The sequence below is a fragment of the Aeromonas sp. 604176 genome, assembly GCF_049170755.1.
Lineage (GTDB): Bacteria > Pseudomonadota > Gammaproteobacteria > Enterobacterales > Aeromonadaceae > Aeromonas > Aeromonas veronii_A.
On record NZ_JAAKNE010000023.1, the window covers coordinates 1 to 45,572 of the forward strand.

Consider the following 45,572-nt stretch of genomic DNA (forward strand, 5'->3'; position numbering starts at 1 on the left):
CAAGGGATAGAAATGCATAACGGCGTGATGAAGGCCTGGTTGGAGTCATCTCACCTGGCTGGTGCGAATGCAAGCTATATCGAGGATTTGTACGAATCCTTCCTGGAAAATCCTGACTCCGTGTCCGACGAGTGGCGCAGCCTGTTTAGCGAGCTGCCCCAGGTCAATGGCCATGCGGTTGAACAACCCCACTCCCAGGTCCGCGATTATTTCCGTCGTCTGGCCAAGGATCCCTCTCGCTACAGTGCCCCCGTCTCCGATCCGCAAGTGGATGCCAAGCAGGTGCGGGTATTGCAGCTGATCAACGCCTTCCGTTTCCGTGGTCACCAGAATGCCAATCTGGACCCGCTGGGCCTGTGGCAGCGTGAAACCGTTGCCGAACTGGATCCTGCGTTCCACAACCTGCAGGGCGCAGATATGGAGGCCACCTTCAATGTGGGCTCCTACGCCATCGGTCGCGAGACCATGGTGCTCTCCGACCTCTACGCCTCGCTGAAGAAGACCTACTGCGGCAGTATTGGCGCCGACTACATGCACCTCACCTCCACGGAAGAGAAACGCTGGCTGCAACAGCGTCTCGAATCCATTGAAGGGAAGGGGAGCTACACCCTCGAAGAGAAGACCCGTTTCCTCGAGAGCCTGACCGCCGCCGAAGGGCTGGAGAAATATCTGGGCGCCAAGTTCCCGGGAGCCAAGCGCTTCTCGCTGGAAGGTGGCGACGCCATGATCCCCATGCTCAAGGAGCTGATCCGTCGCGCCGGTGAGCAGGGCTGCAAAGAGGCCGTTATCGGTATGGCCCACCGCGGTCGCCTCAACGTGCTGATCAACGTGCTGGGCAAGCGCGCTCAGGATCTGTTCGACGAGTTTGCCGGCAAGCATGGCGAATCCTGGGGTACCGGTGATGTGAAGTACCATATGGGCTTCTCCTCCGACTTCGCCACCCCGGGTGGCAACGTCCACCTGGCGCTGGCGTTCAACCCCTCTCACCTCGAAATCGTCAACCCTGTGGTCATCGGCTCGGTCCGTGCCCGCATGGATCGTCGCGGTGACAAGGATGGCTCCAGCGTGTTGCCCATCACCATTCACGGTGACTCGGCCATGGCCGGTCAGGGCGTGGTGGCCGAGACCTTCAACATGTCCCAGACCCGCGCCTATGGTGTCGGCGGGACGGTGCGCATCGTCATCAACAACCAGGTTGGTTTCACCACCTCCTATATCCGTGACCTGCGCTCCACCGAATATTGCACCGACATCGCCAAGGCGGTGCAGGCGCCGGTGCTGCACGTCAACGGGGATGACCCGGAAGCCGTGGTGCTGGTGACCCAGATTGCACTGGATTACCGCAATACCTTCAAACGCGACGTGGTGATCGAGCTGGTCTGCTACCGTCGTCACGGTCACAACGAAGCGGATGAGCCGAGCGCCACCCAGCCTTTGATGTACCAGAAGATCAAGCAGCACCCGACCCCGCGCAAGATCTACGCCGATCAGCTGGTGGCCGAGGGGAGCCTCGCCCAGGAGCGGGCGACCGAACTGGTCAACGAGTATCGCGAAGCGCTGGATCGCGGCGAGCGGGTAAGCAAGGAGTGGCGGCCGATGGAGCTGCACTCCGTCGACTGGACCCCTTATCTGGGCCACGACTGGAATATGGCCTATGAGAGTGCCGTGCCAATGGATCAGCTCAAGAGCCTCGGCGAGCGGGTGAGCCAGTATCCGGCGACCCACGTGCTGCAGCGTCAGGTCGAGAAGATTTACGAAGACCGCCGTCTGATGGCTGCCGGCGAGAAGCTGGTGGATTGGGGCTTTGCCGAGACTCTGGCCTACGCCACTCTGGTGGACAAGGGTTCCCGCATCCGCTTTACCGGTGAAGACTCCGGCCGTGGCACCTTCTTCCACCGCCACGCCGTGCTGCACAACCAGACCGATGCCAGCACCTACACCCCGCTGTGCAACCTGCACGACGAGCAGGGGCCGTTCGAGATTTACGACTCGGTACTGACCGAGAACGCGGTACTGGCCTTTGAATATGGCTACGCCAGCGCCGAGCCGGCCGGCCTCACCATCTGGGAAGCCCAGTTCGGTGACTTCGCCAACTGCGCTCAGGTGGTGGTCGACCAGTTCCTCTCCTCCGGCGAACAGAAGTGGGGCCGGATGTGCGGCCTGACCATGTTGCTGCCGCACGGTTACGAGGGGCAGGGCCCGGAGCACTCCTCCGCCCGTCTGGAGCGTTATCTGCAGATGTGCGCCCAGCACAACATGCAGGTGTGCGTACCCTCAACCCCGGCTCAGGTATTCCACATGCTGCGCCGTCAGGTAGTGCGCCCGATGCGCCGTCCGCTCATCGTCATGACGCCCAAATCCCTGCTGCGCCATCCGCTGGCGGTGAGCAAGCTCGAAGATCTGGCGGAAGGCACCTTCCAGAACGCCATTGGCGAGATCGACGCGCTGGATCCGAAAGCGGTCAAGCGGGTGGTCTTCTGCTCCGGCAAGGTCTATTACGACCTGCTCGAAGCCCGTCGCAAGGCGGAGCAGAAGGATGTGGCGATCGTGCGGATCGAACAGCTCTACCCCTTCCCGGAAGAGGAAGTGCGCGCCATTCTGGCCGATTACAGCCACGTCACCGATTTTGTCTGGTGTCAGGAAGAGCCGCAAAACCAGGGTGCCTGGTACTGCACCCGTCACAACTACGATGACGTGCTGCCGACCGGAGCCACCCTGCGTTATGCCGGTCGCCCGGCGTCCGCCTCGCCGGCGGTTGGTTACATGTCCGTCCACGCCAAGCAGCAGAAAGCCTTGGTGGAAGATGCCCTTACTCTGGCCTAAGCCCTGAACAAGAAGTAACAAGGAACTGATTAGATGACTATCGAGATCAAGGTACCGGACCTGCCGGAATCAGTGGCGGATGCCACCATTGCCACCTGGCACAAGAAGCCGGGTGATCTGGTTGCCCGTGATGAAGTGCTGGTCGACATCGAAACCGACAAGGTGGTGCTGGAAGTGCCGGCACCGCAAGCTGGCGTGCTGGGCGACATCCTGCAGGCAGAGGGGGCAACCGTCCTCTCCCGCCAGCTGATCGCCACCATCAAGGCGGCAGCCGTAGCCGGTGAAGAGACCAAAGAGAAGCTGGCCGAAGCAGTTGCCGATGATGGCGCCGATGGCCTGAGCCCCTCCGTGCGCCGTCTGATTGGCGAGCACGACATCGACGTGGCCAAGTTGACCGGCACTGGCAAGGGTGGTCGCATCACCAAGGATGATGTGGAAGCCTACATCAAGGCGCTGAGCAAGCCTGCCGCAGCCGCTCCGGTTGCTGCTGCGCCGGTCGCACCGGTTGCCGCGCTGGCCGGTCGCAGCGAGAAGCGGGTGCCGATGACCCGTCTGCGCAAGCGCATCGCCGAGCGTCTGCTGGAAGCGAAAAACACCACCGCCATGCTGACCACCTTCAACGAGGTCAACATGAAGCCCATCATGGATCTGCGCAAGCAGTACGGCGAGATCTTCGAGAAGAAGCACGGCATCAAGCTCGGCTTCATGTCCTTCTACGTGAAGGCGGTAGTGGAGTCCCTCAAGCGCTATCCGGAAGTGAACGCCGGGCTGGATGGTGACGACATCGTCTACCACAACTACTTCGACGTCAGCATCGCCGTCTCCACCCCCCGTGGTCTGGTGACTCCAGTGCTGCGCGACTGCGACAACATGAGCCTGGCGGACATCGAGAAGGCCATCAAGGATCTGGCCGGCAAGGGCCGCGACGGCAAACTGACCGTGGATGAGCTGACTGGCGGCAACTTCACCATCACCAACGGTGGTGTGTTCGGTTCCCTGATGTCCACCCCGATCATCAACCCGCCCCAGAGCGCCATTCTGGGCATGCACAAGATCCAGGATCGCCCGATGGCCGTTGACGGCAAGGTCGAGATCCTGCCGATGATGTACCTGGCCCTCTCCTACGATCACCGTCTCATCGACGGGCGTGAATCGGTAGGCTTCCTGGTCTCCGTCAAGGAGCTGCTGGAAGATCCGACCCGCCTGCTGCTGGACGTCTGAGCAACCAACTGAAAGATAACGAGGGGCCCCCGAGGCCCCCACTCACAGGGGATTGAGAAACACGAGCCCCGGACGGAAATACCTACAACACGGATAGAGCATCTATGAATCTGCATGAATATCAGGCAAAACAGCTGTTTGCCGAGTATGGCCTGCCGGTCTCCGAAGGTTATGCCTGTGCTACCCCGCAGGAAGCGGCCGAAGCGGCCGACAAGATTGGCGGCAATACCTGGGTCGTCAAATGCCAGGTACACGCCGGTGGTCGCGGCAAGGCGGGCGGTGTGAAAGTGGCCAAGAGCAAGGACGAGATCCGTGCCTTCGCCCAGAACTGGCTGGGCAAGAATCTGGTGACCTACCAGACTGACGCCAACGGCCAGCCGGTCACCAAGATCCTGGTTGAATCCTGCACCGACATCGCCAAAGAGCTCTACCTGGGCGCCGTGGTTGACCGTGGCTCCCGTCGCGTGGTCTTCATGGCATCTACCGAAGGTGGCGTGGACATCGAGAAGATCGCCCACGAAACCCCTCATCTGATCCACAAGGCCACCCTGGACCCGCTGGTTGGCCCGCAGCCCTATCAGGCCCGCGAGCTGGCTTTCAAACTGGGTCTGGTCGGCGATCAGATCAAACAGTTCACCAAGATCTTCATGGGTCTGGGCCAGATGTTCCTCGACTGCGACTTCGCGCTGCTGGAGATCAACCCGCTGGTGATCACCGCGCAGGGCAACCTGCACTGCCTGGATGGCAAGATCAACATCGACGCCAACGCCCTCTATCGTCAGCCCAAGCTGCGCGAGATGCACGACCCGTCTCAGGATGACCCCCGCGAAGCGCACGCTGCCCAGTGGGAGCTCAACTATGTGGCCCTCGATGGCAACATCGGCTGCATGGTCAACGGCGCAGGTCTGGCCATGGGCACCATGGACATCGTCAACCTGCACGGCGGCAAGCCGGCCAACTTCCTTGACGTCGGCGGCGGCGCCACCAAGGAGCGCGTAACCGAGGCGTTCAAGATCATCCTCTCCGACAGCAACGTCAAAGCGGTGCTGGTCAACATCTTCGGCGGCATCGTGCGCTGCGACATGATCGCGGAAGGCATCATAGGTGCGGTCAAGGAAGTGGGGGTCAAGGTGCCCGTCGTGGTTCGTCTGGAAGGCAACAACGCCGAGCTGGGGGGGATCAAGCTGGCCGAGAGCGGCCTCAACATCATTGCGGCCAAGAGTCTGACCGATGCCGCGCAGCAAGTCGTCAAAGCAGCGGAGGCCAACTGATGAGCGTACTGATCAACAAGGACACCCGAGTCATCTGCCAGGGCTTTACCGGCGGTCAGGGTACTTTCCACTCCGAGCAGGCGCTCTCCTACGGCACCCAGCTGGTCGGCGGCGTCTCCCCGGGCAAGGGCGGCACCACCCATCTGGGCCTGCCGGTGTTCAACACCGTCCGTGACGCAGTCGAAGCGACCGGCGCCACCGCCACCGTCATCTATGTGCCGGCACCGTTCTGCAAGGACGCGATCCTGGAAGCGATCGATGCGGGCATCAAGCTCATCGTCACCATCACCGAAGGCATCCCGACGCTGGATATGCTGGACGTCAAAGTGAAGCTGCAAGAGACCGGCGTGCGGATGATCGGCCCCAACTGCCCGGGCGTTATCACTCCGGGTGAGTGCAAGATCGGCATCATGCCGGGCCACATTCACAAGCCGGGCAAGGTGGGCATCGTCTCCCGCTCCGGCACCCTGACCTACGAAGCGGTCAAGCAGACCACTGACGAGGGCTTTGGCCAGTCCACCTGCGTCGGTATTGGTGGCGACCCCATCCCGGGCTCCAACTTTATCGACATTCTGGAAATGTTCCAGAACGACCCGCAGACCGAAGCGATCGTGATGATCGGCGAGATCGGCGGCAACGCCGAGGAGGACGCGGCTGCCTATATCAAGGCCCACGTCACCAAGCCGGTGGTCTCCTATATCGCGGGTGTTACTGCCCCTCCCGGCAAGCGGATGGGCCACGCTGGCGCCATCATCTCCGGTGGCAAGGGTACCGCCGCCGAGAAGTTTGCCGCGCTGGAAGATGCTGGCGTGAAAACCGTCCGTTCCCTGGCCGATATCGGCAAGGCCCTGCGCGAAGTAACCGGCTGGTAATTCCCGTTAGCCCGTTATCTCTAATAAAAATGCCGCCCGATGGGCGGCGTTTTTATTATGATGGATACGTTCTTCTTTATCGTAAGCACGAATTAGCTTTTTGCGATTCGAACTTACAATATAATTTTAACTATGGTTAAGGTTTTTTAGATTCGAATAAAGCCTTTATCTTTCCTAATGAGTCAAGTGCTCCATCAAGTGTTTGATGAACAGGTGTCTTGTCCCCATGCTTCTTATCTAATGTGTCTGATGCATTTTTTGATACAGCATCAATGGCTGCCTCAAGAAGTTTATTCATGAGTACAGGGGTTTCCTCCCCTAACGCCTCAATTTGAGCCTTGAAATTTTGGAATGATTTTGCCAAGGCTTCCTTATGCGCATATTCTTGCTGTAAACGTAATGCTTCACTTCTTCTTTTTGATGAGAACAACGCTAACCAAATTACAGGTATAATTATCGGTGCTTTATATAAAATATTAGAGGCCAATGTTGTTAATTCTGGAATGTTATGAAACTTTATATAAAACCAACCAAGCTCTTGAGTCATTGATACAAGTGCAGTAAAAATTAAACAGGCAATTGTACCGTAGAATATTATTGTGTTTTGAATAATCGGACCATCAAAGCTGACTTTCATTTCTCTATATGCGCTTGCTAAACCAGCGCTAGTTGCACTAGGGAGTAAACTCTCTATCTCTTCAACAAGAGTTTTATATTTTAACTCTTGAGTTTCTTTGAATTTTTCTAGTTCTTTTTTTCTAGTGTCAATTTCTGATTTCAATCCTCCTTTTCTATTTTCATCATCCTGAAGTTCACCAAAAACTAGATTGTAATAATTACTGAAGTCATCAATCTTTGACCTGAGCTTTACAAGTTGGGATGCGCTTTCTTTCGCATCTGACTCTATATTATCGAGAGCAACTTTTATTTTCTGTTCTACAGAGTCATCGGTTGAAGTTCCCTCAAAGAGAATTTCAGAGAAATTCAGTATTTTTTCATGGGCTTGAGTTATTTCTGACTCAAACTCTTCCATCCTAGTCTTTAAACTTTTGTTCACGGAGTTATTAAAATAATCTTCATCTAGGTTTGTGATTTTTTCACTAATTATTTCGCAGTTTTCCAGTTCTGATGCTGCGTTATTCTTTATTTTTTCAATTTCATCTAACAGGTAATCGGCGTCAGATTGGATAGAGTCAAATTTTGTGGTGATTTCTCTATTAATTGAGTCTAGGCTTATAGAAATCTCTTTTGTATAGGATGAAAAGGCTGTTTTAGCCGCTCTAGCTGCCTTTCCTGTTATTACTTGGTATGGGCGTATATAAGTTAACAGATTATCCAAGTTAGAGTTGGCTTGAATGATATGTTGAATATTTCGGCTGCTATTAAAGCTCGATATGCTTTGCAGACACGCAGTAGCTTGGCTTGAAAAATTGCTCCATGTTTGCTCTGGTATTAATTCTGGGTCGCAGGCTAATAAAAGTTCATTTATAAATGCTACAACTTTCTTGAGTCTTGCTATTTCAGTTGTATCGGTGATGACTGTTTTATCATCTGAGTTGATACTATCTTTTAACGATACAATTTGAGACCAAGTATCTTGGAAGGGATGCTTTTCAAAATTTTCTATCCAGCGACTCATAAATAACACCAAAAAAGTTAATACAAAATGTCATGTAAGTATGAAATATAATAATCACTCAAACGAAAGCTAATTCTTAAAGTCACAACCCAATATAATCTTTATTGAAAATGCAACCTTAGAAAACAACATCAACTAAGGCGGTTTATCCTCAATTGAGGCATGGTAACTGACGCAGTGAACTATGCAAACTGAATGAAGACAAAAAGCAGTCGGAGATCAATAAATTTGTTAACAAGGTGATTGGTGGCGATTTTTTGAACTCTTGACTTTAAAAAGCGACACGAATTCGGATTATGGGGGGGGGAGTATGTCATAGTTATTGCCTGCCGCCAGAATTGAACAAACCAAGATTGTTGCGCAGCGTCAACGTTGTCTGGAGCTGTCCTGCTGATGCATCAATTCTGCTGACGCAGGGGTCAATCAGCTGGTCATGTTGCTTGATAATGTCCCTCTGGTTTCACCTGTAAACTGCCGACCCAAGGGGCGGCAGTTTCAATAAATATGGTCTTGGGAAGGCTATTTATCCGCCTTGCCCGCCGCATCGGCAAGTTTGGCCAGCTGTTTGTCATACCAGGCCACCGGGCGGTTTTCATCTTCCGCACGCTCCTTGCGCCTGATGGCGTTGCGCACCGCCATGGCGCCCAGCCAGCGGAATGGCTCTGGCGGGAAGTAGCCACGCGGGCCGCTGACTAGGGCGCAGTCGCGCCACGGTTTGTCCGCTTCCCGCACCTCATCGCGCACCAAGGCCGCCAGGATCTGGCCGCCGATCCAGCTTTGCGCCACTCCGTTGCCGGAGTAGCCGAGGCCATAGACAATATTGGGCTGCCCTCGCCAGTGGCCGAAGAAGGGGAGGCCATCCACCGAGCGGTCGGAGGCGCCGCACCAGCTGGCGGCGATGGGCACCTCTTTAAGCGCCGGAAAGAAGCGGTGCAGGGTGCGGGTGAGGGGGGCAAGATAACGGCTCGGCGCATTGAACTCGGCCAGATGGCGGTTGGCAAAGGCGAAGGTGTTGCCCCCCTTGCCCAGCATCAGCCGCCCTTGCGGGGTGGAGCGGTAGTAATGCACAAAGGTGCGGCCATCCACCACGGAGCGGCCGTGCTCAAGCTGCTGGGCAGCCAGTGCATCCGGCGCGGGGTCGGTTATCACCATATCGGAGGAGACCAGCACTATGCTGCGGCGAAACTCGCGAAAGTGCTGCACCATGGCGCTGTTGAGGGCCAGCAGCACCTTGCGGGCACGCACCTCGCCCTGTGGCGTTGGCACCCGCGCAGGCTGGCCCGCCTCAAGGCGCCGCATGGGGGAGTGTTCATAGACCTCGACCCCCAGTTCCCGCGCCACCCGCAGCAGGCCACGCACCAACAGCGCCGGTTGCACCGAGCCCGCGTGGGGGCTGTAGAGCCCTTCCAGATGGACGTGGGAGCCGCTCTGGCTCGCCAGTTCACCCTCTTCAATAGCCTGCCACTGGTTAAGACCGGCTCGCTTGAGTTCCTGCAATACCGGCTCCATCAGGCCGCGCTGGGCCTCGCTGGTGGCGGTGTAACAGGTGCCCTCGACCCTCAGCTGCGCCTCTATGTTGTGCGTTTCGCAGAAGCGGGCAATCTCGTGTACCGCCTGCTCGGATCTTTGCATCAGCCAGGCGGCCTGCTCTTCGCCAAAGAGGCGCTTTAACGTCAGATATTTGGCCGACCAGGTGAGCAGGCAGCCGCCGTTGCGCCCGGAGGCGCCGCTGCCGCAGCGATCTTTCTCCAGCACCATGATGCGCAAGTGTGGCTCGGCCTGTTTAAGGGCGATGGCGCTCCACAGCCCGGTAAAGCCGCCACCGACGATGCAGACATCGACCTCGTGGTGGCCGTGAAGGGGCGTGGGCGGCGCGGGCTGTTCGGCGGCGAGCGCCTCGGCCAGCCAGAAGGGGAGAGTGGACATGATGACTCCTCGATAAGGTTATTGGTGGCGCCAGCGCTGGGTGCGATCCAGCAGGGCGCGGCTCAAAAAGAGTTGGAGCAGCTTGACGGTGGCGGCGGCCAGCAGGATCAGGGTGGCCATGGCGGCGGCCGCGGCGGTATCGCCGGAATCCTCCATGTTCAGCACGGCGATGGAGGCGAGCACGCTGTCGCTCGAGTAGAGGAAGATCACCGCCGAGGTGGTGGTCATGGCGTTGACGAACAGATAGATAAAGATCTCCAGCAGTGCGGGCAGGGAGGCGGGCAGGGTGACTCGCCAGAACGCCTTCCAGAGCGGAATGCGCAATGAGATGGCCACCAGCTCCAGCTCCTTGGGCAACTGCTTGAGGCTGGTCAGCGCCGTCATATGGCCCACCGTGTAGTAGTGGATGACGCAGGAGAGCACCATCAGCGGCAGGGTGCCATAGAGGCTGCCAAAGAGCGGATTGCCGTTGAAAAAGAAGATGTAACCGAGCCCCAGCACCATGCCGGGTACCGCCAGCGACAGCATGGCGAGCAGATGCAACAGCTGGCGCAGCGGCGCAAAGTAGCGCCCCTTCTCCTGCGCCCAGGCCAGCACCATCACCAGCACGGTGCCGATAAGCGCGGTATAGAGGCCCAGCTGCAAGGTGTTGGTAAAGGGCTGCCAGCCGTAGACGCTATTGCTGTCAAAGGCGTAGTGATCCAGCGTAAGCTCGAGGTTGTAGGGCCAGAACTGCACCAGGGAGCCGTAAACGGCCATCCCCACCAGCGCCAGAAACAGCAAGGCCCAGAGCGTGCACCAACCGAGCGCCAGCAGATCCCGCAGCCGATGGGGTTTGGGTTGATAGGGCACCGCCTTGGTGCTGCTCTGCTCCTGCATCTTGCTGCGCACTCTGTGCTCGAGTGCAAAGCTCAACAGTGCCGGCAGCAGCAGGGTAACGCTGGCAACGGCGCCGAGTGAGAAGTTCTGCATCCCGATCACCTGCCGGTAGATATCGGTAGCCAGCACGCTGTACTGGCCGCCAATCACCTTGGCTACCCCGAAGTCGCAGATGGTGAGGGTGAAGACGGCGATGGCGGCGCTGAGCAGGCCATAACGGGCGGTAGGCAGGGTGACGGTGACAAAGGTGCGCCAGCCGCTGCTGCCCAGCACCCGGGAGGCTTCATAGAGGCGGGCGTCGCTCTGACCCAGCGCCGTGATAAGGATCATCAGGGCGTGGGGGAAGCACCAGAAGCCAAGGCCAATGACGATGCCGATGGGGCCGTAGATGCTCTCGCCGCCGAGCAGCCCCTTGGCGATCCCCTGATTGCCAAACCAGTAGACCAGACTGATGGCGGGCAACAGGGAGGGCATCAACAGCGGGATCAAACCGATGAGGCGAAACAGGGGCTTGCCCGGCATACAGGTGCGGGTGAGGGCGTAGGCGTAGCCAAAGGCGATGGTCACCACCAGCGCGGTGATCAGCACCCCGAGCCAGAGGGTGTTGCCGATGGTGCGCCCCAGATGAGGGGAGTCGAAGTAGGCGCTGAAGTTGGCAAGGCCCACCCAGAGGCCGTTCTCATCCTGCAGACTTTTTTGCAGCATGGTGAGCAGTGGCAGCAGCAGACCGCCGGTGAGCAGGGCGATGCCGAGCACCAGCAGGATCAGTTGCAGCAGCTGATCCCGGCTCCAGCCGCGACAGAGCCGCTGCCAGCGAGAGTCTTGGCGGGCTGTCGCTGGCGGCAACAGGGAGGAGGTCGCGAAGGGGGCTGTCATGGGCGATCTCCTTCAAACAGCTGCATCGCTCCGGCGGGCCAGTGCAGCGAGCAGCGCATGCCGCTGCGCCAGCCACCCTGTTCGTGGCGGGGCAGCTCGTGGGTCGGGCGCTCCACCAGGATCTGCTGCGGGCCCAGATAGGTGTCGGCGGTGCAGATAAGGCGCTGGGCGGCGCCGAGAAACTCCACCTGATCGATGGTTACTTCAACGCCATGTTGGCCAAGATACGGCTCGCTCGGCGCACTCAGGGTGATCGCCTCGGGGCGGATCGCCACCTGCAATTTGCTGCCGGCAGCGGCCTGGTTGGCGAGTTGCAGCGGTTGTTCGTTGAGGCGCACCTGAGTGGGGCTCAGCACCAGGGTCTCGAGGAAGTTCATGGTGCCGACAAAGCTTGCCACGAAGCGGCTGGCAGGCTGGTGGTAGATCTCCTGCGGGGTGCCCACCTGTACGATGCGGCCGCCCTCCATCACTACGATGCGGTCGGCCATGGTCAGCGCCTCTTCCTGATCGTGGGTCACCATGATGGTGGTGATGCCAAGGCGCTGCTGCAGGGCGCGGATCTCGCTGCGAAGATGGGTGCGCACCAGTGCATCCAGCGCGCTGAGCGGTTCGTCCAGCAGCAACAAACCGGGGGAGAGGGCGAGCGCCCGGGCCAGCGCCACCCGCTGCTGCTGGCCGCCGGAGATCTGGCTCGGGTATTTGTGGGACTGGGCAGTTAGATCCACCAGCCCCAGCCAGTGATCGACCCGCTCCTTGATGAGATCCCGCGCCAGCCCCTGATTCTCAAGGCCGAAGGCGATGTTCTGGGCCACCGTCAGGTTGGGGAAGAGGGCATAGGACTGAAACACGATGCCAAAATCGCGCTCCTGGGGCGGCAGGCGGGAGATATTGCGCCCCCCTTGCCAGATCTCGCCGTTGTCCGGCAGATCCAAGCCGGCGATGGCTCTGAGCAGGGTGGTTTTGCCGCAGCCGGAGGGGCCGAGAAAGCAGATAAACTCCCCCGGCTCAATGGTCAGAGAGATCCCCTTGAGGGCCTGAAAAGCACCGAACTGCTTGTTGAGATGTTGAATGTCCAGATAGGGCTGGGTCATGGTTCGACTCGCTACTGATTTGGTATATACCAGTTTGCGGGTGAAGTGTGACGGTCAGGTGATCGGGGGATGACAGCTTGATGACAGTCAGATGAGATCGGGTCGTCAGCAAGTGGCTGGGCCCTGTGTGGATGGGCGAAGCGTCGCTAATTGAAGGCAATGCAAACTCGGGAAGTTAAAACCAAAAAGCGAAGGCCAACAGCTGTTGGCCTTCGACTGGCAGTTTATTGGCAGCGGTGTGTCTGGCGTGAACAAATCGCCGCCCTTCACGCTTACTGTTTGGCTTCGGTCTTGCCGTCGAAGCTGGCGCTCCACTGGGCCAGGATGGCGTTACGCTCGCGGGCTGCCCAGCTAAAGTCGTTGTCGATCATCTGGCCTTTGATATCCGCCGGATAGCCCGCTCTCGGTTGGGCCACATCGGGGATGGCGACCACGGCGAACGATTTGTTGTAGAGGGCGTTGGCCTGTTCGGTGGCGGCAAAGTCGAGCAGCTGTTTGGCGGCATCCAGCTTGGGGGTGCCTTTGATGATGGCGGCAGCTTCCATATCCCAACCTGACCCCTCTTTCGGGAACACCACCTCGATGGGGGCACCCTTGGCCTTGAGGCTGGTGGCCGGGAAGTCGAAGGAGATCCCGATCACCGTCTCGCCGCTGGCGGCCAGCTTGCAGGGGGCGGAGCCCGAGTGGGTGTAACGGTCGATGTTCTGGTGCAGGCCGTTCATGAATTGCCAGCCCTGCTGCTCGCCCATGGTCTGCAGCCAGCCAGCAACGCTCAGGTAACCGGTGCCGGAGGAGCTGGGGTTGGGCATGATCACCTTGCCCTTGTAGATGGGCTTGGTGAGGTCGGCCCAGCTGGTGGGGGCCGGGATCCCCTGTTTCTCCGCCTCTACCTTGTTGAAGCAGATGGCGCTGAAGAAGGCGTCCAGACCGATCCAGTGCGGCTCGGCCTTGCTGTCGCGAAAGCGGCTGTCGAGCTTCTCCAGTCCTTTCGGTGCATAGGCATTGAGCATCTGCTGCTGATCGAGCTGCATCAGGCTGGTGGCGGCCAGTCCCCATACCACATCCGCTTTGGGCTGGGCTTTTTCTGCCAGCAAGCGGGCGGTGACAACGCCGGTGGAGTCACGCACCCACTTGATGTTGATGTCCGGATGCTGGCGTTCGAACGCGGTTTTCAGCTCGTTGAGCTGCTCCGGTTCGAAGGCGGTGTAGACGGTGAGATCGGTCGCGGCCAGTGCCGGGGCGGTCATGGCAGCCAGCACGGCGGCGGCCAGCAGATGGGTTCCCTGTTTCATCCTCTTCTCCAGTTAAATTGGTTTGGTATAAACCAGATTGGTCGAGAGAGAGGCTAGGGGATCTTTATGACGTGACCGTGACAGCCCCGTGACGTTTTGCCGTTCCTGATTTATCCGTGACTAATCCTGGGTATCCACCTCGATCTCCAGACTGTCGTGACGCCAGTACTCCAGATCGAAGTCGAGCACCCGTCCGTGCTGATCGAAGTTGAGCCGCTCGAGGCGCAGGGCGGGTAGGCCAGCGGTGGCCCCCAGCGCCTTGGCCACTTCGTCCGGCAGGGCGGTGGGGAAAAAGCGCACCTGCATGCGGGCGTAGTGGAGATCGTAATGGGCTTGGTAGATCTCGGTCAGGCTGCCGTTGAGATCCAGCGCCAGCAGGCCGGGCACCCGCTCGGGCAGGCAGTGGTTCTCGCAGTAGCAGATGGCGCGCCCGTTGGCGTAGCGCAGTCGCTTGAGCAAAAAGAGGCTGTCAAACGGCTTGAGCTGCAGTTGCGCCATCAACGCGGGCGGCACCGCCTGGCGGCTTTTCTCCAGCAGCTCGGTGTGCGGTTCTCCTCCTTGCTCCCGCACTATCTGGTGAAAGTTGGAGGTGCGTCTGGGGTTCAAGCGAAAGCGCGGCGGGGTGACGAACCAGCCGCGGCGATCCTCCCGATAGATAAGGCCGTTCGCCTCCAGCTGCACCAGCGCCTCGCGGATGGTGACTCTTGTTGTGCCATAGAGTTCCCCCAGCAGCCGCTCGGAGGGGAGCTTGTCGTTGGGGGCCAGACCCCCTGCCAAGATCTGGTTGGCGAGGGCATCCTTGATCTGCAGATATTGCGGTTTGCTCATGAAAATCCCTGGTTATGCAATGAGTTGGGCAATGGGCTGGGCACAGGACAGGTCATCTGCCCGGTCGTTTCACGGCAACATCAACATGCGTTGGTAGATACCAGAATCGCCCCTGTTGTTCAGGCTTCCTAGATTATCGCGATCCCTGCGCTGAAAATGAATTTTTTGTTGCACGTAGCGCCACCCCTTTGACCTTGGCGGGGGAGTTACCCACAATGTGCTCATTCTGGTATATACCAATAGGAGCGAAATCATGATCCATATTCCTGCGGCCCCCGCCGCCGTCGATTACCTGCTGCTGACCCCGGGCCCCCTCTCGACCACCGCCACGGTGCGCGCCGCCATGCTGCAAGACAGCTGTACCTGGGATGCGGACTACAACCAAGGCGTGGTGGAGCCCATCCGCCGCGAGCTGGTGCGCCTCGCCACCGGCCCTGAATATGAAAGTGACTACAGCGCCGTCTTGCTGCAGGGCAGTGGCAGCTATGTGGTGGAGAGCGTACTGGGCTCGGCGATAGGCGTCGATGAGTGTCTGCTGATCATCAACAACGGCGCCTACGGTGCCCGCATGGGGGAGATGGCCCGTTGTCTTGGCCTGCGTCACCATGAGCTCGATTGCGGTGAGACCACCCGCCCCGAACCCGCCGCCATCGAGGCGATGCTGGCGCGCCACCCCGAGATCACCCATTTGGCCATGGTACATTGCGAGACCACCACCGGCATGCTCAATCCGCTCGATGAGGTGGCTGCGCTCTGCCAGCGCCGCGGCATCCGCCTGATCGTCGATGCCATGAGCAGCTTTGGCGGTATACCCATCGACATGGGACACCTTGGCATCGAGTTTCTCATCAGCTCGGCCAACAAGTGCATTCAGGGGGTGCCGGGCTTTGGCTTCGTCATCGCTCGCCGCGCCGCGCTGGTGGCCTGCGCCGGTCGCGCCCGCTCGGTCTCCCTCGACCTGCACGCCCAGTGGCAGACCATGGAGCAGCAGGGGGGCAAGTGGCGCTTTACCTCGCCCACCCATACTGTGCTTGCCTTTTCCCAGGCCCTGCGTGAGCTGGACGAGGAGGGGGGCATTGAAGCCCGTCATCAGCGCTACAGTGAAAATCAGCGTACGCTGGTGGCGGGGATGGCTGCGCTTGGCTTTGCGCCGCTGCTGCCAGAACAGTGGCAATCCCCCATCATCACCGCCTTCTACTCTCCGGCCCACCCTGACTACCGCTTCGCCGATTTCTACCAGCGGCTCAAGGCGCAGGGCTTTGTTATCTATCCGGGCAAGGTCTCCCAAGCCGATTGCTTCCGTATCGGCAATATCGGCGACGTGACCCCTGAGCGGGTGCGCGATCTGCTCGCCGCCATGGCCAGCGCCTGCTACTGGCAAGGGGACGCGCGATGACCAGCATGCTGGCTCAGGGTCGTGATCTGCGTGGTCGCGATTTGTATGACCATAAGCTGCACGGCAGTGGCCGCGCCGACAGCGAAGGGGATATCAACCTCGGCGAGGGGCGGGCGCGCTGGTGGGCGGGCCAGAGCGAAGATGTACAGGCCGGATTGGTGGAGGATAGCCGCTACTTTCTCCATCAGGCACTCTCCACCCCCTGTCTGGATTTGATCGAGGGGGCGCAGGGGAGCTGGTTGACCAGCGTATCGGGCAAGCGTTACCTCGATTTTCACGGCAACAGCGTTCATCAGCTGGGTCACGGTCACCCCAGGGTGGTGGCCGCGGTGCAGCAGCAACTCGCCGATCTGCCGTTCGCGCCCCGCCGCTACACCCATCAGGTTGCCATCGACTGCGCCCGCACCCTGGCCGAGCTGGCCCCGGGCGATCTCAACCGGGTGCTGTTCGCCCCCGGCGGCAGCGAGGTGGTGGGGATTGCCCTGAAGCTCGCCCGTTTCATCACCGGCAACAGCAAGGTGGTGTCCCTGTGGGATGCCTTTCACGGCGCCTCCCTCGATGCCATCTCGGTCGGCGGCGAGGCCTGTTTTCGCGCTGGTATGGGCCCCTTGATGGCCGGCGTGGAGCGCATCCCGCCGCCCACCCGTTATCGCGGTGTCTGGTATCGCGGGGAGGGGGATGACCTGCACTACGCCGATTATCTGGAGTACGTCATCGAGAAGGAGGGAGGCATCGGCGCCTTTATCGCCGAACCTATCCGCAACACCGATGTGCAGGTGCCCTCGAAGGCCTACTGGCAGCGGGTGCGGGAGATCTGCGATCGCCACAAGGTGCTGTTGATCGTCGACGAGATCCCCAATGCCCTGGGGCGCACTGGCCACTGGTTCAGCTTTGAAGAGTTCGGCATCGAACCCGACATCATCTGTCTGGGCAAGGGGTTGGGGGGCGGGGTGGTGCCGTTTGCGGCGCTCATCACCCGCGACCGTTTCAATCAGGCGGCAGCTATTTCGCTCGGTCACTACACCCACGAGAAGAGCCCCATCGGCTGCGCGGCGGCGCTCGCGACCATCGCTACCATCCGTGAAGAGGGATTGCTGGCAAAAGCGCAGGAGGATGGCCGCTTTATGGCGGCCGAGCTCGGCAAGTTGGCCGAGCGTCACCCGCTGATAGGACAAGTACGCGGTATCGGTATGCTCTGGGCGCTCGATCTGGTGGTCGATCACCAGAGTCGTGCCCGCAATAGCCAGGCCGCCGAGCGGCTGCTCTACCGCTGTCTGGAACTGGGGCTCAGCTTCAAGGTCTCTCAGGGCAATGTCATCCAGCTCTCGCCGCCGCTCAATATCGCCCGCGCCGATCTGGTGCGCGCCATCACCATTCTCGATCGCGCCCTTGGCGAGATCGCACTTTCACCGAAACAGGAACACCACCATGACTGACTTGCAGATTGCTGTAGACCCGACCACCGACGTGGAGGCGCTGATCCTCGATTGGGCTGGTACCGTCGTCGATTTTGGCTCCTTCGCCCCCACCTCCATCTTCGTCGAGGCCTTCGCCCGCGCCTATGACTTTCCCGTGACCCTGGATGAGGCGCGCCAGCCCATGGGCCTTGGCAAGTGGGATCATATCGCCGCGCTGGGCCGTCTGCCCTCGTTGGATGCGCGTTGGCAGGCCCGCTTCGGCCATCCTATGAGCCACGCCGAGGTGGACCACATTTATCACACCTTTATGCCGCTGCAGATTGCCGCCGTGACCCGCTTTGCCGCCCCCATCCCCGGCGTGTTGCCGGTGCTGGATGCTCTGCGGGAACAGGGACTGCGCATCGGCTCCTGCTCCGGTTATCCCCGTCCGGTGATGGAGGCGCTGGTGCCTGCGGCGGCCGCTCACGGCTATCGCCCGGATCACTGGGTCGCCACTGACGATCTCAAGGCAGGTGGTCGCCCCGGCCCCTGGATGGCGCTGGCCAACGTGATTGAGCTCGGAGTGAGCGCCGTGCATCGCTGCATCAAGGTGGATGACGCCGTGCCGGGTATCAGCGAAGGGCTTAACGCGGGCATGTGGACGGTGGGATTGTCGGTTTCCGGCAACGAATTTGGCGCCACCTGGGACGAGTTTGTCGCCATGAGCGAGCCGGAGATCGCCGCCCGGCGCGCACCGGCCGAGGCCAAACTGCGGGCGGCGGGTGCTCATTACGTCATCGACACTCTGGCGGATATCGCCCCGGTCGTTGCCGATATCAACCGCCGTCTGGCCGCTGGCGAACGACCTTAAGCGGGTGTCGAGATAAACCTGCCAAGGTGGCCCAATAACAAAACACCCCCGCATGGGGGTGTTTTGCATTGATTGGCATTGCGCAGTGCTTGGCAGGAAGAAGAAGGCGCTAACGTCCTGAAAAGATGCAACGGATCTGCCGGGCTAGCCACCCATCATTCGCGCGGTCTGAATTGCCTCGATCAGTGCGGCCCGGTTGATGCGGGGTCGCTCTTCATCGAGCAGTTGCTGCCATAGCGCAATGGCCTGACGGTAGCGACCATGCAGAAAGTGATCGGAGGCGAGCAGCATCAGGGCGCTCACTTCCCCCCCATCCTGCGTGAGGGCGCTCTCCAGTAGGCGGGTTGCCTCGGGAGTCAGCTGCTGGCCCGCCTGATAGTAGAGCACGGTAGCCTGCGCGGCTTGAGTCGCAGCGCTGGCGCCCCCTTCTTGCAGGGCGAGACGCTGGTAGGCGAGCAGGGCGTTGTCGTACTCGTCCCGATAGAGATAGAGCTGACCGAGCGCCGCCCAGCTGTCGAGATCGGCAGGATTGCGCTGAAGCTTCTGATGCAGACTCCCCAGTTCCTTGTCCTGCAGATCCCGCGGGCTTAATCCCGCCAGCGGATCGGGACGGGATGCATAATCCTGCCATGCCTGATAGCGGCCGCTGCTGAGATAGCCAGCGGCAACAGCCGCGATGGCCAAGAGGCCAAGCAGCAACAAGGCCCGCCCGTGCCGGTTATTGCGGCCGCGATTGTCACGCTGGCTGGCCAGTTGCGCACGCAGGGTCAGCTCAGCCGCCGGGATAGCGCTGGCCAGGCGGGCGGCAACTAGCTCCTGGTAGAGTGGTTGGTCGGGGGAGAGGCCTGACTGCTCCCCGTGCATGATCAGCAAATTCAATTCGCTGCGCGGATCGGCGGCGGGTTGAGGGGGGGCCTCAACGATGGCCTTAACGGCAGGGATGGGTTGCGCCTTTGTGCGCGTTAGGCGGCGAAACAGGGTCAACAGCGCCAGCCCCAACAGCAGCAGGGGGCCGCCCCACAGCAGCGCCGTGCTGCTCTTGAAGGGGGGATCGTAGCGGACGAAATCACCGAAGCGCTCCGTCATGCGGGCGATCACCTGCTCATCAGACTGTCCCTCGTCCACCCAGCGGTAGACTTCGAGCCGCAGATCCCGCGCGATGGGGGAGTTGGACTCCACCAGATTCTGGTTCTGGCACTGGGGGCAGCGCAGGGCGCGGGCCAATTCCTGAGCGCGGTTTTGCAGCTCGGGGTGGCGAAATTGATAGGTATCGACCCCGCTGGAATATGCAGTTGCACTCAGCAGCATGCCGAGGGCCAGCAGGGGGCAGGCAAGAGAACGGCACATCATGGCTGTGTCTCCCGAGCTGATGTTGCAATAGATGGCGCAATTGCGGGTGCCGTTGTAGCGGCCTTTATCTGTGCGTCAGTTCGCGCCTGGTCGAGCAGGGGGGCAAACTGGCGTAGCCAGATCTCGTTGGTGAGCTCGCCGGTGTGGCGGGCAAGTAGGGCGCCATCAGCATCAAAGAGATAGGTCTCCGGCGTGCCGTAGACGCCGAGCTCCAGCGCCAGTTTGCCGTCGGGGTCGGCCAGCACGGCGCGATAGGGGTTGCCCGCCTGAATAAGCCAGGCGCGTGCGGCATCTCCCTTGTCCCGGTAGTTGAGGCCGTAGAGGGGCACTGTGCCCGCGAGCTCGCTGAGTAGCGGATGCTCGGCGCGGCAGTTGGCGCACCAGCTGGCCCAGACGTTAAGGACAAAGGGCTCCCCCTTGAGGCTGGCGGTCTGGATCGGACTCCCGTCCAGCAGATCGTCGCTCTGCCACGCAGGCAGGGTACGCCCGAGCGTCGCCTCATCCTGGCTATAGGGATTGTTGCCAAGGCCGAGCCAGAGCAGGGCGCCGAGGCTCAGGGTCAGCAGCAGGGGAACAAAGAGGCGCAGGCGGGATCTCATAAGGCCTCCTGTTCGAGCTTGTGATGGGAGGTGCCAACCGCAACGGGGCGGCGGGCGAGCAGACGCAGGGTACCGCCTGCCATCATCAACAGGCCGCCGAGCCAGATCCAGCGCACCAGCGGTTTGTAGTGCAGCCGCATGGCATAGGCATCTGGTCCCATCTTCTCACCCAGCACCACGTAAAGATCGCCGAGCATTCCCCACGCGATGCCCGGTTCGTTCATGTTCATGGTGCGCACGCTGTAGTGGCGCCGCTCCGGCGTCAGCCGCGCCACCTCTTTACCGTTCTTGTGCACGCTAAGCGTGATCCGCTCGGCGGTATAGTTGGGGCCAATTACCGGCTCGCGCCCCTCATAGCGAAACTCGAACGCGCCGAGCGGGTAGGGCTGGTTGGCACTTAGCACAGTGCCCCCTTCCTGACTGTGGTGACTCACCTGCGCGATGCCAAGGGCGCACACCGCTACCCCGAGGTGGGCCAGCAAGCTGCCAAACCGATTGAGGGTGAACTCGCGCAGCAATGTCGGTTGCATGAGCGGGAGCAGCAGGCTGGCCATCAGCCAGAGGCTCACCATATTGGCGAGGATGCCAATCCAGCTACCGGAAAACGATCCCTGTTCCAGATAGGTAAGGCTAAGCAGCCCGCCGCCAAGCAGGCCAAACAGCGGCGGTAACAGAGCGTTTAGTCGGGAATGTGCCGCAAGCTGCTGCCAGCGCAGGCGCGGCAGCTGGGTCATCAGCGCCATCAGGCAGAGGGCCAGCGGCACGAAGATGGTATTGAAATAGGGGGCGCCCACCGAGAGCGATCCAAGATGGAGCGACTGGAACACCATGGGGTAGAAGGTGCCGAGCAGCACGCTGGCGCAGGCCACGCAGAGCAGCAGGATGGCGGCGCCGAGCAGCCCCTCCTTTGACCGCAAGCCAAAGCGGGCGTAGGGGGCGCGAATGTCCGCCCGCAGGGCAAACAGGGTGAGGGCGCAGGTCAATAGCAAGCCGAGCAGCAACAACAGGGTGAGGCCGCGGCTGGGGTCCACCGCAAAGGCGTGCACCGAGGTGAGTATCCCGGAGCGCACCACGAAGGTGCCGAGCAGGCTCAAGGCGAAGGTGAAGATGGAGAGCAACAGCACGGCGTGGCCGTAGGCGCCGCGCTTCTCGCAGACAATCAGGGCGTGCAGCAGAGCGGTGCCGAGCAGCCAGGGCAAGAGGGAGGCATTTTCCACCGGATCCCAGAACCACCAGCCGCCCCAGCCGAGCTCGTAATAGGCCCACCAGGAGCCCAGCACGATGCCGGCGGTGAGAAACACCCAGGAGCCGAGCGCCCAGGGTCGGCTCCAGTGGGCCACGGCGCCATCGAGCCTGCCCGAGTGCAGCGCCGCCATGGCGAAGGCGAAGTTGACCGCAAAGCCGACGTAACCGAGATAGAGCAGGGGTGGGTGGATGATGAGGCCGATATCCTGCAGCATGGGGTTGAGATCACGCCCCTCCAGCGGCCCCGGGAACTGGCGGTCAAACGGGCTGGAGAAGATCAGGGTATAGAGGCCGAACAGCCCGACGATCAGCCCCATGATGGCCAATACCCGGGTGCGGATGAGCGGATCGACCCGCTTGGAGCAAAGTGCCACCAGAGCGCCCCACAGCCCCAGCGCAAAGACGAAGAAGAGCATGGAGCCCTCGTGGCCACCCCATACCGCCGCCAGCTTGAAGCCAAGAGGCAGGGCGCTGTTGGCGTGCTGGGCCACATAGACCAGGGTGAAGTCATCCTGGCCAAAACAGCTGGCGAGCAGCAGCAGGGCGGCCCCGAGCAGGAGGGCGACCAAGAGGGCCAGCGGTGTTGCGCAGCCCAGCAGCGGGCGTGAGGCGAGCCGCAATCCCAGCCAGGGCAGCAGCCCTTGCAGCAGGGCGAGTCCGGTCGCCAGCAACAGTGAGAGATAGCCGAGCTCCGCCAGCACATAACCTCCAAATGCAATTAGACATTAATTGAATTAATGACAAATTTCAGTCTTTCAACTCAGGTTCGGAAGGCGCTTCTGAGTAGACGTGGATCGTTTCCACAATGGTGCTTTGAGGAAACGCGCCTTTGAAATAGAGCCAATGTTCGTCATCCGAAGGGACTGAGGGGGTATCAAGACAATCATTGACTCGATAGATGGTTACGCCAGCTTTCTTTAATTCTGGGATGGACATTCGGATGACATGGCCGTTGGCAAACCTTCCATTTCCCAAGGCATAGCGTTTGGCTACTTCAAAATGCGGGGTAGTCGATATCCCTCCCGTTGGTTCACCATTCCCACCGTATTCGTGTGAGTGAATGGTATTAGTGATAGAGAGTCCGCATGTGAAATCGGAGTCTCCGCATTGAACTCTGTCATCACCAAACTCAGCGCCTTGCTCCGGATCATCCGATAGCGATTTGGGAACCATTGCATCGGTCACTGTCATATGGCAGTTGAACCCTCGATAAAGAAATTCCAACGTTGTTATCCCCATTTAGATTTCACTTGCGAATCAACGAGCCAGCGCCAGTCACCCGAGGGTGGCTGGCGCTGGTGATCATACCGTTATACGACTGTCATTTGACCGGCATAAAGCACGAAGTAGCGCAGCAGCAGGATCCCCACCAGGGTCAGGCTGCAGACCAGTACCAGATAGCCGTTTTTGGCCCGCAGCGGTGCGGGAGCCAGCAGGGCCAGCAACTGGGGCAGCAGCATGCCGATGCCCACCACCCCGAGCCAGAACACCTGAGCCCAGAAGCCGCTGCCGATGGCGGCCCACATGGCTGCCTCCTTCTGGCCGCCACCGAAGTAGAGGCCGGTAAAGAAGCAGACCAGCAGCAATACCTCCACCGCCAACACCGGCCGCTCAAAGCGGTGGACAAAGCTCACCCCCTGGCTGTGATGGTTCTCCTTGAAGAGCGTGACCGCCAGCAAGATGGTGGAGGCGATGCCGGAGCTGACGCCGGAGATGAGGAACAGCACCGGCAGCACCGGGTTGTTCAACAGCGGATAGGTCTTGAGCGCCGACAGCAGAAAGCCGGTGTAGGCCCCCAATAGCACGGCAAGCAGCAGCAACAGCGGCGCCAGCAGCCGCTCGATGCGGGCAAGCCAAGCGATGAGATCATCCACAAAGGCGAACTTCTCTTGCAGCAGGTGACTGCGCAAGGTTTCGATCTCGGAGCGAAACACCACCGCCAGCCAGGCGAACAGCACCGCCATGTAGACCTGGAACAGCATGACCCCCATGGACATCACGGAGTCGAACTGATAGTGGAACATCAGCTTCCAGAAGGTCCAGGGGCGGGCCAAGTGGAAGATGAGGATCAGTAACCCCAGCACCACGCTCACCGGCGCCAGAATGGCGGTCGCTTTGATGATGCCGCTCTCGCTGCCGGCCCCCTTGCAGCGCAGCAGCACCGAGAGGGGGGTGGCCCCAGCGGAGATGCCGAGCAGAAAGAGATAGATGGCGATGGGCCAGTCCCAGACAAGGGAAGGGAAGTGAAATGCGTCATGCAACATGATCCATTCCTCCTTCTGTGACTGCGGTAGATGGCGATCGGACAAATCCCCACACGAGGGAAGAGAAGTGAAATGCCGCTTGTATGGTCATGGCGTTATCTCCCCTTTGGGCACGCGGTACATCTTGGGCGAGGTGCCGAGTGCCTGCTTGTAGCGATAGGTAGTCTCCTTCACCAGCCGTTTGGCGATGGGGCTGTCCGGATCATCCAGATTACCGAACACCAGTGCCTTGGTGGGGCAGGATTCCACGCAGGCCGGCTCCTTGCCCGCCGCCAGGTTGGTCTTGCGGCAAAAGTCGCATTTGTCCGCCACTCGGGTGACCGGGTTGATAAAGCGCACCTGATAGGGGCAGGCGGCGAGGCAATACATGCAGCCGACGCAGAGATCCGCGTCGACATCGACGATGCCATCCTCCTTGCGAATATGGGAGGCGCCGGTCGGGCAGACGTGGACGCAGGGGGCGTTGTCGCAGTGCTGGCAGGACTTGCGAAAGAAGTGGTACTCGGCGTCGGGAAATTCCCCGATGGGGCCTGAGCGGATGATCTCGAGGCGCGAGACCCCTTCTGGCACTTTGTTCACTTCCCGGCAGGCATCCATGCAAGCGGTGCAGCCGATGCAGGCCGTCTCATCGTGGATCATGCCATAGCGGACCCCGTCTATGGTCTGGCTGTGGGCAAGGGGGGTGGCAAGGGTGCGAGTCGGCCCCGTCATCATGATAAGGGCCCCTGCGCCCATGCCCGCCATAAAGTCACGGCGAGAGCAGCTCATGATGCCTCCTTGCCGGTAGCCGATTTGGACTGCTCCTGCCGGGCCTTGCTGGCCTCATGCTGCTTGCTGTGACAGTCGACGCAGAGCTTGATGCGGGATTTTTCCGGGATCGCCACCATGGGCTCCTTGACCGGATGCAACTGGTGGCAGCTGGTGCAGGTGAGCTTGGTGGCGTGCACATCGTGGGCCCAGAGCGTCTCTCGAAGCTCTTTGGGCTCGTGGCAGCTCATGCAGACCCCGTTCTGCTCGGCGATGGGGTAGCTCTCGGTGCTTTGTTTGTTATTGAAGCTGTCGCTAAAGCGCATCACATCCTTGACCCCTTCCCTGTGCTGGGGGGAGGGCTGGCCGTGGCAGTTGGTGCAGGTGACAGGTGCCAGGTTGTTGGGATTGGTCGCCTGACCATGCTTGCCGTGCATCCCCTCGCTCTGCTCCTTGTGACAGTCGGTACAGGCCTTGTCGGGATTGCGTAAAAATTCCACCTCATGTGTAGCTGGAACAGGGGCTGCTGCCGGCTCGGCCGCCTGACCCTGCAGGCTGGTGAGCAGCATGGCTGCCATCAGCATCAGTCGTAAAAAATCCATCGTTAAATCACCCATAGGAAGCCTCCATCCGCTGCGGGCCCGACTTGGCGCCGAGCCTGCAGGCGCCGTTACTGTGCCAGCCGTCCGGCCGCTTTGGCCTCGGCATCCCAGGCGGGGACCGTGGCCTTGAGGAACTGGGCCTTGTCGCTGTTGAACTGCTTCATATCCATGCCAAGGGCGGCTTGCGCTTGCTCCTTGGTGGAGATGTCGGGGATGGCGATTTCGTGGCTGATCCCCTTGCTGGCCAACAGGCGCGCCAGCTTGGTGCGGGCGTCAGCGGCTTTATCCAGCGCGCTGCCAAGTACCTTGAGGGCCACTTCGGGGGCGTGCATCTGCACCCCGTGGGAGGCGATGGCGTAGTCCCAGCGCCACTGGGCGTGACGGATGTCCTGCAGAATATCCTTCATCTCTGCCTCGGTGGCGCCGGCATCCCAGGCCGCCTTGGCTTCAAAGTGGGCGTGTACCAGCTGCTTCTCGACCTTCAGCTTGGTTTCGATCACCGCCTCTTTGCGCTGCTTGACGATCCCTTGCAGCATCTCCTTGCTCTGGGTATGACAGTTGCGGCAGGTCTGCTCGAAACGATCGAAGGGGTTCCCCACTTTGTGATCCGTGTAGACCTTGCCCTGCTCGTTCTGCACCTTGGGCATGTGGCAATCGACACAGGCGACGTTGTTCTGGCCGTGAATGCCGGCGCGCCAGGTTTCGTACTCGGGGTGCTGGGCTTTCAGCATGGGGGTTTTGGAGAGGGCATGAGTCCAGTCGGCAAAGCCGATTTCATCGTAATAGGCCTCCATCTGCTCCACCGTGGTGCCCTTGTCCCAGGGAAATTTGACCGCCTTGGTGGGGCCGCTGAAGTAGTACTCCACGTGGCACTGGCCGCACACCTGGGACTGCTGATCAAAGCGCCCCTGCTCCTTGAACGGCTTGCCGATGGCTGTCATGGCCCGATCGGCATAGGGACGGGAGAGGTGCAGGGCCGGTTTACCCTCCTTGAACTCCTTCGAGGCGGTGTCGTGGCAGTCGGCGCAGCCGATGGTGTTGACTACTTCCGGCCCGCCCTTGGCCCACATCCCTTTGAAGTAGCCATCCTCACCCTGCTCGTCGATGACGCGGGCCACATCCGGGCCTTTGCAGCTCCAGCAGGCCATGGGCAGGGGGCCATCTTCGGCTGTTTTCGGGGCGCCGGTGCGCAGGGTTTCGCGCACATCGGTCAGGGCATAGAAGTGACCGCGCGGCTTGTTGTAATCCTTGGAAAAGGGGTAACCGCCCCACAGCACCACCATGTTGGGATCTTCCGCCAGCGCATCGGTGCGTTCCTTGCTTTCGCTGGTGGCTTGCCAGCTGGTGAACTGATCGGCGTGATCCTTGGCGAACAGCTCGCTGCGCGCCTCGATCTTGCCTTTGGGTTGCGTGTCATCGGCTGCCTGTGCCCAGCCGCTGGTGCCAAGGCTGGTAGTCAGCAGCAGGGCGGCGAGGCCCAGCTTGATCTGTCTGTTGCGTGAACTCACGATCATCACTCCCTAATCGATCTCATTGCCAGACCTGACAGTTCCATCCTGGATGTGGGCATTGGTTCGCCCCCGCCAAGCAGGAGCAGGCAGGCCGCTTCATTGTTATTAGTGAATAAAACCCATGTTTTTATGCGATTGCTCGAGTTGGATATTACCAAATGGGTAAAAAGAATGATGATTTATCAGAGGGGGGCTTGCGCTAGATCAATTACCGAGAGCACCAACAGACAGAAATGAGATCCCGGTTAAATTATTAAGAAAGTCAGAATATTGGAAGTGTAATGAGTCTCTGTGGCGGGACGGAGCGACACCTGAGGTATGCCTGTGTTATTTGGCAAGGCATGCAGGGTTATCTGTCATATCAATTATCTATTTATGGGTATAAAAATAATAAATGAATAAATATTCTTTTTTTGATAGGGCTGTCGGTTACAGTCTGTACGGGCCGGGCGTTCCGCCGATGGGCGAGATGGTCGGCAACATCAATGAGAGAAGCCGGCAATGCGGGCTCCTCTCAGGTCTTATCGTGATCAGATACTGTTTGGGTTGCAGCCCCAAAGGCATGGTGGTGAACCAACGAATACCCCGGCTTCGGGGTTTACACCAGCGGATATGGTCACGCTCATCTTATGCCAGAGCCTGGGCCAGCAGATGAATGGGATGCTCGCAGCGGAAGCTGGTGCTCATCTCGATCTGCCATTTGCAGGTCTCGCAATCGGTGATCACCAGATCGGGGGAGAGGCGGTTGATCTGATCAAACAGCCCCTCGCCGATGGTCTGGCTGGTCTGGTAGTTCTCCGACTTGAAGCCGTAGGTGCCGGCGATACCGCAGCACTGGGACTCCAGTACCGTCACCTTGACCCCGGGAATGGCGCGCAGCAATTCGAGGGTGTAGATGACGCCGCCCATCTTCTCCATGTGGCAGGGGGTGTGGTAGGCGATGTGCAGATTGAGCGGCTTCATCGCCGGTTTGTTGCCCTTGTAGAACTCGTTCCACAGGAAGCGGGTTACCAGGGAGATGCGATCCCGCACCTTGTGGTTGTCCTGCTCCAGCAGGTGGGGGTATTCGTCCCGCAGGGTGAAGCCACAGGTGGAGGAGGTGGCCAGCAGCGGCATCTCATTGCCCAGCAGGGAGTTCTCCATCTGCTTGATATTAAAGGCCGCCTGCTGCTTGGCCTTGTCCATGAAGCCGTTGGCAATGAGCGGTACGCCGCAGCACTTCTCCCGCTCCAGCAACTGCACGCCGATGTTCATGGCGTTGAGCACCTGCACCAGCTCCTTGCCAAGCTGAGGATGGTTGTAGTTGACATAGCAGCCGTGGAAATAGGCTATTTGGCGCTCATAACGGGCCTGCGCTTCTTTTTGCTTCTTGTACCAGCCGCGGAAGGTGCCCTGGGAGTATTTGGGCAGATCACGGTGGGATGAGACCCCCAGCGCCTTGTCCAGCACCAGCTTCATCGGCTTGAGGCCGGTGGTGAAGTTGACCACAGGCGCCATCAGGGTAGACATGCTGCCCATCAGATCGGTGTGGGAGAGTACGAACTCGCGGATCCCCGGTTTGAAACCGCTGTACTGATGCTTGGCCTTGGCAATGATGTCACCGATGCGCACCCCGCTCGGGCAGGCTACTTCGCAGCGCTTGCAGTTGGTGCAGTGCTTGAGGGCGCTGTCAAAGAGCTCCGGGCTCTTGATCCGCAGCCGCTCGCCATCCGGGCCCGCCTGTTTCGGGCCGGGGTAGGCGGGGTTGGCCTTGGCCACCGGGCAGTAGGCGGTACAGACGGTGCATTTGATGCACTGATCGAAAGTTTGGTTGGCGTGATCCAGTAGCATGTCAGTTCTCCTCCCGTAGGGTGTGAAGGCACGGGATATGGGACAAATAAATCATTGGGCGGCGCCCAGAATATGGCCGGCGGCCTGCCAGCCGGTGGCAACGGCGACACCTGAACCTGACCCCTCCTTGATGGGGTCATAGTGAGCCAGCACGCTGCCAGCGCCGTAGAGGTTGGCGAGCGGCTTGCCGCCACGCAGCACACGCAGCTTGTCGTCGGTCTTGACTCCGAAACCCATAAAGGGGTGGTGGTCGAACAGGCGACGACCGGCCCAGGCGTCGCGCTCCTCCAGACTCAGCACATCGGCATCGAAGATGGGTTCGCGAATGCCGCGCAGACGGGACTCCAGACCGCGGCTAAAGAAGCTGCCGGAGGCGAGCACGAAGTTGTCCGCTTCAAACAGCTGATCATCGCCATTCTGGGTGTGTACGCCGACCACCCGATCCCCCTCGTAACGGGCGCCCAGCACCCGCTCGCTGGTGAGGAAGGTGCCGCCAAGGGCCATGAAGCGGCGCTTGAGCGCCTCCTGCATCCGCATCCCGATCAGCGACGGCGGCATGGTCGCCACCTCCTTGATGGTGCAGCCGGTACGTTGCTCCAGCTCCGCCAGACGCGGGCCAACCAGCCCCAGCGACAGGCAGGCTGGTAGCACGATATGGCGGCAGTCGGGCACGCCGCTCTCCTGCACCATTCGACTGATCTCGCTGGCCAAATCGGCCACCAGATGGTGCTTGTCACAGAGGCGCGCGATGTCGGCAGAGCGAAACTCATGGGGATTGCGGCTGAATTCGGCCAGCTGGGGCAGGCGGATCTCGCCAGTCAGAATGCGGCAGTGGGCGAAGCGCGGATGGGTCGCCAGATTGGCCGCCGCCAGTGCCGGATGAAAGTCGCGAAAGCCTTCGAGAGTGGCCAGCAGCAGTACGTCCGGGATCGGCGCATCGGTGACGCAGGCACAGGTATCGGGGGAGAGCCAGGTGCGCTTGAGGGTACCGATGGGAGTCAGGCGCTGGTGATTGGTGTCGTGGCGAACCAGCGGCAATCCCTGCTCGGCGCAGTGGCGCTGCAGATCGGCCAGACTCGCTTCGATATTTTGCATCCCCACCTTGCTGTAGGGGTGATCCGGATGGGCTGCCATAAAGGCAGGCAGCGCAGCGCGGGGATCCCCCTCGCTTTCGAGCAGATCGACCGAGCCGGAGGAGAAGTGCAGGGCACTCTGGCCGGAGGCCATCAGCAGGGTCTTCTGGCCCGCCTCCACCAGCCGCAGGGCAGCCGAGAGTCCCGCCATGCCACCGCCGATAACGATATTGTCAAACTTCATGACGGCTCTCCTTGTGAGTGCTCTCGCTGGTTGAGCCGCGTGGGGTATCGGCAACCAGTTGTGGCGCCGTCCATTCCCCCAGGCCAAACAGCCCCTCGTAGATCCAGTAGGTAAACTCGGCCTCGCGCAGGGCATCGCCCCACAGCACCGGGCGGGTGCCCTTGTAGCGCTCTTCCAGGAACTGGCGCAGCATGACGCAGGCCTGACGGCCGTCGGCCTTGCCGTACTCCTGCATCAGGCCGGCGGCGCGGTAGGCGCAGAGCTCGCCCTGACAGGGGCCCATGCCTAGGCGGGTTCGACGACGCAGATCGATGAGGTTGTCCACATCGAGCTCGCGCAGGGCGTATTCGATCTCTCCCGCGGTGACCATTTCGCACTCGCAGATGAGGGCGTTCGCTTTCGGATTGTCACGGAAGAAGGCGATGACCCGCTCGCCGTGGCGGTATTGGGCCGACCCTTCGGCAGGCACCGAGAGCCCCGGGGCGGAGACCTTCTCCGGATCCCGCGAGCCGGGCAGATTGAGCTCGGCGGTGCGGCAGGGCTTGCTGTTGCCAAGCTTTTTGGCCAGCAGATCGGTGGCCCATTCGGCCATCAGGCGGTAGGTCATCAGCTTGCCGCCGGTGATGGTGTTAAAGCCCTTGAGACCGTCGCGCTCGGCGTGATCCAGCAGCACTATGCCGCGGCTGATGTTGCGGCCGGTGTCGTCACCGTCCACCGCCACCAGCGGGCGAACGCCCGCGTAGGCGCGCAGCAGGCGGGTGCGGGCCATGATGGGGGCAAGCTTGATCCCCTCGCGCAGCAGCACCTCCACCTCTTCGGGTTCGACGGTGAGCTGGTCAATCTTGTTGTAATCGATGCGACTGGAGGTGGTGCCGATGAGGGAGATGGTATCGCCCGGCACCAGAATGTCCGCATCCGCCGGTTTGCGGGCGCGGTTGAGCACCAGCTGGTTGATGCGGTAATCCATAATGAGCAGGGATCCCTTGGCAGGGAACATGCGGATGCCGAGATCGGCGTATTCGCAAATTTGCTGGCCCCAGATGCCGGCGGCGTTGATCACCTCCTGACACTCCACCTCGAACGCTTCGCCGGTGCGGGTGTTGATCGCCTTGACCCCGTGTACCCTATCTTGTGTGCGCAAGAGTCCCAGCACCTTGCAGTGGGTGAAGATGCGCGCGCCGTGCTCTTTAGCGTCCAACACGTTGGCGGCGGCGAGGCGGAACGGGTCGACCGTGCCGTCCGGCACATGGATGGCGCCGATCATCGCCGGGTTGGCGTTGGGCTCCATGCGCAGGGCTTCACCGGGATCGAGCTGGCGGGTTTCGATACCGGCCAGGGCGCAGGCATCCATAAAGGTGGTTTGGAAATTGATGTCATCTTCCGGCAGGGTGAGGAAGAGGCCGCCCGTGTCTTCGACACAGTGGCTGGCAATCCGCTTGAGGATGCGGTTTTCCTGGATGCATTCGCGGGCGGACTCCTGATCCGTCACCGCGTAGCGGGCACCGGAATGGAGCAGGCCGTGGTTGCGGCCGGTGGTGCCGGCGGCGATATCATCGCGCTCGAGCAGGATGCAGTCGATGCCGCGCAGTGCGCAATCGCGCATGATGCCGGCCCCTGTGGCACCGCCGCCTATGATGACGACTTGTGTAGTTATTCTTTTCATTGTTGCCCGTCTCATCTCTTCCAGATGAGGCCAGTGTGGCCTACTTCTGAGTGGAAATGTTTGATATGGGCCAAATTTGCGCTCGCAAACGCTCATTTGCTCGCGCGTTAATGAGCATTATGTGACATTTGTCACGCTTGTTATCGCATCGGTTTGTGGGCTGGTGGCGAATAACAGGCACAAAAAAGGGGCATCGGATGCCCCTTGTCACTGTTTGACGAGTCTGGTGGGTGTGTTAGGGGTCAGCCGCAGCACTTTTTGTGTTTTTTGCCGCTGCCACAGGGGCAGGGATCGTTGCGCCCCGCCTTGAGGGGCGCCGGATCCTGCTCTCCCTCGGTGTAGACCCAGCGGCCCTGATAACGCACGAAGCGAGAGCGCTCATGGAGGCAGTGACGCTCATTCCCTTCCAGAAACCAGGCTTTGAACTCCACCATCCCGGTTTCATCCTCCGGGCCGCCCTGGCTGGCGATGATTTCGAGACCATCCCAGCGGGTTTCGATGCGTGAAAGCTCTTCGGCGGTGAGACCGCCAAGGTGGGCCGGGTGCCAGCTATAGACCAGATACTCCCCCAGACCAAGCACAAAAGCACTGTAGCGCGAGCGCATCAGCTGCTCCGGGGTGTCAGCCACCGCGCCACTGTGACGTAAGCCACAGCACAATTCGAGAGAAAGGGTTGAGCCGCAAGGACAAAGATTCATGATTTTCACGTTCTGGCCGATTTGTTTAAGGGAATTGTAACGAAAGCTGGGCTCGCCCTGCCAGCACCTATACTGATGGGTAAGCAAGGAATTCCAATAAAAACAGCTGCAAGGATGTGAAAGATGACGCTAAAACAGAAAATCCTGTTATTGGGTGCAGTACCCGTGCTGCTGATGGCCCTGGTGGTCAATCTCAGTAACTACATGGTCTCCAAGAGCGACCTGGAGTCTGAGCTGGTGGTGGCGAGGGAGAATGCCATCAAGGAGCGTAAAGCGCTGCTCAGCAGTTACATCATGATGGCCAAAACCGCCGTCGATGCCGTTTATGCACAGCCGGATTCTCCGGAAAATCGTCAGAAGGTCAAAGAGCTGCTCAGGCCGTTGCGTTACGGCAGCGATGGCTATTTCTTTGTCTATGACTTCGAGGGCAATACCATATTGCTGCCTACCCGTGCCGAGCTGGAGGGAAAAAATCGCTGGAACGACAAGGATGCCAAGGGCAAGTTGCTGATCCAGGACATTATCAAGGTGGCCCGTCAGGGGGATGGCTTTGCCGAGTACTGGACGGCCAAACCTTCCATTGGTCGTGATGCTCCCAAGCTCGCCTACAACATTGCGCTCGACAAATACCAGTGGGTTATCGGTACCGGTTTCTATATCGATGACATCGACAACGAGCTGGCGGCCCTGCGCGCCGAGCGCGAAAGCAATATGCACGAGTCGCTGCAGAGCAGTGTGCTGGTGATCTTGCTGATCCTGGGTGTCACCCTGGCGGCGACCGTGATCGTGGGGAATCGGGTTACCAAGCCGCTGGCTGATGCCGTGCTGGCATTGAACGATATTGCCAATGGTGACGGGGATCTCACCCAGCGCCTCAAGGTGCAGAGCGACGATGAGATTGGCCAGCTGGCCAGCGCCTTCAACCGCTTTGTCGAGCGGATCCAGTCGGTGGTGAGTCAGGTTGGCGAGACCAGTAACCATCTCTTCACCGCTGTTGACAAGCTGCACCATCTGAGCGAGCACTATGACCAGCAGATGCATGGCCATAGCCGGGAAACCGATCAGGTGGTGACTGCGGTGACCGAGATGAGCTCCACTGCCCAGGAGGTGGCGGCCAGTGCTTCCAACGCGGCGACGGCAACCAGTGATGCCGCCCGTGAGTCCGACGCAGCTCGTGGTGTGGTCAGTACGGCTATCAACAGCATCAACCGACTGGTGGGGGAGGTGCATACTGCTGCTGGCGTCATCGCACAGTTGGCCCAAGAGACCGCCAAGATTGGCTCGGTGGTGGAGGTCATTCGCGGCATTGCCGAGCAGACCAACCTGTTGGCGCTGAATGCCGCTATCGAGGCGGCCCGTGCCGGTGAGCAGGGTCGCGGCTTTGCGGTGGTGGCGGATGAAGTGCGTTCGCTGGCCGGTCGTACCCAACAGAGCACCAAAGAGATCAATGAGATGCTCCAGCGCTTGCAAGGGGGGGTGAAGCAGGCGGTGGATGTGATGCAGGCGAGCGAGGATCGCAGTCAGGAGACGGTGCAGGAGGCAAGCCATATTGCCAGCTCCCTCGACAGCATGGTGATGGCGGTCAGTACCATCAACGATATGAATATCCAGATCGCTACCGCCGCCGAAGAGCAGCATGCGGTGTCGGAGGAGATCAACAAGAACCTGGTAGCGATCCAGCAGATCGTCAGCGAGCTGACCGACGCAGCCATGGAGTCCAACAGCACCACCCGCGATCTGGCCAATACCGGTGACAAATTGCGCAAACTGGTCTCCCAGTTCCGTTATTGAGCCCGACCATCTCGGTGATATTCACTCAACAATGCGGTCTGAACCCCGGTTCAGACCGCGCTTTATTTGGGGATCGAGCAATAATGTGTGAAAATCGGTGGCCCCAGTTTCAGCCCTTAATCCATACCCTATGAATGAGATCGTGAAAGGCAGTATCGATTTGATCCGTCAGCTCAACTATGGCCTGGTCTATGCCAGTCTGGAGGAGCACAAGGAGCTGTCGCGCACCGATCTCTCCCGCCTGACCGGCCTCTCGCCTGCCAGCATCACCAAGATCACTCGTGAACTGCTCGATGGTGGTCTGGTGGTGACCTGTGGCGAAAGTTCGGTGGGGCGCGGTCGTCGTCAGACCCTGCTGCGCATCAACGAGCGCCGCTTCCAGTTTCTCTCCATGCGTCTTGGTCGTGGTTACGTGGATATGGCGCTGTTCGACTTTTCAGGCCGCTCCCTGGCCCGCCATCGCCACCTCTTTACCGAGCTTGAGCGTAACGACCTGCTGGGCAGCTTAGTACATGCGATCCAGGGGTTCTTGCCGAGAAAGTCCCTCAATCTGGCCTGTATCGCTCTCTGTCTACCCGGACAGGTAGAGCGTCACTCCGGTATGGTCAAACATTTCCCCTTCTATGATCTGCGCAACTGGCCGCTTGGGCCGACCTTGCAGGAGGTGTTCTCGGTACCTGTGCTGGTGAGTGGTGATGTGCGCACCTGGATCCAGGCAGAGCGGGAGTGGGGGGCCGCCAAAAATTGCGCCGATGCGGTGCTGGTGTTTGTCCACAACGACATCGGGGTTGGCATGGTGGTCAATGGCCAGCTCATCGAGAGCGAGAATGCGCTGCTCGGGGATCTCAGCCACCTGCAGCTCGAGCCCTATGGCCAGCGCTGCTACTGCGGCGGCTTTGGTTGTGCCTGCACCCTAGTGACCAATCAGGCGCTGGAGGCGCAATACCGGGATCTGCGCGAACGGATGCAGGAGCACGACTTGCCCGAGAGCGTCACCATCCGCGAGCTGTGCGAGCTGGCGCTGGCGGGCAACGGCCTCTGTCAGGATATTCTCCATCAGGCGGCGGGCCGCCTCTCCAAGGTACTCTCCAATCTCATCTGCCTGCTTAATCCGGGCAAGCTGCTGCTGGGGGGCGAGATCACCCGTGCCGATCGGCTGCTGTTCCCCATGCTGCACCAGTCGCTGGCCAGCCAGTTGCCCGCCGAATATCTGGTTCGGCTGCAGATTGAATCCACCCACTTCTACGAAGATCCCACCAAGCCCACCTCGGTGCAGGTGCACAAGGCGCTGCGCGATGGCAGCCTGTTGCTGGAGCTGCTGCGCAGCTGTCAGGAGTCGTAAGACAAGAGGAGTTGGCGCAGTGTCTGGCGAAAAGGGCAGGGATTGCTGTTCCGCCAGCGCGTAACTCGGTACAATCTTGCGCTTTTCCGGCAGTCCCCCTGTTATCGCGCCCTGTGGCGCCGTGACATGTTGGCACCGCTGCCGTTCCTGTTTTGACTCCAGTTGTGAACCTAGATGAAGCCTGTTCCTGATCACGCCGTCAACCGCCTGCGGGCCTGGCGCAAGAGTATCTCTACCCGACCGTTTCTTGCCCGTGGCGGCACTCTGGCCCGCTGTCCGGCCTGTCAGCTGCGCGAGGATTGGTGTGCCTGCGAGTGGCGCCCCGAACTCAAAGCAGAGGCAGGTTTCTGCCTGCTGATGTATGACAGTGAGCCGATGAAACCCTCCAACACCGGTCGCCTCATTGCCGATGTGTTGCCGGACACTACCTGGGCGTTTCTCTGGTCACGTACCCAGCCCCATCCCGAGCTGCTGGCCCTGCTGGCCGATCCAGCCTGGCAGCCCTATGTGGTCTTTCCCGCTTGCGAGAAGGAGCCTGCCCGCCTGACCGGCGAGGTGACGCTGGCACCGGGTAAAAAACCGCTCTTTATCCTGCTCGATGGCACCTGGCCGGAGGCGCGCAAGATGTTTAACAAGAGCCCCTATCTCGACGGATTTCCGGTGCTGGCCATCAAGCCCGATGCGCTCTCGACCTATGGGATGCGGGTGGCCAACTGCGACGAGCACCTCTGCACCGCCGAAGTGGCGGCCTGCGTGCTGGAAGTGGCGGGGGAGCTCAAGGCGGGGCAGGCATTGCAGCACTGGTTCAATCTGTTCAGCAGACGCTACATGGCCGGTCGGGTCAGCCGTTTCCCCGGTGCCGATGAGGATCATCTATGTGAGGCGCTGGCGGCCATCAAGGAAGCGGAAGTCCCGTCACCCGCGCTGTAACGGGCCCTCTGAGGGTTGGGGCAGGGGCGTGGCCGCTCAAATTAATGAAAATCAGGAATCAATTGGCTGCCACTGTTTCGTTAGATTCATGGTCAGTGGCCCGCTAGGATAGCGGACAGCCTGTGCTCCCCGCACAACGTCGTTTTGGTGTTCTCCGGTTGCCCAACCCCTTAGGGCAACCCACTCTCGTGAGGTCTATGGATGGAATTGGAACTGGTTACCCTGTTTGCCCTGTTCGGTGTAGCGCTTGTCGCCGGCTTTATCGATGCCATCGCCGGTGGCGGCGGTCTGCTGACGGTGCCAGCGTTGCTCGCCACCGGCATGCCGCCCGCGCTGGTGCTCGGCACCAACAAGCTGCAGAGCAGTTTTGGCTCCTTCTCCGCCACCTGGTTCTATGCCCGCAAGGGGCTGCTGGAGTGGGCCATGATCTGGCCTGCGGTGATCTGCACTTTTATCGGTGCGGCTATCGGCACGCTGGCGGTGCAGACCATAGACGCCGCCATTCTCGAGCGCCTGCTCCCTTTCCTGCTGATGGCCTTTGCCTGCTACTTCTACTTCTCGCCGCGGGTAAGCGATGCCGAGAGCTCCCGCCGTCTGACTCCCATGCTGTTTGCGTTGCTGGTGGGGGGCGGTGTCGGCTTTTATGACGGCTTCTTCGGGCCGGGCACAGGTTCTTTTTTTGCCATCGGTTTCGTAGCGCTGGCGGGTTTTGGCATGGCGCGCGCCACCGCCCATACCAAGCTGCTCAACTTCACCTCGAATATCGCCTCCCTGCTGTTCTTTGCGCTCGGTGGCAAGGTGGTGTGGAGTGTCGGTTTTTGCATGGCGCTGGGACAGTTTATCGGCGCCCGCTTTGGCTCCAAGATGGTGCTGAAAAAAGGGGTGAAGCTGATCAAGCCACTGTTGGTGACCGTCTCCTTGCTGATGTCTGCCAAGCTGGTGTGGAGCCAGTATCCGGAGCTATTTGCCTGGATCTGAGTTGCGGGGAGTGTACGACGAATCGGATGTTTACGGGGCCCTTGGGCCCCGTTGTCATATCTGGTGTTTTACAGCGCTAGCGCGGTGTGTCGCTGCAGTGGCGAAAGTGTTGGTGCAGGGCGCTCACCAGCCTGGCGATCCGCTCTCGCTTTAGGCTGTTTGGTCGGTAGACCAGATGCAGGGGACGGCCTAGCCCGGGCAGTGGGCGCGCCATCTCCCCCTGTTCTCCCACCAGCCCCAGCAGGCCAGCGGGGAGCAGCACAGGGCCAATGCCTGCCTTGGCGAGTTCGATGAGCGCCAGATAGGAGTCGAGCTCCATGGTGGGCTCCAATCTCATATCTGCCAGCGGTTCGCGCAGGTAGCGGTTGGAGGGGTTCTCCAGATCCATGGTGAGGATCTTGCGCCTGCTTTCTGCGCTGGCTGGCGGCAGGCTCTGCTGCGCCTCGCCAACCAGATAAAAGGGCTCTTCCAGTAGCAGATCGGCGCCGAGGCCATGGCCGGGTGGGAGCCGACCGGCGCAGATGCCGAGCAGGGCATCACCGCTGCGCACCCGCGCCAGAATGACCGGCGTGTGGTGGGTAGAGAGGGCAAGGTGGGGATCGTGCTCCAGATAGTCGCGCATGAAGTGGGCGAGATAACCCGCCAGCAGGGTTTCGGAGCAGGCGATGGGGAGAGGACTCTGATCCGCCAGATCCTGACTATCGGCAAGCACCCCTTTCATTTCGGCCAGACTCGGGGCCACTCGCTCAAGCAGCTCCTTGGCCTGCGGGGTGAGGCGGATCTGGCGCCCCTCCGGCTCGATCAGCTTCTTGCCGAGGCGCTGCTCCAGCTGGGCAATCCGCTTGCTCACCGCCGACTGGCTGATATAGAGGCGACTGGCCACCTTGGCCATGGTTCCTTCACTTGCCAGTAGGCTCAGCGTCTCCAGCCCTTCCAGTAACATCTCGCCCCCTTGTTTATCGCCATCAGGATCGTCACAGATTGATCAGCGCTACCTTAGGGGCTGACTGGCTCAGGAGCAAGGGTCGTTTGCTGCCTTGGCCGGTCGAATGCGCCATTCGCTCAAGGGCGGCGCGAAGATCACCAGATTGCCGATCAGGCTGATCACCACTCCGGCCACCGAGACCGGCTGCCAGACAAAGCCTTCATAGAAGGTGGAGAGGGTAAGCGCCACCAATGGAAAGAGCACGGTGGCGTAGGAGGCCTTGCTGGCACCGATGCGCCCCACCAGCGTCAGATAGGCGGTAAAGGCGATCACCGAGCCAAACAGGGCGAGGTAGACCATGGCCACCAGATAGTGGCCATCGGTCGGCACCACCAGCTGTTGGCCTAGCAATATGACCCAGCCCAGCAACAGCACCACGCCGTAAACCATGCCCCAGGGCACCAGTTGCAGTACGTGGTAGCCATGGCGTTGGCCCCGTGCCGAGACCAGATTGCCCAGCGAAAAGCAGAGGGTGCCGCCGCAGGCGAGCAGCAGCCCCTTCCAGCCGTTTGCACCCAGTTGCGCATCCGCCAGCACCGGCCAGAACAGCAGCAGGGTGCCAAAGAGCCCCAGCAAGGAGCCTTGCAGCCAGCGCAGGGTGGGGCGCTTGTTCTCGAACAGCCAGAGGTTGAGGCCGTTGAAGATGCTGGCACTGGCAAAGATCACCGCCGACATGCCGCTCGGGATATAGCGGGTGGCGTGGTAGAAACAGAGAAAATTGGTGGAAAAGAGCAGGGCACCGAGCAGCGCCGCATAGCGCTGGCCATGCCACGGCAGGCGCGGAAAGCGGCCGCTGGCGGTGAGCAGGGCAAACAGTGCCACCGCAGCCAGCAGGAAGCGGTAGAGCACCGACACCTCGATGGGGATGGGGCCAAGTTGCCAGGCGATGGCAATCCAGGTGCTGCCCCAGATAAGCACGGTGGCAAGATAGAGCATCAGGTTCATCACTGTTCCGGTGAGTCAGGGAGAGATGACCCACTATGGGGCAAGCCCTGATGGCTGGATTGCACCATCTTGCGGTTTTTCATCGCCCTGCGCTGTCATCTGCGGGCGCGGTCGGTAAGATGGGTGGCAGCGACATAACACTTACACCGGAACAGGCGGCAGGGGCGAATGAAAACAGCAGGGGTATTTGATGCTCTGGTCAGCACCGGCGCCCGGCTGGACGACGCTTGCTGGCTCGAACCCGGGCTTGGCGTCGCCAGTTGGTGCAACTGCTATGACCAGACCCGCTATCACAAGCCGGGCCACCACACCCTGAGCGTCTATCTGCAAGGAGGCGAGCAGACCGAGCGACTCGATGGGCCGGGTGGCCACGGCGGCACCGGCAAGGTGTGCATCATGCCGGATCACCACAGATCCGAGTGGCTGGTGCGCGAAGAGTTTCGCTTCTTTCATCTCTACTTCACCCCGGCTCACCTCACCCGTATCGCCGAGGAGGTGTGTGACAAGGAGGGGCGCCACCTGCAACTGGTGGACAAGACCTTTATCGACGATCCGCAGGCGGCTTCGCTGGTGCAGCGCCAGTTGATGCAGCTTCAGTGGCAGCAAGGGGTCGATCGGTTGGCACTCTCCCACGGCGCCTGGATGTTGATCCTCCACGCCTATCGCCACCACACCGAGGAGGCTCCCGGTCTGCCGCCTCTGCGCGGCGGGCTGGCGCCCGTGGTGATCAAGCGGGTGCAGGAGTATCTGCAGGCCCATCTGGCCGATTCGGTCACGCTGGCAGAGCTGGCCCAGCAGGCGGGGCTGAGCGAGTATCACTTTGCCCGCATGTTCGGCCAGAGTCTCGGCTGCCCGCCCCACCGTTACCTGCTGGGGCTGCGGCTCAAACGGGCCAAGCAGCTGTTGACTGGCCCCGAGCCGCTGGCCAGCATCGCCAGTCAGTGTGGCTTCTCTTCGCAGGCCCATTTCGGTAATCGTTTTCGCGAGGCGTTTGGTTTGACGCCGGGGCAGTGGCGGGCGCAATTGTCATCTTCCCGTCACAGATAAGCCTGAGACTTTGGGCAAAAGAGGTGTACTCTCTACCACTTATCCATTGAAAGGAATGCCCATTGAATTATCGCAAACGTCAAATCCGTACCCGTCACCTTTGGTTCAGCCACTGGAATGCCCCGCAAGATCGCACCGCTGTCGTCACCCCTCCCGAACCTGCAGTGCCTCACAGTTCACGTTGAAAAAGCCCGGCTGCCGATAGGATTTTCCAGTTAACTTTGCCACTATTGCTCAATCTGAGTGACGTGGACATTGCAGGATGTTTCTGGAACGTATTGAAGTAAAAGGTTTTCGCGGTATAAATCGTCTTTCGCTCGGGTTGGATCACACCACAGTGCTGATTGGCGAGAATACCTGGGGCAAGTCGAGCCTGTTGCGCGCGCTCTGGTGTCTGCTGGGGCAAAATGCCGAGCCCTATCAGTTCACCGCCGATGATTTTCACCAACCGGAAGATCCCGAGCTGGCCCCTTCGCGTCATCTGCAACTGGTGCTCACCTTCAGTGAGCACAGGCCACAAATGTGCCAGCATTCTCGCCGTCTGGCTCGTCTTGGCGCCTCCTGGGTGCTGCACAAGGACAAGTTTCATCGCATCCACTATCGTGCCAGTGCCGAGCTGCAAGCTGATGGCTCTGTGCTCACCATTCACGACTTTCTCGACGGGGTGGGCAAGAGCCTGCCTATTGCCAATACTAACGAACTGGTTAGCCTGCTGATCACCATGAACCCGGTGTTCCGGCTGCGGGACGCTCGCAGTGCCCGCAACGGGGTGGAAACCCTGCAGTGGGGAGATCTCTCGGAGCACAGACTCAGTGAACTGGCCGACAAGCTGATCGATGAGCCCCAGCGCATCGGGGAGCCGGAGTTGAAGGAGGCGCTGCAAGCAGTGCGCCAGCTGATGGATCACTATTTCAACGCTCTGGCCCCCATCAAGAACAAACCGCGCAGCCAGCGTGACATCATCAATCGTCCCATGACGTTGCGCAATCCTGGCAACCTGCACACCCTGCTGCGCCATGCCGATAACCGCACCCTGCAACTGGCGATGGCCGGGATGGCGGCGACCCTGCTGCAGGCGCGAGGCAATCGCGAGCTGGAGGAGGGGGCCCGTCCCATCATGATCCTGGAGGATCCTGAGAGCCGGCTGCACCCGACCATGCTGGCGCTGGCGTGGGGGCTGCTGGAACAACTGCCGGGCCAGAAGCTGCTCACCACCAACTCGGGAGATCTGCTCTCTTCCCTGCCGCTCAATCAGGTGCGACGACTGGTGCGCCGTCAGCAGGATATCCTCTGTCACCAGCTGGGGGGCGAGCGTTACAGCAGCGACGATCTGCGCAAGATCGCCTTCCACGTGCGGATCAACCGCCCCATGTCGCTGTTTGCCCGTTGCTGGCTGCTGGTGGAGGGGGAGACCGAGATCTGGCTGCTCTCCGAGCTGGCCCAGATCTGTGGTTACAGTTTGCGGGCCGAAGGGGTGCGGATTATCGAGTTTGCCCAGTGCGGCCAGTCACCGCTGATCAAGGTGGCGCGGGATTTTGGTATCGAGTGGCACCTGTTGACCGATGGCGACGAGGCGGGGCTCAAGTATGCTGCTTCGGCCCGGGGCCAACTCAAAGGGGAGCGGGAACGGGATCGGTTGACTCAGTTGCCAGCCTCTGACATTGAACATTACCTCTATCACAATGGTTTTGAAGCCGTGTTCCGGCGGGAAGCAGGGGTGGGCGGACGAGCCATGTGGAGTGCCAGTCATATCATCAATAAGGCGATTCATCACCGCAGCAAGCCGGGGATGGCACTGGCGGTGGTGGAAGAAGCCGAGCGGCTTGGTGCCGAGCATATTCCTCCCGTGCTGCGTCAGATGTTTGCGCGGGTAGTGGCACTGGCTCGCGGTCAGGTGTGAAGTCGGTGTGATAATGGGCCTGTCGGCTGCATCATGACCTTCGGGGCATCTGCTCATTTTTTGCCGGTCTGTTTGTCGTGATTGGGGATAGCCGCAGGTTTGGGTATACTCGCCCACTCTTCTCTGGCGCCCCGGTGGCGCTCCCGAATTCTTGCTGCTGGAGGCGTCATGTTCGTCCAACTCCCACTTTGGCTCTTTCCCCTTACCGGCTTGATGGCACTTGGTGCCCTCATTGCCCTCGGTATCGTGTTATGGCGCGGTGATATCTGCCCCGGCCAGCGCTCACGCATCACTCAGCAGCTCTTCTCCATCTGGGTCATTACCGCGCTCTCCTTGATGCTGGCGGTAGAGGCCAAGGCGGCCAGTTGGCTGATCTGGAGTGGTGGTGCCGCACTGGTGCTCGGGGTCGGCTTGTCGCTGGCCCAGTCACGGCTGGAGGGCAAGCGTGCAGTCCCCTCAACGCTGCTCTGGCTACCGGCGTTGCCACTCGCTGTTTATGGCTTCGGGCTGCTGCAGCTGCAGGGCTGGGTGAGCGGTTTATTGCAGATGGTGATGCTGGGAGCGGCCTTTGCTCACCTGATGCTGTTGCGAGCCCGTCACCGCCTCAAGGCGTTTAATACTCTTCTGCCGCTGGCTGCGCTGGCGGGCGCCATGGCCAGCCTTATCTGGCTGGCCGTGCTGGTGGGCTGGCAAGGGGCTGAAGCCAATCTCGATGATCTGATCCCGGCGGTGGTGACACAGGCTGCCTTGTTGGTGGCTTCCCTGCTGCTCTGGTTCAGCCCGCTCTACTTGCAGCGTGATACCGCGCCTGTGGTGGTTTCCACTTCCCTATGTGGCCTGCTTATCGCCCAGATCGCCGCTACCAGCGTGCTGTACCAGCTGATCTGACACTGGTACTGAAAAGAGCAAGCCCCGAGCCAAGGCCCGGGGCTTTTTCATATCTGACTCTCGAGAATCAATAGAAGTCATCGGCCCCGCAGATAAACAGGCAACTGCTGCGTGGCTGGGCCAGATACTCTCTGGTCAACCCTTCCAGTGGCATGCCGAAAGTGCAGATATCTTGCGGTGAGGGGAGGGCGGTATCGAGGATCCGCCGCCAGTAGCCGCCAACTCCCTTGGGCGGGCTGGGCAGGTTGAAGGTGAGGGGCTCCCAGTAGGCGTTAAACAGTACGTAAAGGGCCAGTCGGGTTTCGCTTGACAGCGCCGACATGGCGATGGCATGGGAGTGGGGACTGAAGTCTGGCTGCATGGCATTGACTCCGTGCCAGCAGATCTCGCTGTGGCGCAGGATCTCGGTGAGCGACAGCGGCATGCTCTCCTGCTCCGGGCGCTGGAACAGATGTTTGCGATATTGGATCAGCTCCTTCATGAAGCGGAACATCTCCTGGCTGCGGGGAGTTGGTTGCCAATCCATCCAGCAGGTCGCGTTGTCCTGACAGTAACCGTTGTTGTTGCCGTGCTGGGTGCGCAGCAGTTCATCCCCCATCAACAGCATCGGGGATCCCACCGATAACAGGGTTGCCACCATCATGTTCTTGGCTTGGCGCGTGCGCAGGGCATTGATCTGGGGATCTTCCGTTACCCCTTCATGGCCGTGGTTCCAGCTGAAGTTGTGATCACAGCCATCGCGGTTCTGCTCGCCATTGGCCTCGTTATGTTTGTTGTTGTAGCTGGCCCAGTCCCACAGGGTAAAGCCGTCGTGGCAGGTGACGAAATTGATACTCTTCTCGGGATCGGCGTGGTGATAGTGGTAGATGTCGGGGCTACCGCACAGCCGTTCGACAAAGGCGGTGACGCTGTTGTCATCCCCGCGCAGAAACCGGCGTACGTCGTCCCTGAACTGGCCGTTCCACTCACGCCAGCGGGCGCCGGCGAGTGATCCCACCTGATAGAGCCCCCCTGCATCCCAGGCCTCGGCGATCAGCTTGATATCGGCGATCTTGGGATCGGTATCTATGGTGCGCAGGGTCGGGGCATTGGCCTGTGGCTGGCCCGATTCATCCCGCGACAAAATGGCAGCCAGATCAAACCGGAAGCCATCGACGTGCATCTCCTGGCGCCAGAAGTGCAGGCTGTCCATGATCATCCGCAGTACCACCGGGTGTGCGCCGTTGAAGGTGTTGCCACAGCCCGAGTAGTTGGTGTCCTTCTGGTTGTTGTCGAGGATGTAGTAGGCCTCGTTGTCGATGCCGCGAAACGAGAAGGTGGGGCCATCATCTCCCCCCTCGGCGGTGTGGTTATAGACCACATCCAGGATCACCTCGATATTGGCCCTGTGCAACGCCTTGACCATATCGCGAAATTCGGTCAGCGGATCATCGCCACAGGCGTACTGGGCATGGGGGGCGAAAAAGGACATGGGGCTGTATCCCCAGTAGTTGGATAGCCCCCTGGGAGCATCCTGAGGATCGAACTGAAACACCGGCAGCAGTTCAACGGCGGTGACTCCGAGAGATTGCAGATAGGGGATCTTCTCAATCAATCCAAGATAGGTGCCCCGCAATGCAGGATCAACCCCGGAGCTCGGGGAGTTGGTAAACCCCCCCAGATGGAGTTCGTAAATCACCGAGCGGGAGAGAGAGTGAGCAGGCAGTTTGTCTCCTTCCCAGTTGTAGTGGCGGGTATCGACTACCCGATTTTTGGCGCAGCAAGCCATATTGCTGCCGGGGCGTGCAGCCGCCCATCGGTCATAGTTGGGGCCCAGTTCAATACTGCGCCCATAGGGATCGAGCAGAACCTTGTCACCATCAAAGCGGGTGCCACAATAGGGACGCCATGGTCCCTGGATACGGTAGGCGTAGCGTTGCCCGATGGGGAGTCCTTCAATATGGATATGCCAGTAGTAGGCAGTTCGGTTGAAACGGGGGGAGAGGGGAATTACCTCGGGACTATCATCTTCGGCACTGGAGAAAAGCAGCAGCTCTACCCGGCTGGCCAAGCGGGCCCAGATGGCGAAGTTGACGCCGCGGTTGTCGGGTGTCGCCCCCAACTGACGGCAGTGACCGGCGGAGATGCGCATATCATACCTACCCAAAATGAGGAGTGTTCATCTCACTGAGTGTAGTGCCTGGTATGTGGCTTTGACTCTATTGCCTGAAAAAACAGCATGATGCTGCTAATGTCCTCACTCTCTGTCTGATTAATCTACGAATAAACTTTTTTTGAGATATTTACTTGCAATCTGTGCGCTGGCGCCTATTATTGGCGACCTCAGACGCGGGGTGGAGCAGCTCGGTAGCTCGTCGGGCTCATAACCCGAAGGTCGTCGGTTCAAATCCGGCCCCCGCAACCAACTTTTCGTCAGCCTGCGATTGTGTCAACAGTCGAAAGCAGACAAACGCCATCAAGCTACTGCTCGGCTTGAGGGTGACAATTCGGACGCGGGGTGGAGCAGCTCGGTAGCTCGTCGGGCTCATAACCCGAAGGTCGTCGGTTCAAATCCGGCC

The 45,572-nt window shown here is 60.3% G+C and carries 35 protein-coding genes and 2 tRNA genes; 16 read left to right on the top strand and 21 right to left on the bottom strand.

Translation table 11 applies throughout. The annotated features are described in order from the left end of the window. Positions 1 to 12 precede the first annotated feature (12 nt). The 4 genes from sucA to sucD all read left to right on the top strand — a co-directional run bounded on the left by sucA (position 13) and on the right by sucD (position 6,187). Entirely contained in the window at positions 13 to 2,823 is a 2,811-nt protein-coding gene (sucA, locus tag G5358_RS06165; RefSeq protein WP_421305856.1) for a 2-oxoglutarate dehydrogenase E1 component, read from the top strand. 33 nt (positions 2,824 to 2,856) lie between these two features. Beyond that, positions 2,857 to 4,044: a 2-oxoglutarate dehydrogenase complex dihydrolipoyllysine-residue succinyltransferase gene (gene odhB / locus G5358_RS06170; protein ID WP_421323801.1), complete on the top strand. Its 1,188-nt coding sequence runs from the start codon at positions 2,857 to 2,859 to the stop codon at positions 4,042 to 4,044. Between the two features lie 104 nt (positions 4,045 to 4,148). Next, entirely contained in the window at positions 4,149 to 5,315 is a 1,167-nt protein-coding gene (gene sucC / locus G5358_RS06175; RefSeq protein ID WP_005346090.1) for an ADP-forming succinate--CoA ligase subunit beta, read from the top strand. Then, positions 5,315 to 6,187: a succinate--CoA ligase subunit alpha gene (gene sucD, locus G5358_RS06180; protein ID WP_005346088.1), complete on the top strand. Its 873-nt coding sequence runs from the start codon at positions 5,315 to 5,317 to the stop codon at positions 6,185 to 6,187. Before sucC ends, sucD begins: the two co-directional genes overlap by 1 nt. Positions 6,188 to 6,323: 136 nt before the next feature. Here the strand turns inward: sucD and G5358_RS06185 are convergent, their stop codons facing one another. From G5358_RS06185 to phnR, 6 genes are all read right to left on the bottom strand, one after another. After that, entirely contained in the window at positions 6,324 to 7,826 is a 1,503-nt protein-coding gene (locus G5358_RS06185; RefSeq protein WP_227342704.1) for a hypothetical protein, read from the bottom strand. A gap of 519 nt (positions 7,827 to 8,345) precedes the next feature. Next, the gene (locus G5358_RS06190; RefSeq protein ID WP_421323802.1) at positions 8,346 to 9,752 is read right to left on the bottom strand and encodes an FAD-dependent oxidoreductase; all 1,407 of its coding nucleotides are present in this window, start codon (positions 9,750 to 9,752) and stop codon (positions 8,346 to 8,348) included. Between the two features lie 18 nt (positions 9,753 to 9,770). Further along, on the bottom strand, positions 9,771 to 11,507 hold the full coding sequence (locus tag G5358_RS06195; protein ID WP_421323803.1) for a putative 2-aminoethylphosphonate ABC transporter permease subunit: 1,737 nt from the start codon (positions 11,505 to 11,507) through the stop codon (positions 9,771 to 9,773). Next, positions 11,504 to 12,598: a putative 2-aminoethylphosphonate ABC transporter ATP-binding protein gene (locus G5358_RS06200; RefSeq protein WP_421323804.1), complete on the bottom strand. Its 1,095-nt coding sequence runs from the start codon at positions 12,596 to 12,598 to the stop codon at positions 11,504 to 11,506. Before G5358_RS06200 ends, G5358_RS06195 begins: the two co-directional genes overlap by 4 nt. Positions 12,599 to 12,870: 272 nt before the next feature. Further along, positions 12,871 to 13,890, bottom strand: coding sequence for a putative 2-aminoethylphosphonate ABC transporter substrate-binding protein (locus G5358_RS06205; protein WP_139440599.1), 1,020 nt, complete (start codon positions 13,888 to 13,890; stop codon positions 12,871 to 12,873). A 120-nt stretch (positions 13,891 to 14,010) separates the two neighbouring features. Beyond that, the gene (gene phnR, locus G5358_RS06210) at positions 14,011 to 14,718 is read right to left on the bottom strand and encodes a phosphonate utilization transcriptional regulator PhnR (RefSeq protein WP_005352498.1); all 708 of its coding nucleotides are present in this window, start codon (positions 14,716 to 14,718) and stop codon (positions 14,011 to 14,013) included. Positions 14,719 to 14,971: 253 nt separating this feature from the next. Between phnR and phnW the strand changes: the two genes are divergently transcribed. From phnW to phnX, 3 genes are read left to right on the top strand one after another with little or no spacing between them, the layout of a single operon-like run. Beyond that, positions 14,972 to 16,114 (top strand): 2-aminoethylphosphonate--pyruvate transaminase, encoded by a 1,143-nt coding sequence (gene phnW / locus G5358_RS06215; RefSeq protein WP_216953476.1) that lies wholly within the window; start codon positions 14,972 to 14,974, stop codon positions 16,112 to 16,114. Next, positions 16,111 to 17,550 (top strand): aspartate aminotransferase family protein, encoded by a 1,440-nt coding sequence (locus tag G5358_RS06220; protein ID WP_216953477.1) that lies wholly within the window; start codon positions 16,111 to 16,113, stop codon positions 17,548 to 17,550. Before phnW ends, G5358_RS06220 begins: the two co-directional genes overlap by 4 nt. Next, positions 17,543 to 18,382: a phosphonoacetaldehyde hydrolase gene (gene phnX / locus G5358_RS06225; RefSeq protein ID WP_216953478.1), complete on the top strand. Its 840-nt coding sequence runs from the start codon at positions 17,543 to 17,545 to the stop codon at positions 18,380 to 18,382. Before G5358_RS06220 ends, phnX begins: the two co-directional genes overlap by 8 nt. A gap of 144 nt (positions 18,383 to 18,526) precedes the next feature. Here phnX and nrfF read toward each other — a convergent pair whose 3' ends face one another. From nrfF to G5358_RS06285, 12 genes are all read right to left on the bottom strand, one after another. Then, the gene (gene nrfF, locus G5358_RS06230; RefSeq protein ID WP_421323805.1) at positions 18,527 to 19,732 is read right to left on the bottom strand and encodes a heme lyase NrfEFG subunit NrfF; all 1,206 of its coding nucleotides are present in this window, start codon (positions 19,730 to 19,732) and stop codon (positions 18,527 to 18,529) included. Next, a complete protein-coding gene (locus G5358_RS06235) occupies positions 19,729 to 20,331 on the bottom strand; it encodes a DsbE family thiol:disulfide interchange protein (RefSeq protein ID WP_128814936.1) in 603 nt (200 codons plus the stop codon). Before G5358_RS06235 ends, nrfF begins: the two co-directional genes overlap by 4 nt. Beyond that, on the bottom strand, positions 20,328 to 22,277 hold the full coding sequence (gene nrfE, locus G5358_RS06240) for a heme lyase NrfEFG subunit NrfE (RefSeq protein WP_421323806.1): 1,950 nt from the start codon (positions 22,275 to 22,277) through the stop codon (positions 20,328 to 20,330). The genes G5358_RS06235 and nrfE overlap by 4 nt, the downstream gene beginning before the upstream one ends. A gap of 46 nt (positions 22,278 to 22,323) precedes the next feature. Further along, positions 22,324 to 22,767, bottom strand: a complete 444-nt coding sequence (locus G5358_RS06245; protein ID WP_216953480.1) for a hypothetical protein — start codon at positions 22,765 to 22,767, stop codon at positions 22,324 to 22,326. A 119-nt stretch (positions 22,768 to 22,886) separates the two neighbouring features. Continuing rightward, positions 22,887 to 23,840 carry a cytochrome c nitrite reductase subunit NrfD gene (gene nrfD / locus G5358_RS06250; protein WP_421323807.1) on the bottom strand — a complete coding sequence of 318 codons (954 nt, stop codon included), beginning with the start codon at positions 23,838 to 23,840 and terminating at the stop codon, positions 22,887 to 22,889. A gap of 87 nt (positions 23,841 to 23,927) precedes the next feature. Further along, the gene (gene nrfC / locus G5358_RS06255) at positions 23,928 to 24,608 is read right to left on the bottom strand and encodes a cytochrome c nitrite reductase Fe-S protein (RefSeq protein WP_421323808.1); all 681 of its coding nucleotides are present in this window, start codon (positions 24,606 to 24,608) and stop codon (positions 23,928 to 23,930) included. Next, the gene (gene nrfB / locus G5358_RS06260) at positions 24,605 to 25,204 is read right to left on the bottom strand and encodes a cytochrome c nitrite reductase pentaheme subunit (RefSeq protein WP_421323809.1); all 600 of its coding nucleotides are present in this window, start codon (positions 25,202 to 25,204) and stop codon (positions 24,605 to 24,607) included. The genes nrfC and nrfB overlap by 4 nt, the downstream gene beginning before the upstream one ends. Positions 25,205 to 25,257: 53 nt before the next feature. After that, positions 25,258 to 26,703: an ammonia-forming nitrite reductase cytochrome c552 subunit gene (gene nrfA, locus G5358_RS06265; protein WP_421323810.1), complete on the bottom strand. Its 1,446-nt coding sequence runs from the start codon at positions 26,701 to 26,703 to the stop codon at positions 25,258 to 25,260. A gap of 624 nt (positions 26,704 to 27,327) precedes the next feature. Then, positions 27,328 to 28,530 carry an anaerobic glycerol-3-phosphate dehydrogenase subunit GlpC gene (gene glpC, locus G5358_RS06270; protein ID WP_040069181.1) on the bottom strand — a complete coding sequence of 401 codons (1,203 nt, stop codon included), beginning with the start codon at positions 28,528 to 28,530 and terminating at the stop codon, positions 27,328 to 27,330. Between the two features lie 51 nt (positions 28,531 to 28,581). Next, the gene (glpB, locus tag G5358_RS06275; protein WP_159143803.1) at positions 28,582 to 29,847 is read right to left on the bottom strand and encodes a glycerol-3-phosphate dehydrogenase subunit GlpB; all 1,266 of its coding nucleotides are present in this window, start codon (positions 29,845 to 29,847) and stop codon (positions 28,582 to 28,584) included. After that, a complete protein-coding gene (gene glpA, locus G5358_RS06280; RefSeq protein ID WP_421323811.1) occupies positions 29,837 to 31,510 on the bottom strand; it encodes an anaerobic glycerol-3-phosphate dehydrogenase subunit A in 1,674 nt (557 codons plus the stop codon). Before glpA ends, glpB begins: the two co-directional genes overlap by 11 nt. 242 nt (positions 31,511 to 31,752) lie before the next feature. Beyond that, complete coding sequence (locus G5358_RS06285) at positions 31,753 to 32,208, bottom strand: YchJ family protein (protein ID WP_216953484.1); 456 nt, start codon at positions 32,206 to 32,208, stop codon at positions 31,753 to 31,755. A gap of 123 nt (positions 32,209 to 32,331) precedes the next feature. Here G5358_RS06285 and G5358_RS06290 point away from each other — a divergent pair, with 123 nt between their 5' ends. The 4 genes from G5358_RS06290 to G5358_RS06305 all read left to right on the top strand — a co-directional run bounded on the left by G5358_RS06290 (position 32,332) and on the right by G5358_RS06305 (position 37,249). Further along, a complete protein-coding gene (locus G5358_RS06290; RefSeq protein WP_103251177.1) occupies positions 32,332 to 33,999 on the top strand; it encodes a methyl-accepting chemotaxis protein in 1,668 nt (555 codons plus the stop codon). Positions 34,000 to 34,129: 130 nt separating this feature from the next. Next, positions 34,130 to 35,341, top strand: a complete 1,212-nt coding sequence (locus tag G5358_RS06295) for an ROK family transcriptional regulator (protein WP_164536668.1) — start codon at positions 34,130 to 34,132, stop codon at positions 35,339 to 35,341. 174 nt (positions 35,342 to 35,515) lie between these two features. Further along, positions 35,516 to 36,271, top strand: coding sequence for a tRNA-uridine aminocarboxypropyltransferase (locus tag G5358_RS06300; protein WP_216953485.1), 756 nt, complete (start codon positions 35,516 to 35,518; stop codon positions 36,269 to 36,271). A gap of 201 nt (positions 36,272 to 36,472) precedes the next feature. After that, positions 36,473 to 37,249 carry a TSUP family transporter gene (locus G5358_RS06305; protein WP_005333472.1) on the top strand — a complete coding sequence of 259 codons (777 nt, stop codon included), beginning with the start codon at positions 36,473 to 36,475 and terminating at the stop codon, positions 37,247 to 37,249. Between the two features lie 76 nt (positions 37,250 to 37,325). Here the strand turns inward: G5358_RS06305 and G5358_RS06310 are convergent, their stop codons facing one another. Together G5358_RS06310 and G5358_RS06315 are read right to left on the bottom strand one after the other, a co-directional pair. Beyond that, a complete protein-coding gene (locus tag G5358_RS06310; protein ID WP_421323812.1) occupies positions 37,326 to 38,192 on the bottom strand; it encodes a LysR family transcriptional regulator in 867 nt (288 codons plus the stop codon). 69 nt (positions 38,193 to 38,261) lie between these two features. Next, positions 38,262 to 39,179: a DMT family transporter gene (locus G5358_RS06315; protein WP_167574347.1), complete on the bottom strand. Its 918-nt coding sequence runs from the start codon at positions 39,177 to 39,179 to the stop codon at positions 38,262 to 38,264. A 168-nt stretch (positions 39,180 to 39,347) separates the two neighbouring features. On the opposite strand from G5358_RS06315, the gene G5358_RS06320 reads away from it, so the two are divergent. The 3 genes from G5358_RS06320 (at position 39,348) to G5358_RS06330 (ending at position 43,014) form a co-directional block, all read left to right on the top strand. After that, positions 39,348 to 40,226 (top strand): helix-turn-helix domain-containing protein, encoded by an 879-nt coding sequence (locus tag G5358_RS06320; RefSeq protein WP_216953486.1) that lies wholly within the window; start codon positions 39,348 to 39,350, stop codon positions 40,224 to 40,226. A gap of 262 nt (positions 40,227 to 40,488) precedes the next feature. Then, positions 40,489 to 42,126, top strand: coding sequence for an ATP-dependent endonuclease (locus G5358_RS06325; protein ID WP_216953487.1), 1,638 nt, complete (start codon positions 40,489 to 40,491; stop codon positions 42,124 to 42,126). Between the two features lie 168 nt (positions 42,127 to 42,294). After that, positions 42,295 to 43,014 (top strand): hypothetical protein, encoded by a 720-nt coding sequence (locus G5358_RS06330; RefSeq protein ID WP_151285685.1) that lies wholly within the window; start codon positions 42,295 to 42,297, stop codon positions 43,012 to 43,014. 67 nt (positions 43,015 to 43,081) lie between these two features. On the opposite strand, the gene glgX is transcribed toward G5358_RS06330, so the two are convergent. Beyond that, positions 43,082 to 45,145, bottom strand: a complete 2,064-nt coding sequence (gene glgX / locus G5358_RS06335; RefSeq protein ID WP_421296556.1) for a glycogen debranching protein GlgX — start codon at positions 45,143 to 45,145, stop codon at positions 43,082 to 43,084. A 196-nt stretch (positions 45,146 to 45,341) separates the two neighbouring features. Here glgX and G5358_RS06340 point away from each other — a divergent pair. Together G5358_RS06340 and G5358_RS06345 are read left to right on the top strand one after the other, a co-directional pair. Next, positions 45,342 to 45,418 (top strand) — tRNA-Met (locus G5358_RS06340). A 95-nt stretch (positions 45,419 to 45,513) separates the two neighbouring features. Further along, positions 45,514 to 45,572: transfer RNA gene (locus tag G5358_RS06345), tRNA-Met, on the top strand.

Bases quoted from the DNA above. Each gene is read 5' to 3' on its own strand.
- G5358_RS06205 (WP_139440599.1), bottom strand. From the start codon at position 13,890: ATGAAACAGGGAACCCATCTGCTGGCCGCCGCCGTGCTGGCTGCCATG.
- G5358_RS06185 (WP_227342704.1), bottom strand. From the start codon at position 7,826: ATGAGTCGCTGGATAGAAAATTTTGAAAAGCATCCCTTCCAAGATACT.
- G5358_RS06290 (WP_103251177.1), top strand. From the start codon at position 32,332: ATGACGCTAAAACAGAAAATCCTGTTATTGGGTGCAGTACCCGTGCTG.
- sucD (WP_005346088.1), top strand. From the start codon at position 5,315: ATGAGCGTACTGATCAACAAGGACACCCGAGTCATCTGCCAGGGCTTT.
- nrfD (WP_421323807.1), bottom strand. From the start codon at position 23,840: ATGTTGCATGACGCATTTCACTTCCCTTCCCTTGTCTGGGACTGGCCC.
- sucA (WP_421305856.1), top strand. From the start codon at position 13: ATGCATAACGGCGTGATGAAGGCCTGGTTGGAGTCATCTCACCTGGCT.
- odhB (WP_421323801.1), top strand. From the start codon at position 2,857: ATGACTATCGAGATCAAGGTACCGGACCTGCCGGAATCAGTGGCGGAT.
- phnW (WP_216953476.1), top strand. From the start codon at position 14,972: ATGATCCATATTCCTGCGGCCCCCGCCGCCGTCGATTACCTGCTGCTG.
- G5358_RS06325 (WP_216953487.1), top strand. From the start codon at position 40,489: ATGTTTCTGGAACGTATTGAAGTAAAAGGTTTTCGCGGTATAAATCGT.
- glpA (WP_421323811.1), bottom strand. From the start codon at position 31,510: ATGAAAAGAATAACTACACAAGTCGTCATCATAGGCGGCGGTGCCACA.
- phnX (WP_216953478.1), top strand. From the start codon at position 17,543: ATGACTGACTTGCAGATTGCTGTAGACCCGACCACCGACGTGGAGGCG.
- G5358_RS06200 (WP_421323804.1), bottom strand. From the start codon at position 12,598: ATGACCCAGCCCTATCTGGACATTCAACATCTCAACAAGCAGTTCGGT.
- G5358_RS06245 (WP_216953480.1), bottom strand. From the start codon at position 22,767: ATGACAGTGACCGATGCAATGGTTCCCAAATCGCTATCGGATGATCCG.
- G5358_RS06295 (WP_164536668.1), top strand. From the start codon at position 34,130: ATGAATGAGATCGTGAAAGGCAGTATCGATTTGATCCGTCAGCTCAAC.
- G5358_RS06285 (WP_216953484.1), bottom strand. From the start codon at position 32,208: ATGAATCTTTGTCCTTGCGGCTCAACCCTTTCTCTCGAATTGTGCTGT.
- phnR (WP_005352498.1), bottom strand. From the start codon at position 14,718: ATGAGCAAACCGCAATATCTGCAGATCAAGGATGCCCTCGCCAACCAG.
- nrfB (WP_421323809.1), bottom strand. From the start codon at position 25,204: ATGGGTGATTTAACGATGGATTTTTTACGACTGATGCTGATGGCAGCC.
- G5358_RS06310 (WP_421323812.1), bottom strand. From the start codon at position 38,192: ATGTTACTGGAAGGGCTGGAGACGCTGAGCCTACTGGCAAGTGAAGGA.
- glgX (WP_421296556.1), bottom strand. From the start codon at position 45,145: ATGCGCATCTCCGCCGGTCACTGCCGTCAGTTGGGGGCGACACCCGAC.
- nrfF (WP_421323805.1), bottom strand. From the start codon at position 19,732: ATGATGTGCCGTTCTCTTGCCTGCCCCCTGCTGGCCCTCGGCATGCTG.
- glpC (WP_040069181.1), bottom strand. From the start codon at position 28,530: ATGCTACTGGATCACGCCAACCAAACTTTCGATCAGTGCATCAAATGC.
- G5358_RS06330 (WP_151285685.1), top strand. From the start codon at position 42,295: ATGTTCGTCCAACTCCCACTTTGGCTCTTTCCCCTTACCGGCTTGATG.
- glpB (WP_159143803.1), bottom strand. From the start codon at position 29,847: ATGAAGTTTGACAATATCGTTATCGGCGGTGGCATGGCGGGACTCTCG.
- nrfC (WP_421323808.1), bottom strand. From the start codon at position 24,608: ATGAGCTGCTCTCGCCGTGACTTTATGGCGGGCATGGGCGCAGGGGCC.
- G5358_RS06320 (WP_216953486.1), top strand. From the start codon at position 39,348: ATGAAAACAGCAGGGGTATTTGATGCTCTGGTCAGCACCGGCGCCCGG.
- G5358_RS06300 (WP_216953485.1), top strand. From the start codon at position 35,516: ATGAAGCCTGTTCCTGATCACGCCGTCAACCGCCTGCGGGCCTGGCGC.
- G5358_RS06235 (WP_128814936.1), bottom strand. From the start codon at position 20,331: ATGAGATCCCGCCTGCGCCTCTTTGTTCCCCTGCTGCTGACCCTGAGC.
- nrfA (WP_421323810.1), bottom strand. From the start codon at position 26,703: ATGATCGTGAGTTCACGCAACAGACAGATCAAGCTGGGCCTCGCCGCC.
- G5358_RS06195 (WP_421323803.1), bottom strand. From the start codon at position 11,507: ATGACAGCCCCCTTCGCGACCTCCTCCCTGTTGCCGCCAGCGACAGCC.
- G5358_RS06190 (WP_421323802.1), bottom strand. From the start codon at position 9,752: ATGTCCACTCTCCCCTTCTGGCTGGCCGAGGCGCTCGCCGCCGAACAG.
- G5358_RS06220 (WP_216953477.1), top strand. From the start codon at position 16,111: ATGACCAGCATGCTGGCTCAGGGTCGTGATCTGCGTGGTCGCGATTTG.
- sucC (WP_005346090.1), top strand. From the start codon at position 4,149: ATGAATCTGCATGAATATCAGGCAAAACAGCTGTTTGCCGAGTATGGC.
- G5358_RS06315 (WP_167574347.1), bottom strand. From the start codon at position 39,179: ATGAACCTGATGCTCTATCTTGCCACCGTGCTTATCTGGGGCAGCACC.
- G5358_RS06305 (WP_005333472.1), top strand. From the start codon at position 36,473: ATGGAATTGGAACTGGTTACCCTGTTTGCCCTGTTCGGTGTAGCGCTT.